Origin of the sequence: Spirosoma profusum, assembly GCF_014699005.1 — a bacterium.
GTDB lineage: Bacteria > Bacteroidota > Bacteroidia > Cytophagales > Spirosomataceae > Spirosoma > Spirosoma profusum.
Genome location: NZ_JACWZY010000016.1, coordinates 113076 through 170746, shown reverse-complemented (window position 1 = coordinate 170746; position 57671 = coordinate 113076). Strand labels below are relative to the sequence as shown.

Sequence of the window (57671 nt, the reverse complement as noted above, 5' to 3'; positions counted from 1 at the left end):
GATGCCTTTTTCTTTTAGCATCGCCACCACTTTCGCTTCAGTAGCAATACTGGCGTGGTCGGTGCCGGGTACCCAGCAGGCATTTTTCCCTTCCATACGCGCCTTACGTACCAATACGTCCTGAATGGTATTGTTGAGCATATGGCCCATGTGCAGCACACCCGTTACGTTCGGGGGCGGAATCACGACCGTATAAGGCTCGCGGTCATCTGGTGTCGATTTAAAAAACTGGTTATCAAGCCAATATTGATACCATTTTTCTTCTATTTCCTGGGGGGCGTATGTCTTTGAAATCATAAGGCAATGGAACCGGTTCTGAACGTACCGCAATGTAACATTACGGTAAAACCCGCCACCGGAATTACGGATAAAAGACAAAATTAGCTAAATTGGATAGGGCGAAAAAACGAAAGCGACTCTTTGTCCGTTTTACTGCAACACTTCATCCTATAGTCTATGGAATTTGGAAAAATACAGAACCTTGACGCTGTCAATCTGAGCCTTCCGCCCGGCCCGGCTTTTAACGCACGTATCTGGGCGGGTGTTGAGCCCACAACGCGACCTACTGTATTCATCGGCGGGCCTATCTGGGCCAACAAAGATTACGTGGGCAAGCTGTATCCATCGAACGCCAAAGAGCGCGATTTTCTGCATTATTATACCCATCAATTCAACACCATCGAGCTAAATCTGACGCATTATCAGATTCCGACACCGGGTATGATTGAGAAATGGAAAACGGAAGCCGCTGGTTCACCAGATCGCACCGGTTTTACGTATTGCCCTAAATTTCCGCAGATAATCAGTCATGAACGTCAGCTAGTTGCGACTGAAGCCCTGACCGAAGAATTTGTGAACGCCGTACTTAGTCTGGAAGAATTTCTGGGGATGTCATTTCTGCAGTTGCCGCCAAACTTCGGCCCCGACAAATGGCCGGTTCTGGAAACGTTTCTGAAAAGCCTCCCCGACGAACTGGACGTAGCAGTGGAGTTTCGCCACCCCGATTGGTTCAGCAAAGCAACAGTCTGGCAGCAAACGCTGGAACGACTGTATTTGCTACGTCGGCACGTAGTAATTACTGACGTAGCAGGCCGTCGCGACGTATTGCATATGGGCCTCAGCAGCCCCATCCTGACGCTACGTTTCATTGCTAACGAAGGCCATCCAACCGACTACAGTCGGGCCGATGCCTGGGTACAACGCCTAAAAACCTGGTTTGAAAAAGGATTGCAAACGGCTTATTTATTCGTTCACGGCGGGGGCGATAACGACACGGCTCCCGAGCTGATTCTGTACTGGATTCGCGAATTGAATAAACATTGCGGACTGAATCTGCGCGAACCGGTTCTTCAACCGCAGGTGGTGCAGGGAAGTTTGTTTTGATTTGCAGCCCGAAGCCTTTACTTTTGCCCTATGATTTTAATCGCTACACATCACCGGCATCACCATTCTGAGCGGTAACGCAGCAGAACGAGATGCGTGTTTGTGAGTTTGGTCAGCTAATTCTGATTTTCTCAACATACAAAGCCCGGTTCTGCAAATGAGCCGGGCTTTTTTTAATGGTAGGCCCCGACAGGCTCTGGCCGCTTCGGCGGTCCGATGTCGAGTCGCGATAGCGACTAACTATGTACCTGCCAAATAACCGACAGCCAGAGCCTGTCGGGGCCTAGTTCTACTAGTTCTATGAAAACAGTAATTATCAAATACAACGCGGGTAATGTTCAGTCGGTCATGTACGCGCTGGAACGGCTGGGTGCCAGTTATTTGCTTACGGATGACGAAACGGAAATTCGTTCGGCGGATAAGGTGATTTTTCCGGGTGTTGGCGAAGCCAGCACTGCTATGGCCTACCTGCGCGAACATGGCCTGGATAAGCTAATTCCTTCCTTGAAACAACCTGTGCTGGGAACCTGCGTCGGGATGCAACTCATGTGCCGCTATTCGGAAGAAAACAACACGACTTGCATGGGCATTTTCGATATTGATGTGCGAAGGTTTCCACAGACACCGGGCTACAAAGTGCCGCACACAGGCTGGAATAACATTCACACTTTAAAAGGATCATTGACAGAAGGTTTGGCAGAAAATGCGTATATGTATTTCGTGCACAGTTACGCGGCTGATGTCTGCCCCGAAACCACGGCCGTTTGTGATTACGTTCGTCCATTCAGTGCCATGCTGCACCGCGATAATTTTTACGCTGCCCAATTTCACGCTGAAATCAGTGGAAACGAAGGACAGCAGATTTTGGAGAATTTTTTGAATTTGTAACGCGGCCGGGCTGGCACTCCAGCTTCTAGGTCGCAATGTCTTTACCAGCGGACAGGATGTCCACGTTACGTATGCATATTATCCCCGCAATCGATCTCATTGAAGGAAAAGCTGTTCGCCTAACCCAGGGCGATTATAGCCAGAAAAAAGAATACAATGCCCGCCCGCTCGAAGTAGCGCAGCAATTTGAAGACGCCGGATTAACACGCCTTCATCTCGTAGACCTCGACGGGGCGAAAGAAAAGCGGGTTATCAACTGGAAAGTACTCGAACTCATTACGTCCAAAACCAGCTTGCACGTTGATTTTGGGGGAGGTGTTCAGTCGGACGAGGATTTACGTATCGTGTTCGAATGTGGTGCTAAACAAGTTACGGGTGGCAGCATCGCCGTGAAACAACCCGACGTAATGGAGCGCTGGCTTTCGCAACAGGGAGCGGAAAAAATCATTCTGGGCGCCGACGCTAAAAATGAGAAAATCGCGGTCAGCGGCTGGGAAGAAGCCACCGAAGTTTGGGTTTACGATTTTGTGGAACGCTGGACGGAAAACGGCATTCGTTACGTCATCAGCACCGACGTAGCGAAAGACGGCCTGCTGGAAGGACCCTCGTTTGAATTGTATCGGAATCTACAGGATCAATTTCCGAAGCTGAACATCATCGCAAGTGGTGGCGTCAGCAGTATGGCCGATCTGGAAACGCTGGCCGATATGAATCTTTTCGGCGTTATTGTCGGAAAGGCGATTTATGAAGGGCGTGTTACGTTGAAAGAACTGAGAAAATTTATGGAATAAGTATGTGATCTTATGCTACGTTCTCTTTCTATTCTGGTTTTTGTTTTTTCGCTGCCACTACGTTCTTTGGCTATAATCGAAACGGATTCCATAGTAACTAGTTGGTTTCCAAGGCTGGCGGAGAAAATGCGATTAAAAACGCCAGAATTGGGAGTGGGCGAATACGAGGTACGTATCTGGAAAAAATGCCAGCTCTGTTTTGGGGAAGCACATGAACTCTATCTCCTTGAGAAACACACGAACAAATTCACCGTAACAAAATTCAATATTCGATCCAACAAACGGGGATTTCGCAGTTTCACTCAGATCAAACCACTAAAACCTATTCCTGATTCGCTCTGGACAGAATTGATACAGCAGGATATGCTGACTCCGCCTGATCATGCAACTATTGACCGTCAGTTACATCCTCTTTCACCTAAAGATTCTACCTATACCTCAATTGAGCCAGATGGCAGTGTGAGCATACATGCTAAAAGGCAAGAGGTTTCGGTATGGATATCGGATGGAGAAAGTTATCACGTCGATGTATTTGAGCAGGGAACATACAAGCGGTGTGAGTACCATAACCCGGCGGATTATTTACGGGTGAAACCCAAGGTTCGGGAATTGCAGAAATTCGTCGCTATTCTGGATAAGCTAAATGACCTTTTTCAACCTGCCAATTGATATTTCGACCACCATGACAAACGACTATTCTATTAGCACCGACAAAGCCAAACTAAATCTGGACGTTATCCACCGATTTTTGAGCCAGGAAGCATACTGGAGCCTGAATATTCCAATTGACATAGTGAAGCGCGCTATCGAAAATGCGGTTTGTTTCGGCGTCTATAAGGGCGACGAGCAGGTTGGTTTTGCCCGCGTCGTCACTGATTTCGCTACGTTCGGGTATCTTGCCGACGTGTTCATTTTGCCTGAACATCGCGGGAAAGGTCTATCCAAACAACTCATGGCGTTCATTATGACTTACCCACCTTTGCAGGGATTACGCCGGATTATGCTTGTTACAAAAGACGCGCACGGTCTTTATACTCAGTTTGGGTTCAAGCCAGTTGACGAACCCCAAAATACCATGTCTATTAAAGCTTTTACCAACTATTAAATGCTGACCAAACGTATCATTCCCTGCCTCGATATCAAAGATGGACGTACCGTAAAAGGCACTAATTTCGTGAACCTGCGCGACGCTGGCGATCCGGTTGCTTTAGCTGCCATCTACGCTGAACAAGGTGCCGATGAACTGGTTTTCCTGGATATCACCGCCACTGTCGATGAACGTAAAACTCTGATTGAACTGGTTCGGAACGTAGCGCATACCATCAATATTCCTTTTACGGTTGGTGGCGGAATTTCGTCCATAGCAGACGTATCAGCGCTCTTAAACGCGGGTGCTGATAAGATTTCGATAAATTCGTCAGCCGTTCGAAATCCCGATTTGGTAAATGAGTTAGCACTTGAATTCGGAAGTCAGTGCATTGTGGTTGCCATCGATACGCGCTACGTTGACGGCGAGCACATCGTGCATACGCATGGCGGGCGAAAACCAACGCCACTACGTACCATCGCCTGGGCAAAGGAAGTTGAAGAACGGGGGGCGGGCGAAATTCTGCTGACGTCGATGGATACCGATGGCACGAAAGCTGGTTTTGCGCTTGAACTGACGGCTAAAATCTCAGGAGATGCCAACATTCCGGTTATCGCATCGGGCGGTGCCGGTACGATGGATCATTTCGTGGACGTATTCACGACGGGGAAAGCCGACGCCGGGCTGGCCGCCAGTATTTTCCACTTCAAAGAAATTGAAATACCGGCGCTGAAAGGGTATTTGCGAGAGAAGGGGATAGAGATGCGACTGTAACGTAGCAGATCAAAATTTTAAGCCACTGAGATCGCTGAAGTTTACTTATGTAAGTTAAATCGAGTGTTTTCGTCATGCTGATCGGGCCGCCGGAGCGGGCACGAAGCATCTTAACGTATCATTACTCTCACGTCAGGATGCTTTAAGATGCTTCGTGCCCGCTCCGGCGGCCCGGTCAGCATGACAAAATACAAGTATACCAGTCCAACAGAATTACTAAAACTTAAATCCTAACTCTAGCGCAACAATCCGGCTTTTTGAGATTAATTCACTGCCGCGTGCTACGTTAATCAGGCCACGTTGGTAGCTCATGCCCAGGTTAAACGCGTTGTGCTGGTTGATTTTATACTGAACGCCTGTTCCCAACATCAGCTCTACGTCCCCGAAACCATAATGGCGCTCATTGCCGCCGTTTTCGGCGTTGTATAAACCGTTTGTCGATTGATCAAGTGGTTTTTCGGCCAGTTTTATACTGAAGATACCACCCGTTTGAATGTACAGCCGCAGGTTGGGACCAATGTTGTTGGCAAACAACTTCACTGTTGTCGGTATTTGTATATACTGTAAATTATAAACCGACTCTTTTTGGGGCAAACTCGGATTCCAGCGCCCGCCCCCGAATGAACCCGGCATCTGAAAACCAGACCGTTTCACCGTATACCAAAGCCCGGTTCCGAAAGCGTAGCGGTCTTTGAAAAAGAAATAATCGAGCGATGGGCCGAGGCTCATCCGAACGCCAACACCATTATCGCGGAAACCGGCATACGTACCAGTTCCTTCAACGGCATTGATGTTGAGCGACGGCGCAAACCGGATGCTCATCTCGATCAGGCGGGTAGGCCAGGCGTAATCCGGACCGGAACCGTAGCCGTTATTTTCGGTTGATTCTGTTTCGGCTTGCTTCTGCTTTCTTTTACGCTTTTTGCGGTCGTCGTCATAAGTGCGACGATTTTGATCCTGACCGTCGTAATTGTCGCCCAGAATTTTACGAAATCGTCTTTCCGTTACGTTCGATTCTTTAGTACGTAGTCGATAAAGTGCAGGCGAGGTCGATTGCGCCCAAACGCAGCCAACCGTCAGCAAGACCAAAATCAATCCGAACCCTGCAACTTTTTTCATAATTTTGTACGTTTTCTATATTGAAAACTCCCGAGTTTCATGCGAATACAAGCGGCCATTGCGGGCCTTTTTTGTTTATTTCTGCTGGCGTCGTGTCAAAAAAAAGAAGACGTTACGGTTATTCGGCTCGACCAGCAACTCTTCTCCGGTAAATCGCCCGACAGCATCCAGGCTTTTCTGAATCGAAATTCGGCTGTCGCTCAATTGTACTTTAACGCGAACGGAGCCGGAAATGATACAGCCCTCGTTCGTGAATTGAGTAATCGGGTCAATAATCCAGCGCTGAACGACTTTCAGACTCAGCTTCAGACCCAATTTGGCGATCTTGCCGACCTCCGAAACCAGTTGTCCGAAGCCTTTACGAACATCAAAAAAGACTTCCCGGACTTCAAATCTCCCAAAATTGCAACTGTCACGACGGGTTTTATTGGCCCTGATATAGCCGTGTCCGATAGTCTGATTGTAATCGGACTCGACTACTTTGGCGGTCCTAAAGCGAAATATCGTCCACCAGCCAACGAATTTCCAGAATACATCCTGCGTCGTTACGACAAAGACCACATTGTTCCGGCCATTGTCTTTGCATTGTCTGACAAATACAATGCCACAAACCGCCAGGACCAGACCATGCTGGCTGATATGGTGTATTATGGCAAGGGATATGTATTTACCAAATCCGTGCTTCCCGAACTGGCCGACAGCCTGATCATCGGTTATTCAGACAAACAGTTGACCGAAACGTTTAATGCCCAGGACTTGATTTGGGGACATTTTATTGATAACCAACTGTTGTTTCAAACGAGTCCAGCCATAAAACAGCGATATTTGAATGAACGGCCCTTCACCGCCGAAATCGGGAGAGACTGTCCCGGAGCTATTGGGCGTTGGGTTGGCTGGCGAATTGTGGGTTTGTACCACGACGAACACAAGAGCGTGAACATTGCCGATCTGATGCGAAACGCCAATGCCCGACAGCTTTTTGACCAGTCGGGTTATAAAGGACAGAAGGAGTGAGATGATAGACCCTGACAGGCCCTGGCTGTCGGAGTAGTTATAGATACTTTGTTAGTCGCTGGCGCGACGCCGACAGCCAGAGCCTGTCGGGGCCTACATGGACTACTAACCAATGGCAAAAGGAAGACGAGGGTTTGGCGAGGAAGCGAGCGAAGCCGATAAAAAGAAAATTAGTCGCGAGGATTTTAAGAAAGCGCTACGTGTATTTCGCTACGTTCGACCGTATCGGATGCACTTTATAGCTGGCTTTATTTTTTTGATTCTGTCGACGGCAACCACGCTTAGTTTCCCGGCGCTGATCGGGCAGGTAACGAGCGTTATTCAGGGGAAATCGCCGTTTACGCTGAATCAGGTAATTTTGATTTTTGGCGGAATTCTGGTCTTACAGGCCGTTTTTTCGTTCTTCCGAATCTACTTTTTCGCACAGGTAAGCGAGCGCTCGATGGCCGATGTCAGGCGGGAAGTGTACGGCAAAATCATTACGTTGCCGATTCCATTTTTCGAGAAACGGCGTGTTGGCGAACTCACCAGCCGCCTTTCTGCCGACGTATCGCAGTTGCAGGACGTACTGTCCATTACGTTGGCGGAGCTGTTTCGGCAAGTTGCTACGTTGCTGGGCGGTACGTTGTTCATCCTCTACGTTTCCTGGAAACTGACGCTGTTCATGCTCGCTACATTCCCGGTGATTATCGTGGCGGCCATCATTTTTGGGCGTTACATCCGCCGACTGTCGAAGCAGGCGCAGGACCAACTAGCTGCCGCCAGTGTGATTGTGGAAGAAACGTTGCAATCCATCAACGTAGTGAAAGCGTTCACCAACGAACGACTCGAAATTGGTCGCTACGGTAATTCGCTGAATCGAATGGTGAACATCGCGCTACGTACTGCGCGGTTTCGGGGTGTGTTTGTGTCGTTCATCATTTTTGCGATGTTTGGCGGCATCATGGGCATTGTGTGGTACGGCGGCAGTCTGGTTCAATCGGGCGAAATTCCATTTGCTGACCTGCTGACGTTTATTTTCTACACGGCTTTCATCGGTGGTTCGGTGGCGGGTATTGGCGATATGTACGCGCAGGTGCAAAAAACCGTCGGTGCTTCGGAGCGGATTCTGGAAATTCTGGAAGAGCCTTCCGAAGTAGATGCGGATAACGAACTTCCGTTGTTTGTTCCGGTGCATGGCGACGTAGCATTCAACAACGTTCGATTTACGTATCCGTCGCGTCCAGAAATGGAAGTGCTGAAAGGGGTTTCGATTAATGTAGCAGCCGGACGTAAGATTGCGTTGGTTGGTCAGAGTGGGGCTGGTAAATCGACTATTGTGCAATTGTTGATGAAATATTATCCCATTACGGGCGGTCAGATTACGGTTGATGGACGCGATTTGACCAATTTTAACGTAACGGAACTACGCAGAAACGTAGCGGTGGTGCCGCAGGAAGTTATCCTTTTCGGAGGCACAATTTTCGAGAATATCCAGTATGGCAAGCCCGGCGCGACCGAAGCCGAAGTACGTGAAGCCGCTCGTAAGGCCAATGCCTTACAATTCATCGACTCGTTCCCGGAAGGGCTGCAAACGATTGTGGGTGAGCGAGGTATCAAGCTATCAGGTGGTCAACGGCAACGTATCGCCATTGCGCGGGCTATCCTGAAAGACCCGGCTATCCTGATTCTGGATGAAGCGACCAGTTCGCTCGACGCCGAATCCGAAAAGCTGGTTCAGGACGCTTTGGATGAGTTGATGCAGAACCGCACTACGATTATCATTGCCCATCGACTGGCAACGATTCGGAAGGTGGACACGATTTACGTACTGCGCGAAGGCCAGATTGTCGAAACCGGTACGCATGACGAACTGGCCCTACAGGAAGACGGCATCTACGCAAATCTGGTTAAATTGCAATTTGAACCGATCGAATAAAAGTTGTATCCTGAACGTCCACGTCCGGGTGAAAGTAGCTTCATCTCACCCGGACGTGGACGTCCAGGATACAACTCGACTAATGACTTAAAGATGATGACCTTGTCTGCTAAAACCCTGAAAGACTTTAACCTACGGCACACCGCTGGCCGGGAGGAAGTGCTTGATTTGTTTCTGAACGCGGGTCATGCGCTGGCTCACCACGACGTAGAGAATGGCCTCGGCCCTGATCACGACCGTGTAACGATATACCGAACGCTACGTACATTTCTGGATAAAGGTTTACTTCACAAAGTACTTGACGATGAGGGTGGTACAAAATACGCCTTATGCCGAGAAACCTGCTCCGATGGGCACCATCACCACGATCACGTGCATTTCAAGTGCGAATCCTGCGGCCAGACAACGTGTTTGGACGAGGTGAGTATCCCTACTGTTACGTTGCCCAATGGCTATAACCGCAAGGAAATGAACCTGCTCATCCAGGGCGTTTGTCAGGATTGCAATAAATAGTGTTATTGGTTCGTGATTATATACATTTCATCAGTGGCTTTTTTGTCATGCTGAGGCACGAAGCATCTTAATGCATCCAAATTTTCTAGTCAGGAGACTTTAAGATGCTTCGTGCCTCAGCATGACAAAAAAGCCACTAAATGGTTGAGACAGCTCAATGTTGGTTAACTAAACCAACTTTTACCGCAACGGCAGATTTTCTGCTTTCCTATGCCTTCCGAAACCTTCCATCAGCGCCAACAAGAATTTACTCGTGCCGAACAGGACGCTCAACGCCGTTACAATCAATTAGCCTTCTGGCGATTGATTTTGTTTGCCGTCAGCGCCCTCGCTGTCTGGCTGCTCTTCCGAGCGGATAAAGACGCTTTGGGGTTGGGAGCTGCACTGGTGGGGATCATAGGTTTTCTGGTTTTGCTCAAAAAACACCAGGCCGTTCGTCGGGAACGTGATTTAAACCACCAACTGGTTTTTATTAATCAGGATGAAGCCTCTCGGTTGAAACGCCAGTATCTACGTTCTGAAACAGGTGAGCAGTTTGCCAGTCCAACGCATTATTACACAGGCGATTTGGACGTATTCGGAAAACATTCGCTGTTCCGACTGCTTAACCGAACTCACACGCACGAAGGTCAGAACCGTCTGGCAAAATGGCTGAAAGCTACCGCATCGCCCGATGCCATTCACTTGCGTCAACTAGCGGTAACTGATTTAAAACCCCAACTTGACTGGCGACAGCAGTTCGAAGCACTGGCCAATCTTGAACCGACCGTTGGTCAATCGCCGGAGAAGTTGGTGCAGTGGGCTACAGCCGACGTAGCTCCACTATCCGCCTATCTGAATATCGTTCGGTTTGTTTTTCCGGCTGTTACGCTGGGGCTGTTTTCGGCATGGTTGATGGGTCTTGTTCCTGGGCTTGCGGTCCTGGCAGCGCTGGCTATACATGGGCTGGTTCTCAGTCAGGTTTCGGCTCGGGTAAAGGAAGTGAGCGAACAAACGTTCGATATGGCAACGGCGCTGGGCGCTTTCTGGAATCTGGTTAAACAGGCGGAGCTAGTGAAAGGCGATGCGCTCCGATTGACGGCCATTCGGAACGTATTAGCGGACAACGAATTGCCAGCATCGGCGGCAATTCGACAATTGGCGAATCTGACCGAAGGCTTAAACTTCCGGCGAAATCCATATTTCTATCTTTTTTTCGGGATTGCCAGCCTTTGGGATATTCATTATCTGTTCCGGCTCGAAGGCTGGCGGAAAACCTATGGCCCCGCTCTGTCGCACTGGTTCAGCGCGTTGGGTGAGCTGGAAGCTCTGAACAGTCTGGCCGGTTTTGCGTATGCACACCCCAGCTACGTAACGCCCGACATTGTAGATGTCCCTCTGACACTCGATTTTACGTCGGCGGCACACCCGCTGCTTCCTCCCGAACGTAGCATCGCTAATTCACTACGTCTCCAGGGCGCTGGAAAAACTATCCTGATTACTGGTTCTAATATGTCTGGAAAAAGTACGTTTCTGCGGACGGTTGGAACCAACGTAGTGTTGGCGCTGGCGGGCGCAGTGGTCAGTTCGGAGAAATTCAAATGTTCGCCGATGCGCGTGTTTACAAGTATGCGTACGCAGGATTCGCTCGAAGAAAGTACGTCGTCTTTCTACGCCGAACTGAAACGGCTTCAGACGCTCATCAAACTTACCCAACAATCACCCGACGAACAGTTACCCGTTCTGTATTTTCTGGACGAAATTCTGAAAGGTACTAATTCTGCCGACCGGCATCGGGGAGCCGAAGCGTTGATACGTCAATTGCACCACACAACGGCATCTGGTTTTGTCTCTACCCATGACCTCGAACTAGGCCAGCTTACCGATGCCGATACGTTTGTCCGCAACTACCATTTTCAGTCTGATCTAGAAGACGGACAATTGGTGTTCGATTATAAACTCCGCGACGGAATTTGTAAGAGTTTCAATGCCAGTCAGTTGATGCAGGCAATCGGCATCGATATGGCAGGCGCTCAAAAGTAAAGCCAGTACCAACGTAGTGTTGGGGCTACCTGCAACGTCGGCATGGGAATCTTGATGTATTTCAACAGACCCACAAGCATTTTTGCCGTTGTGCTACGTGGTTTGAAGAGTTTCACTACGTTAATGTCTGGTGCTACGTACCATTCATGCCGCCCGCCCAAGCCATCGTTGTTAAGGCTCCAGGTTTCGGCTTCCAAACCCATCCCGACAGATAGTTGGAACCAGTCAGGAAAGGTCTTTTTTCCTGCTAAATGTCTCGGCGAAAAGGAAAACCAGTACGTCTGGTTGATGTAATCGTCGATGGAAAAACGCTGTATTGGGATGCCCCGCGCTTTAAAGTATTTGGGTGTCTGTTGCCAATAGCTGACTTTCCAATGCGCATCTCGCACGAAACCAGACCGATTTTGAGCCATCGGCCAGAAACCACCTAACGTACCAAACGCTACGTCGCGCCAACTGAAGCCATAGGTTGGGGAATAAGCGTCTTTTAATTCAATTCCCAATTCAACGAACGTAGCAGAACCAAAAGCTAACCATTCCGCCTTTCGAGTTGAAACTCCAGCCCAGCGGAAGGCGTTGTAGTAGGCTTCGGCCACAAAAGTCCCTCCGGCCAGATGCGCCACTTTATCGAGGCCGCTGGCGTAGGTTAAATCGCGTCCTTCGTCAAAATGGAACGGAACGCCTTTACCATTCCACCAGGTACGTTCCAGATAGACATACGTTGACCCCAACGTCAGCAGCGACGTAGCACCCACCGCCCAAAGCCGTTCCCGACGTAGCGAATCCGTTTGTACAACGGATTTTTCAGGGAGTGAATCAGGGTAAATTGAGGATGAATAGGAAGTAGTGAAATGCGTGAGTGAACAACAAAGCAGTAGAAATTTGATGGCCATAAGGCCAATAGGACTCAGAATCTATGCAAAAGTGACGTATGAATAGTTAAATAAATTTTGATAAGAACTCAGGTACAGTTCCGTTTTTTTGTCATGCTGACGCAGCCGGGCGGCCGGTGCCGAAGCATCTTAAGACATCTTTCCCCTCTAATCTGGATATGTTAAGATGCTTCGGCACCGGCCGCCCGGCTGCGTCAGCATGACAAAAATTGCTACGTATCAAAAGTTTAAACGGGCTCTGTATATAATCTTAGTATGCCTTAAATGCATTATATCTAACCTTACTTTAAAAAATAGACCATCACGGTTTAAACATGGCGACCACGCTGACAATCTTCCATTGGCCATTTACTTTTTCCAGGTAGCGAGCTTCGGCGCTTTCTAAAATAGTCTTGGTTTCATGGTTTTCACTACGCTGAGTGAAGGTGACATAGGCGGTTTCTCCTTTCGTGCAGATGTTCCAATTCGTGCGTGTATTCGTCATTTTGATTGGCTTTCGAGTGGCCCAAACCCTATCAATTACCTGCCAGAGCGAATCGCCATAGATCTGCCCGCCATAAATCAAAAAAGACGCATAGGGAACATTGGCCCAGCAACTCTTATACGTTTTGTAATCAGCCGCGTCGGCGGCTTTCTTTTGGGCGTCAATGACGTTTTTAATAGGAGCTTCGTCTGATTGAGCAACTGCGGTTGTCAAGGAAGCCCCAACGAAAAGGAGGGATAGTATTAGCGTATTCATGAGTAATAAAGATTGGTTTAAAAAATGTATTGAGAAGTTGCTTTATCGTTTAGCGACTTATGGGTTGAACTGATTCAAGACCGTATTCAGCTTAATACTCCGTTTATCCTGGTCGATGATGACTTTGTATTTTACGATCTTCTTCGCGCCGTCGACTTCAAGACGATACGTTCCACTAGGAAGATGGCTTACATTTAGTAGCCCGGCGTATTCTTTCAGCGTACTATATCTTTTATAAAAAAACTCGAAATTATCGTTGGCCAGGGTTATAAGTAGTCGTTCACTGGCAGGATTTAGATAAGAGAGTTTTACCTGGCTACTGCTGACGACCTCCAGATTAATGTTTGGTGTCGTTGGAGCGACTGGCGCCGGAAGAACGGTTTCTTCATTGAAGGGTGATGGGATTCGTTGTGGAGTTGCATTCCACTGGTTGCTGTTGAGAATATCGTACGATTTCACCCGACTACTAACCAGGTTACGATCCACCAAGCGGCTCAACAGATTGTCGAACTGACGAATGTTACGTTTCGATAATTTGATATACCTGTCTTTAATCTTTTCCTGGTAAAGCAGCTCATCCTGACCCGAATAGAAGCTAACGCGGGTCGTCCGGCTGTTATAATCCGTGTAGAGTTTCCAGTAACCCTGGCTTGAATCGGAGCGAGTACGTTGGTAGTAGGGGTTGGGCTGGCCGACGTGGTCGGAAGACGGACTGGCTATTTTGGCAATGGACACCGTTAGTGTGAAACCAAGTGTGATCAGCGAAAGGAGTAGCTTTTTCATGGTACAGTAGATAGTTTTCGTGAGTAGCGAGCTTGTGCCGCCGTTTGACTGACCAAACGTAGCAGACCCAAATGCACCCAGAAAAAAGGATAGGATTAGCGGTAACGGATTTCGCGTAAGTCGCCGAAATTCCTGAACGAAGCCTTTAAGCGATCTACGAATCGGTTTACTCGAAATAATTACCACTTACGCGAAAGAGAAGGCAATTCGTCCTGTATGAGACAAATAGTAATGCTGTTTATCAGTACTTTGCATAGTAATTATACCCCTCTATGCTGGGTTATTCCACATGAAAAACGTTCTGATTTGTTTACTTCTCTTTATTCATACCCACCTACTCCTGGCGCAAACGGATGATAGAGTTATAAAGCATGATAGCCTGATACGCGAATTGGCCAAAGCCAAAAGCGATACAGACCGTGTGCTGATTTATGCGCAATTAACGGAGGTATATACTTGGCTGCATAAGAAGGCGGCAATCGACTATGGGCAGCGGGGATTTGCTCTGGCAAAACGGATTCATTTCGATAGAGGAACGATCCTTTGCGGGCATAGACTTGGATTCTGTCTGGTCGAATGGGATTACTACAAGGCCATTCCGATACTGATGGAAACAAAACAGCTTTGTGAAAAGCGAAATGACCACCTTGGGCGGTTGATCTCCATAAGTTTTTTGGGCTACGCTTATAGCAAGTTTGATTTTAAAAAAGCCCAATACTATTACATGTTGGGAAGGGAATTACAAGCTAGAGAAAACTTGCCCAAAGGGCCCAAACCAATCGAAGAGATTTTGGGCGATTTTTACCTTGAATGGGGTGTATTGGACTCCGCCTTATTTTATATGCAAAAAAACGAACAGATTGCGCTAAAAGAAAAACGCGTAATTCTTAATTTGGATTTGCGATTTGGGAGGCTCTACTATGAAAAAAAGCAGCCGGATCTGGCCATGCGCTATTTCCGTCGAGCAGTTGCGGTATCAAGGGGCAAACCCAATGGGCAAACATACGAGGGTATTGCCAGGATTTTTCGGGATCGAAATCAACTGGATTCGGCCCGGTTTTACGCCAAAAAATCACTGGCCATTCAACTGGAACGAGAAGAGACCATTTACATCATTAAAACGGCCAGCTTGCTTTTTGACCTCTATAAGGCGTCAAATCCCGCTGAAGCGCTCCACTACCATTTGCTGTTATCGGCCGCTAAAGACAGCCTGAATAATCAGCAACGGGTAAGAGCCGTGGAAAAAGCGGCTTATGAGGATCGCGAGCGGGAAGCAGCTACCCAACGACGATTGGAAGCGGCTGCACTGGCCTATCAGAATCAACTCCGACTTTATGCCTTACTGGGCGCATTGGCGGTTGTCTTGCTGGTGACTTTCTTTCTATACCGCAACAATCGGCAGAGTCGCCAACTCGAAGCGCAGAATATACGCCAACTCGAAAGCGAGTTCGAGCAAAAACTGGCCGATACCGAGATGACGACCCTACGGGCACAAATGAATCCGCACTTCATCTTCAACTGCCTCAATTCGATCAAACTGTACACGCTCCAGAACAAAGCCGACAAAGCTTCCGACTACCTCACCAAGTTCGCCCGGCTGATTCGATTGGTGCTGGAAAATTCTCGTTCTGAGCGGGTAACGTTACAAAATGAGCTGGAAGCCTTGCAACTGTATATCGAACTGGAAGCCATGCGCTTCAAGCAGAAAGTGCAGTTCGATATTCGGGTATCGCCCGAAATTGATCAGCAATACGTACAGATTCCGCCCTTACTCTTGCAGCCTTACGTAGAAAATGCCATCTGGCATGGGTTGATGCACAAGCCCGAGGGAGGCTCAGTACAGGTAGATGTTCGCCAATCGACAGACCGTTTATTACATATCGAAATCACCGACGATGGGATTGGTCGTGAACGGGCCAGGACGTTGAAAAGCAAGTCAGCGGGGATGCATAAGTCGTTTGGGATGCAGGTAACGGCCGATCGCATTCGGATGATTAATCAACTGTACAATATTCAGACTCAGGCGCAGGTGTTTGACTTAGTGGCTCCCGATGGCGAACCGCTGGGCACGAAGGTTGTGCTGGATATACCGATTTAAAGGCGGCTTTCGTCACTCTTTTTGTCATCCTGACGAAAGGAAGGATCTTAAAGTATCCTTACTAGAGCGTCAGGGAACCTCAAGATCCTTCCTTTCGTCAGGATGACAAAAAATGCTCAGAATGATACATAGAATAGTAAACATTTATACCCTGCACTAATATTCGCATTAATTCGATTTTATGCTTCGCACCATTATCATCGATGATGAACCCGACAATGTTGAGTTGCTGGCTATGCAACTGGCGCGTCATTGTCCACAAATTGAACTCGTTGGGCAATTTACTGAAAGCCCTAAAGCACTACTGGCGCTACGTTCGCTTCAGCCTGCGCTGGTGTTTCTGGACATCGAAATGCCCATGCTGAACGGTTTTCAATTGCTGGAACAGTTGGGCGAGGTCACGTTTCAGGTCATTTTCGTAACAGCCTACAATCAGTACGCGGTTCAGGCATTTCGATTTGCGGCCTTAGATTATCTATTGAAACCTGTCGATACCGTCGATTTGGTTCAGTCCGTTGGCCGGGCTGAACAGGTCGTCCAACGTAGTACGTCGGCCTGGCCTATCCCCGCTCATATTTTAACGGAGCAATTGGAATTGTTGCGAACGTATTACCCATCAACTGGTGGATCGGAAGTTCCTCGCTCTGGCACGCCCTCCAGGCTCGCCCTTCCACACGCGAATGGCATTGCCTTTGTCGATACGTCCCAGATTCTATACGCCGAATCGGACAGTAACTATACCCATTTTGTACTGAATACTGGTGAGAAATATCTGGTTTCCAAAACCTTGGGCGATGTGCAGGAACTGCTCGAAAGCCGCAATTTTCTGCGGGTTCACCGGCAATACATTGTTAACCTCAACCACATCAAACGTCTGGTTAAAGGCGAAGGGACGTATCTAGTCCTAAGCGATGGCAGTAACATTCCCGTATCGCGTCAGCAGAAAGACCGGCTTCTGGAGCGTTTTGGGTGGGTGTAGCGTTTTTTGTCATCCTGACGCAGGAAGGATCTTAAGATTTCCTGGCACTCTAGTAAGGAAATTTTAAGATCCTTCCTGCGTCAGGATGACAAAAAACCAGGATGATAAAAACACTATCGTTTTGCCTCACCAGCAGTTGAAGCTGACGTAGTAGTCAATACCCGAACGGGTCCTAACAAACCGGAGGGCAGGAGAGGAGAATCAGCTTTGTAGAAGGGCATCGTCGCGAAAGTGATTTTCTGCTTTACGTCCGGTTGTTGGTCGCCGACCAGTCGGTTAACCCACGTATTGGTCACTTTTATCGATACGTTGTTTGCGCCGGTTTTGAGAGCCGACGTTACGTCCACACGGAACGGCTTTTTCCAGATAATGCCCATATTCTGCCCATTAACCGTTACTTCAGCTATGTTTTTCACATCGCCAAGATCAAGAACGTAGTGAGCTGATTTATCCACCAATGCTACGTTGAATGAGTTGTCGTACGTAGCAGTACCTGAGAAATACTTGATGCCAGGATCACTATTGTTGGTCCAGGAAGCCAGACTGGCAAACGTAGCTTGTGGCGGGGCGCTTCGGTTTTCCTGAAAACGTACTGTCCAGGGAGTGGAAATGGTCAGCAGCTCACCCGTTTTCTCAGCAGGTTTGGTGTAGGCCATCGTACTTGCCTTGCCACTAAAGACGATGAAATACGCATCCCACGACTCGAATTGCAGCGGAACGATGGTGCGACCGTCTTTGATTTTGTATGTAACAGTTTCCGTTTTTCCAGTTTGCGGATTCCACAACATTGGCACTTTTCCCGTTACGCGGAAACTCACTTCCGCTGGTGTCGGATTGTCGCTTCGGTTGTCGAGCCAGTAGATATCTTGGTCGGCGGTCTGGCGATGGCGGTAGAGAATTTTCGACGTAGCGTTTTTGACAATAACGTCTTCTGCTACGCTCTGCGCCTTCAACGCATCGGCTATCGAGCCTTTTACTACGTTCGGACTGGCCCAAATTTCATTAACGATCGTCTGAAACTCGGCCGGATTATCCGACAAACTTGGTGACTGTTCGGGCTTAGTTCCTACTACTTTAGCCCCCGCTTTGACCAATTCACGCAGTTTTTTCAGTACGGGTAATGTCATGTTTTTGGCGCTTTCGTCCAGCACCAACAAACGATACGTATTGCCGCTTTTCGCTACTAACTGACCATTTTTTACACTGACAGCATTCAGTAAAGCCGATGCGTTCACAAAATCAAACTCATAGCCAGTTGGAATAGCAGGCAGTTTTTCCCTTGTTATCCAGGTAATATTGTAGTTCTGACCGTAGTAATACAGAACATCTGCTACGTTCCGGCCCTGTTGTAGCAAATAGCAGCTACGTCCCAGATACGCAATCCAGGCTTTTCCCGGCTCGGCCCACGTTTCCTGACGGGTGTACCATTGCCCGAAAGGTCCCAGCGAAAAACCGGGCAGTTTATCATCGAGAGGCTGGTGAACGGATGTGTGAATCACGAATCTGTTCAAACCAGACGCCATTTCGAGATCGGCGGTACGTTTGAGTTTTTCGGGGTAAGACGAAAACGCATTTCCGGCGGCCGTCATCGATTCGGCGGCTAAAATGTTCTGGCCGTAGATGTTAGCTACCGAAGCCGATTCCCGAATGTCGCCTTCGCTACGTACTTCTTCGTCGCTACCACCCGCCAGACTACCGGGCGTCCACATGGCCGACATCGGTACGTCGGCGTAGCGTTTTACATCCATACCATCAGCCAGATAAATCCGACCACCTTCGTGCGACTCGGTGTAACGTTTCATTCCGCGCTTGTGAAGTTCATCGCCAATTACTTCGTAATGGCTTTCGGTAATTAGTTCGCCAATCGTTTTGCGGAAATCCCAGAGGAATTTCTCGCTCGCGTCGGTGCTTTTAATTACACGACCTGCCAGCACGGGCAACCACGGCTGAATGGTGTAACCCCGTCGTTTCTGGAATTCTTCGGGAAACGATTTCGTCCAATTCATGTGACCTGCTTCGTAGCTGTCGAGCACCATATATTGAAGTCCTTTGCTGCCCATCATGCCGCCCGTGGCATCTTTATACATATCCAGATACGTATTGATGTATTTCCGAACGGCTTCTTTATCCAGCTTATCTACCTCTAAACCAGTAGCTTCGGGAGATGCGGGGTGGTTCTGGCGACCAGTTAGTGAATAGCCGAACCGCATGACAACCCAGTTTCCGGCTGGAGCCGTCCAATTTAACGTACCGTCGGGCTGCATCTTCGAGGTCAGATCCACTACGTCTTCAGTCGGAATCGCGTCGGCCCTTGACGTAATGGCCGTTTTCGTATCTTCTTTGTAAGGCGTGAAACCTGCTTTATCTTCATACTGATCAATCCGGTCGGTGTTGTAGAGCACAAATTCTGCTACGTTCACGCCTTCCGATTTAGCTTCTCCGCCCCTTTGGCCCATCAGGCCCCCGAACGGATTAGTAGGCGGAGGTAACGTTTTAATTGCCATCCGCCAGAATTTGGCTGTTGTTGCCGGAAAAGACACGGTGTTTTGAGCTGCGATACTACCCGGCACTTTCGCTACGTCCCGAAAGCTCATGCCATCGTCGCTCACCTGTAACGTTCGGTTTTCGTTCCCTCCCCGAAATTCGGCTAATGGGCCTTTGATGGCACCGACAATCGACAACGCTTTGAACGTCTGGGGCGTATCGAACGCGTATTGAATGTACATATCCTCCCCTACGGCTAACGGCGGTAAGAAAGTAGTTTTGCCCAAATCGCCGTCAGTAAGCTCAGTGAGGGTGAAACTGCCACCACTCGACGAAACTTTTGGGTTGAGTTCGGTCAGATTCTTCTCGGAGGCAGGTACTTTATAGGCAATTACGATAGCATCCTGATAGAATGATGGTACGGTACCCACAAATCCACCTGTTAAACCACCACTCTCCAATTTTATATTCTGAAATGGTCCAGTTATAGGCGCTGGCTGTGGTAGTTTTCCAGTAAACGCTTTTCCACCTGCTACGTTGGTTTGGGTCCAGACGTATTTTTTCATGGCGTCTTTCGGCTCTACCCAGGGACCGCCCGTTACGCTCCAACCCGGCGAACCGGCAATTGCCATTTCAAGCCCTTTCTGGCTGGCCTGTTCGGTCGTAAACCGAAAAGCGTCCTTCCATTCGGGCGTCATAAACACGAGTTTCTTAGGTACGACCACCGGCGTAAACAAGTTGGCATCGAAATTTTGAAAACCGCCGATACCCACTCGATTCATCCACTCAAGATCTTTCTGGATACCGTCTTTGGTGATGTTACCGTTCATCCAGTGCCACCACACACGAGGTTTGGCTGAGTTTGGTGGCGTGGTAAATTCCTGCAATTGTGCTGACGAATTTGAAGAAGGCTGTTTTTGTACCTGCCCAAAGCCGAATTGGGAGACAAGTGATAGGATCAGAAAGAGGGAGAGGGTTTGCTTCATAGCCAACCTATTTATGTTTAGGAAAGGGTTTTCTGCTAAATAGCACTAAAACAACTAATTTTTGCGCAATTCCTTCATTTTCTTTTGAATGAACTACGTAGTTATCAAGGGGTAAAAAACGGAAAGCGAGTAAGCCAGTCGCAGCGTCGGTGGAAGTTCGTGCTGTGACTGGCTTACTCTTTATTTGTAGTTAAATGAGATAAATTTTCTATTTCACTCGTTTGGCTTTCGCTTCAAACATATTCAGCAGAGAGCCTTTGAGGTTATCTTCGTCTACTTTGGCCAGGTCGATGGTAACGTCGTAGCCTTGAGCTGTGAACGCCAATGCTAGTTTGTCGCCATTTTCCTCAACGCCCGTAATTGGGATTTTCTCAGCGTTCGGTTCGGCAGTGTTCGTCAGATTGCCAGTCAGTTTACCATCTTTTCGAACTAATTCAGCGATCATTTTAGAATCGCCCTGGGGCGTACCGATTACGAGAATTTCCCATTTCCCGGCATAGAAATCAGCCGATGGTGTGGCAGTCTGGGCATAGGTTGAAACGGTTACGCTCAGCAATAAAAAGAGGAGAAACGTGCTTATTTTTTTCATGGTTTTGATTGGTTAATTTTCTGAAAATTATAGGTGAAGCTGTTTATTTCACTCGTTTGGCGACTGCATCGAAGTTATACAGCGTGCCTTTAAGGTTACCGTTATCAACTTTCGTCAGGTCAATTGAGATTTCTCCCGCCTGCGATGATTCAAAGAAGATAGCAACCTTATCGCCGTTCTCTTCCACTTTCGTGATTTTTCGCTTCTCAGCGTTCGGCTCGGCCGGATTAGCCAGTTCACCCGTCAGTTTGCCGTCTTTACGAACCAGATCCGTTAGAAATTTCACATCGCCCATAGGCGTCCCTGTCACAGCGATTTCCCATTTTCCGGCAAAAAAATCGGTAGGCGGAGTAGCCTGCGAAAAGCCTGTGTAAGCAACACTCAGAAATAGAAGTAAAAAGAATATACTTGCCTTCTTCATGATAAGAATTGATTAGTTGTGAACTGGTTATTCGTCTGTTTACAGTTAAATCACAAGCAAAGGTAAAAATCTTTTTATTATTGTCTAAAAAATAGACAATAAATATTTTTCATTTTCTACATTTGCGTTGGATACTGCTTTTAACCTGTTTTCTACATTTAAATAGCCGTTAGTTTTCAACAATTACTGATACTTAACTGACGACTAACGACTACCATGCATTCACTCACTGAACAGAACTATATTCAGCAGCTTTCTATTGACTGCGTCATTTTTGGATATGAAAATCAACAGCTTAAAGTGCTGATCTCAACACTAAAATTTAAGGGTGATTTTCAGGTTCTGCCCAGCGGATTTATCTATCAGGGCGAAGATGTGGACGAAGCAGCCCGACGCATTCTGGAAGATCGAACCAGTATTAAAGATACTTACCTGGAGCAATTTCACGTATTTGGTAAGGCCGACCGAAGCAATCGGGCATTTTTGGATCGTCTGATTGAGCTTAACCCAGACCTGGTGATCTTACACCAACAGCAACGTCAACAATATGAATGGTTTACTCGACGGTTTGTTTCGATTGGTTATTACGCGCTGGTGGACATGGCCAAAGTGATTCCCCAAAAACACGAGATCGACCAGTCCATTACGTGGTATGATGTCAGGCAACTGCCTATACTTGCTATGGATCATAACGAGATCGTGCAAAAGGCCATCGATACGTTACGTTTAACCCTCGATCAGCGATTGAGTGCATTCAGCTTACTGCCCGAAAGTTTCACCATGAAAGACGTACAGGAAGTGTACGAAGCGATTTACGATAAGCCTTTTGCCCGAAATAATTTTCAGAAGAAAATTCTGGATATGAACGTATTGGAGCGACTTGAGAAGAAGTTTACGGGTGCCGCTAATAAAGCGCCGTATTTGTATCGATATATAAAATAACGCGAATTATAGGCAGTTAATTTTTGTCATGCTGAGGCACGAAGGATCTTAAGATTTCCTTACTAGAGTGCCAGGAAACCTTAAGATCCTTCCTGCGTCAGGATGACAAAAATACTCCTTTGCTAACTTGTTCTTAAAAGTTTATGAACTACTACGTCAATTTCGCTTTAAAAAAGTCGATGGTACGTTGCCAGGCGAGTTCAGCTGCGGCTTTGTCGTAACGAGGGGTTGTGTCGTTATGAAATCCGTGGTTAGCATTCGGATACATGTATTCTGTATACTCTTTGTTGTTTTGCTTTAAGGCAGCTTCGTAGGCAGGCCAGCCTTCATTGACCCGGGTATCCAACGCGCCGTAATGTATCAGCAAAGGCGCTTTTATTTTGGGCACATCTTCAGCGGCTGGCTGACCGCCATAGAACGGAACGGCTGCTGCTAAACCGGGAACACGTACCGCCATCATGTTGGCAATCCAACCGCCAAAGCAGAAGCCAACAACACCTATTTTGCCGTTGCAATTTTTATCACTTTTCAGGTAGTCATAAGCCGCGATGAAATCTTCCAGCATTTCGTCTCGGTTACGTTTGGCCTGCAACTCACGACCAGCGTCGTCATTACCCGGATAGCCACCCAACGGGGTCAGCGCGTCAGGAGCAATTGAGATAAATCCGGCCAAAGCGGCTCGTCGAGCTACGTCGGCGATGTGCGGATTTAGCCCCCGGTTTTCATGAACGACGACAATTCCGCCGAGAGGCTTTTTCGCATCGGCAGGCATCGACAACAGGGCTTTGATGCTTTTTCCACCCTTCGGCGATGGGTACGTAACGTAGTCTGATTTTAAGCGCGGATCATCAGCCTTTACCTGAATAGCCCCGTAATAATCAGGCATTAGAAAACTCATCAACGAGGCTACCGTAATTCCGCCAACGGCATAGGCCGAAAGTTTTTGCACAAAGTCACGTCGGTCGAGCCGATTGTGGGCATAGTCATCATAAAGGTCAAACACTTCCTGTTTGATATCTTCTTTTTTAATTTCGCTCATGTTGGTCTGCTACGTATTGTTTGGGTGAAGCTTATTAAATGGACAATGTAAAACGAATAATTCTTGCTGATTATCAAGCTCTTATCATTGCCCATTATTCATTTTACATTATCTATTTACTCATTTGGTATTCGACTGATCCAACAGCAGGTATCGCTCGCGATTCTGTTCCGGGCGGGCTCCCGACGTTACGTCGATGTGCATTACCTGAACGCCTTTGTCGCCATTGACGGTTGGCCACTTTGGTAAATTTCCGCCGTTAGGATTGGCCGTTTTAATGAAGTTGGCAAAATATTCCTGCATTTGTTGTGATACCTTATAGTCGTCGGGGCTCCAGGCAAAAACCTTGTTCGTAGCCAGATTGCCCATTGCATATTCAATTTCCGCTGAGTGAACGGCCCCGCGGGCGGGCGGAGCTTTAACGGCCGCAGCTTCCGCTCCGCGAATAACACCACCAGCGGTTCCAGCCACAGCATTACCCATTTCGGGTGTCATGGACGGGCGTGGACGAGTATAGTAATAGCGGTAGACGGGTTTACCGCCTGTTTTGCTATGGGCATCGATCCACTTCCAGGTACTGAAACCAGCCATTCGGTCGCCGGCGAGGGCGGTGGCGGCTGGCCAAACATCCTCCGGATTGGTGGCGGGATACAAGGTCAATACGCCCTCGGCCTTCTCCCCAAAAAGCTTCTGTACACCTTTCCGGTAATTCTCCGGCGTGGGTTCATCATTGCCCAGAATAGCCTTGGCGTTCGCTTCTTCCGAGTTCCACCCGGCGAGCAACGGTACGTGGGCCTGTTCGCCCGCCCGGAAGATTTCGACCGGTGATTTAGGCAGGAAATAGCCATCCACGATGGGTCGGAATCGGGGAGTTTCCGGTTTTGCCGTGGCCTCAAGCAGTTGATCGGGAGGCATGGCCCGTAAAGTAGCCAGCGAAGTTGCGCCCACCATCTTCGCGAAGTTTACGCCCATTTCCTCTGCCTGCGAGAGCGTGCTTAACGGCTGAAGAGCGAGTACAGAACCGCTTTCACCAATTGCCGCATGAATCATATTTTTCGATAATGGAGAGGCCATTTGAGCGCTTACTGACGAAGAACCCGCCGATTCGCCAGCAATAGTCACTTTTTGCGGGTCTCCACCAAAAGCGGCAATGTTCTGCTGAACCCACTTAAGCGCGAAACTTTGGTCCATTAACCCGTAGTTACCTGACGCTTTATTGGGAGACTCTTTAGTTAATTCGGGATGAGCCATGAATCCAAATGGCCCGAGCCGATAATTCACGGTAAGGGTAACAATCCCTTTTTGCGCCATGCTTTCTCCATCGTAGCGCGGCTCCGAACCGTCACCGGCGATATAACCGCCCCCATAAAAGTAGACTAACACAGGCAGTTTCTCATTGCCGGTTTTAGCGGGCGTCCAGACATTCAGGTAAAGACAATCTTCACTCATGCCGTTCGAACGGAAATTCATGTCGCCGAAAACGGCCCGCTGCATTGCCATAGCGCCGAATTTGTCGGCTTTCCGGACGCCACTCCAGGCTTTGGCGGGTTGAGGTGGCTGCCAGCGTAAGTCACCCACGGGCGGGGCCGCAAACGGAATCCCTTTAAACGAACGGACACCATTTTTTTCGATGACGCCTTCAATTGTGCCCTGCGATGTTTTCACGCGGGGAGCGTTCCCAGACTGAGCGGTAGCAAGGGAAACTGACTGGCTAACCGCCAAAAGGAGAAAGACAAAGGTTTTCATAGGAAGAACGTAAAATTAACGCGATAACTCTATTGATAAATAAGGCATTATCAGCATCTGTTTACTGCTACGTTCCTATTAAAAAAGACCAAAGCTGATTCGTAAATGTGATTACAAGAACAATATAATCTACACGAATCCATCTACAGGATGTTCACTATTCTGGAAAATAATCGAAGAAGGTAGTACTACGTAACGTAGCAGAAAAAGAGGGGATACTTGAGGAATTGAAGCAGGTTAAAAAGGGCAGGAACTGTTTTTTGTCATTCTGAACGGGCCGCCGGAGCGGCCCGTTCAGAATGACAAAAAATAGCTTACATCGACGCTTTGTTAGCCACGATTTTTAAATCCAGCGAGAAAGTGTCATCGATGATTTTGTCAGCAGCCGTACCGATGATGGCCGCCCGATATTTAATGTCGTATTCCAGGCGGTTAACAACCATTTTGGCAGTCGCCTGCGCTACGTTGCCATTGATGTTCACCGTAGCCGGAAACGTCTGGGGTTTGGTGATGTCTTTAATGGTTAAGTCGCCACTAACAGTATAGTTGGGTTCGCCTGCTTTGGCATTCGCAATGGGTTTCACATCCGTAATTTTAAACGTAGCGGTTGGATATTTTTCCACGCCAAAAAAATCCTCGCTCCGTAAGTGATTGACCAGTCGTTCATTAAACGGATTCGATTCGCCTTTGTCGATATCCCGCATCGTCGTCATATCAGCCACGAAGGTTCCACCTGTGAGTTTGTTGCCATCGACGGTGAGTTGGCCCTTTGCCATTTTCACGGTGCCGTCATGTTTGCCGGTCACTTTTTTAGCGTTCCAGTTAATCGCGCTCTGCGCCGGGTCGACCGTATACGTAACGGCTTTGGCAGTGCCCTTTCGAACAGCGGATTTTACCGGAGATTCCTTAACAACAATCGTGGCAAACGTAGTGCTGGTGAGAAGCATAGCTGCCAACGTGGCATTAACGATCAGGTTGTTTTGCATGGTTGTTTGATTTGTTAAACGGTTATTAGAAGAAAGTCATTACTTGTCTTTAACTGCCAATTATGGTGTTTAATTGTTAACAGGCAGATTTTTAACTGTTTGTGGTAACTGGCAAATGATACGTAGTAACGTAGCGTTTTCGGTAAAGCAGGTTATTTCTACTACGTCAATTCGACATTACTATTTATACGTAGTAACAGCTACATCTGGTTGCTTCAGATCATGAATTTCTACAAAATTAGTACCAATACGTCTCCCCTCCCCGGCATACCATTATCGATACACGTAACAGCGACACATTCCACTACGTCCTGTGGGTTGCCAGAGTGATTATTACGTTATGTATTGTTCATAGTTAGCTCGCATTCGAATATAACCAATGACCATGCTTAGATTGGATACTGTCTGTGCTTTAGTATGTGTCTGATTCTTAACGAAACGTTCTCATGAAAGCGACAAGACGTAACTTCCTCCAATCGCTCGGCGTTGGCGTGGCTGGTCTGGGTGTATCCCACGAAACCATTGCTGCTACGTCGCACCCGCCCAAGCTCGCCAAGCCATCTTCTGACGAGCAGATTCTGTTTGTGGGCGATAACATCGCCATTGCCAACACCGAATACGGTAAAGTACGTGGGTTTATTCTCCGGGGCATTCATCAGTTTCTGGGTATTCCGTACGGCGCTGATACGTCCGGGAAAAATCGGTTTATGCCGCCCCAGAAACCCGCGTCATGGACTGATATCCGTCCGGCGCTGTGGTGGGGCAATTCGGCTCCGCAGATTATGGAGAAACGATATGCGAATCCGTATTCCTCATTCGTAGATCACTGGAACTACGACGACGTATCGGAAGACTGCCTGAAACTGAACGTCTGGACACCCGCTCTGGATTCGCAGAAACGTCCGGTTGTGATCTGGTTGCACGGTGGTGGTTTTGTTAACGGAAATGGTATTGAGCAGGATGGCTACCACGGTGAAAACCTCTCTCGATTGGGCAACGTAGTGTTTTGTTCGCTCAATCACCGGCTGGGTGCGCTGGGCTACACGCACCTGAAAGCGGCTGGCGGCCATGAGGCTTCCGGCAACGTAGGAAATCTGGACATGGTGGCGGCCCTCGAATGGGTGAAAAACAACATCGCCAATTTTGGGGGAGACCCCAACAACGTAACGATCATCGGGCAATCAGGCGGGGGCGCTAAAGTCACTACGTTGATGAATATGCCGTCGGCCAAAGGGTTGTTTCACAAAGCCGTTTGCCTGAGCGGTAACTCATTGACTGGCGTAAATAAAGAATACGCCGAAAAGCTCGGTTTGAAAGTAATGGAGGAAGCGGGCCTGAAACCCGGCGAAATCGATAAACTCCAGCAGATTCCGTGGCGGCAATACATCGACATTGCCAACCGTGCCGTCGAAAAAATGGCCGATGAAGCGAAACGGATGAATATGCAGCGTGGAGGTTACTCGCCCGTTGGCGATGGTACGTACCTGAACGGCGATACATTCTTCAAAGACCCCAATCATTTCTCGGCCAACATTCCGCTGATGATTTGCTCTACGTTCCACGAGCAAAATCCTAGTCGGACCGACTCATCTTTAGAGAAAATTTCGCTGGCCGAAGTGAAAGAAAAAATCAAACCTCGTTTCGGTGAGAAGTCTGGCGAGATTGTGGATGCCTACGCGAAGAATTTCCCGAAAGCGCGTCCCATTGAAATTTGGGCATTGGTTGTATCGAACCGTAAGAATGCCGTAGCGGCCGCCGATGCTAAAGTTTCGCAGCAAAAAGCGCCTGTATACGTAGCGTGGTTTGGTTGGCAACCGCCCCTGTTTGATGGTCGAATGCGGGCCTTCCACTGCGACGATATCTGTTTCTGGTTCTACAACACGGATTTGATGCTGACGCATACGGGCGGAGGGAAACGCCCCAGAGTCTTGTCGGAGAAGATGGCGGGCTCGTTCCTGAATTTCGTAAAAACCGGCAATCCAAACGGCGGTGGTTTGCCAACCTGGAAACCTTACACAACCCAGAATGGCGAAACTATGGTACTGGATGATACACCGCTGCTGGTCAATGACCCCGACCGGGAAGCCCGGAAAGCGTTGGTGTAACGTAGCGTAATCTGAACCGGGATTTTCAGGATTGGAAGGATTTACAAGATTTTGTAGATAAGCGCTTCAAAGAAGCGAAAACAAAATCCTGTAAATCCTTCCAATCCTGAAAATCCCGGTTCAGACAAACCTGTAAATCTTTCCAATCCTGAAAATTCCGGTTCAGATTACGCTACGTCAACGGGCCGGGGTTGAACAAAACTAAATCGTTATGAATACCCAGTTTGTCGGTTGCTACTTTTTTGGTTCCGCTTGCTACGTCGAGAATCAGGTGAAATAATTCCCAACCCATTTCTTCAATGGTTTTCGTACCAAATGCTACTGGACCAGCGTCAAAATCGATCAGATCATGCCAACGATTGGCTAGTTTCGAGTTTGAACTTACTTTCAACACGGGCACCATCGCCAATCCATAAGGTGTGCCTCGGCCGGTGATGAATACGTGCATGTTCATTCCAGCCGCTAATTGCAACGTACCACAAACAAAATCGCTGGCTGGAGTAGCCACAAAATTCAATCCCTTCTTTCGAATCTTTTCACCAGGCGATATCACATCTACAATCGGACTCGTTCCAGATTTGACCACCGATCCCAGGGCTTTTTCGACAATGTTGCTCAAGCCTCCCCCTTTATTACCGGGTGTTGTGTTGGCGCTACGATCAGCTCTACCTTGCTGTAAATAAGCATCATACCAGGCCATTTCGTCCTTAAGCGCCTGCGCTACGTTTGCATCAACGGCTCTTGGCACCAGCAAATGAATGGCGTCCCGCACTTCGGTCACTTCAGAGAAAAACACCGTTCCGCCCGTTCGCACAATCAAATCGGCAGCGAAACCGGAAACCGGATTACCTGTTAGTCCAGAGAAAGCGTCACTTCCACCACATTGCATCCCCACGACCAGATCGGAGGCTGGACAGGTAGTACGTTTACGCTGATTTAGTTTTTGCAGATGTTTTTCGGCCAGTTGCATAATCCCGTCAACCATGTCGCCAAACCCCTCGAAAGCTTCGTCCTGCAAATAGAGAATCGAACTGTCTGCCGAATTTTGATCAGCAGGCAACAATCGCTCAGGGCGTAGTTTCTCGCAGCCCAGCCCGATAATCATGATTTCACCCCCAAAATTTGGGTTTTGCGCAATGTGCTGGATGGTACGAATGGGCACAATAGCGGCTGGAGCATCAATCGCGATACCACAGCCGTAACTGTGATTAAAGGCCACTACGTCATCCACATTCGGGTACAATGGCAGCAATTCACGCTTGATCTTCTGACAAATAAAATCCGTGATGCCCGCTACGCACTGCACACTGGTTGTGATTCCCAGCACATTCTTGGTGCCAGCACTGCCATCCTGATTTTTGTATCCCTGAAATGTGTAGCCTTCCAGCGGTTCAATCTCAGGAAGGCTTCTCTGGACATACGGAATATCTTCCAGATTGGGTGGTTGCGGGAGGCTAATGATACGTTCGTTAATCCAACTTCCTTCCCTGATGAGCTGATTGGCAAACCCGATTACCTGCCCATAACGTATCACTTCATCACCTTCCTGAAACGCTTTGAGGGCTACTTTATGCCCCATCGGAATTGGCTCTTGGAGCACAATTCCATTTAATACAACGGCACCCCGGTCTAATCCCGATGGGTTGGCAACAATTGCTACGTTGTCTTCAGGCGTTGTTTTTATGACGATAGTTTGCATTGTGATTGCCTCCATACTCACATTGGCTACGGCTGCCGGGGCCTTCCTATACAATTTATATACTTAAACCAATGGAAAAAGCCAGGCAGCTATCATGGTCAGAATAACGCCAGTCAGACCCATGATGCTTTGCATGGGCGCAATGGTTTTGAGCGCTTCCCGCTCGGTCAGGTTACTGGTTTTACACATGATCCAGAAACCAGCGTCATTCATCCACGGAATTAGTTTCGCTCCACTGCCGATAGCCAGACACAGGTAAACGGGATGAAAACCTAGATTAGCATTTTGAGCCATTCCAGCCAAAATTCCTGACGCCGTAATTAGTGCCACAGTAGCCGAACCTTGTGCCGTACGTACCACCATCGCAATGAAAAAGGCCAGCGGAATCAGGGCCATCTGGTAGCCTTTGGTGAGGTCGGCAATTCGGTCGCTGATTCCCGATTGCTGTAGCATACCACCAAAAGCACCGCCCGCTGCGGTAATCAGGATGATGCCACCACCACTCATCAACGCGGTCTGAACAAAAGCCGTCATCTTTTCTTTAGTCGTTTTTTTCTGCCTTGCCAGCACGAAAAGGGCGAAAATTCCACCCATGAGCAGCGCGATATTTTTATCCCCAAAGAAAAGAATTACCTCTAAAACAGAATTGAGAATTGGACTGTCGGTTAAAGGCGTTCCTGGTTTATGAAACGCTTCTACAGCCGAGCGTATGCAAATGGTGGCCAACGGAAAAACCGCCGGAAGCAAAGCCCAACCCAACGAAGGCAGTTCTTTATCGTCTTTTTCGGCAATGGCTTTGATGTCTGCCAAACGCGCATCGGGTGAATCTCGGAGCGGAATATCGAATTTTTTATTCAGGAAAACCGCTATCAGGTAGCCCACGGAGATGGTGCACAGTCCGAGCAATACGCCACAAACCATCATCAAACCAATCGGTACGTTCAGGGCACCGACCAGAAATAAGGGGCCGGGCGAGGGTGGTACGTAGGAGTTTGCCATAACAGCTCCAGCAATCACCGATAAAGCCAGTAACAGGTAATTTTTGCCCAATCGCATGCCCATCGCCTTTGCCAGCGGCATCATCAGGAAGATAACGGTATCCACAAAAACAGGGATCGTCAGAAAGAAACTGCTTAAAATGAAGCCGATTGGCGCATGTTGAACGCCCGTCACTTTGAGCATGGCGCGGATGACTTTTTCGGCAGCTCCACTATCGAGCATGGCTTTGCCAATAATGGCCGCCATCGCGATCAGAATACCAATTTTGGTACAGGTGTTCCCAAATTCGGTGGCGATACGTTCGCCAATGCTTTTGTGGGCTTGCTTCAGCGCTTCGGCTTCTGACAAGCCTTTGGAAATGAAATACTGCTGGACCAATTCGGTAGGCGTGAGCAAGGCAACTGTTAACGCGGCTAAGAGTAGGGCCAAAAACGGATGCAATTTGAGGCCAATGATGCCGCCAACTACCACGACAACCCCAATGAGTAAAATAAGTATCGGGTCCAGCATTGTTACGTACGATTTCAGGTTAAGGAATAAAAGGGGATGCTACGTCCTTCGTTACGTGAAAGAACTGAAAATTAATTCAGAGCAGCACCACACAAAGTGTGCAGGAAGGCTAGTTTACTGAGAAAGGCCAATTTGAATCTGGAGTTGACGTAGTAAACCAAGCCTACAACAAGTTCCTTAACACCTGAAATGTACGTAGTAAAGATCAGTTGATGAGTCATACGAATAAGGCTGAAATAAAATAAAACACCAGCCCAAAACACATTTTGTTCGGGCTGGTGCAGCGGGTTAATAAGTAGTTTTTGTTACTGTCAAGCGGGGAGAATATCCATTCGTTTAATTTTTTCGTGGTCTATCGTATAGATATGCCTTACCGAACTGTCGGCTAATACGTTGTCCTGTAGATCTTTAATGAATTGATGAACCGTTACGTTGATACGTCCATCAGGCATTTCGCTAAAGGAAACCGGCGTTACGTTCGGATTCAGTTCCTGCCATTGCCGAAGCCAATAATTGCGTACTTCGTCATGTCCTTTTACGTAGCCGCCTTCCCAACCGTTCGGCCAGTCTACGTCGGGATGCAATAGGTTCAGAACAGCGTCGATATCGCGTGAATTAAAGGCGTGGTAGGCTTGAGTGATTAATTCCTGGTGTTTAGCCATGATGCTAGTCGATTGATTATGAACAGATTGTCTGTTTCAAAATTACCTGACCAGGATTATGGATAGCATCGGTATTGGTTGAGAACTTATCGGAATTACTGGAGCATTCACGTTACGGCTAACTTAGTAAGAGCGATTGAGATTCGTAAAGACTGTCAATCCTGCTATTACGCCAGGGTCTACCTGCTCTACCGACCTCTATTCCAAAGGAATACTCGCTGCGTTTTTCTCCAGCCAGGTATCGAACGACTGTAATTCGGGATTTAGCTTTCGAGAGAAGGCTACATCCCGAACACTGTTGCACACCTCGTCGAAATCGCGGTAGAACTGGAACATATTGCCCATGTCATCGGCTCCTGGAAAGCCAAAGCCCCGGTATACCTCCGGCGTAACATAATTGTAGTTTACCTCCTGCCCTATCGCTTTGGAAAGTTTCGAAGCCATTTCCTGACCGGTTAGCTGATCACCCGCCACGCCGATAGTTCTCCCAATAAATTCCGTACCTCCCCTGAAGATAGCGTAAGCGCATTTGCCGATATCTTCCGAAGCCACACCGGCCATCTTCTTGTCAGCCATTGGTAAGGTCAGATACAGCTTATCATCCGGCCCCTTTTTGGGTCCGGCTCCGAAATAGATAAAGTTTTCCCAATAAAAAGAAGCTCTCAGGAAAGTAGTGGGTACGCCTAAATCGGTAAAGAATTTATCGGCTTCGCCCTTAGCATCGAAATGCGGCACTTTGTAGTTGCCCTGCAGGGTAGGCATACGATCATCGTCCAGGGGAATCCACTGGCGGGTATCTTCCAGCGTCGACCAGATCACGTGCTTCAGCCCAGCCTGTTTAGCTGCCTGGGCCATACTACGTGCCTCGTTATACTCCCGCTGAGGGGAAAAATGCGACCAGAAAAAGGTTACGAAGAAGGCTCCGAAGGCTCCCTCCAGAGCAGTGCGCAGGCTTTGCTCATCATCAATATCAGCCGCTACGACTTCAGCTCCCAATTGCGCCAGCTCCTTAGCCTTATCTGAACTGATGTCCCGCGTAATAGCGCGAACGGCAAATTCACTATTTTTATCATTAAGAATGGCTCTGGCAACTCCACCCCCCTGGGCACCAGTAGCACCGAATACGGCAATAATCTTTTTCTCTGACATGAGCATTTAGGTTCTTTGAGTTTAGAAACAAAGAGCCCCGTCCAGTACGGAACTACGCCCTTAAGTTATTACAATAATGGATGCTCTATTAACTAGTTGGCCTATTTCGCTCTACTGGCCGTCAAATTCCGCAAGCTGATGTAAAATAACGCGCTAAATCAGCTACAACCAATGCTGTGCGAATCGTAAGAAATCAGGATTTGGCGACCTGCCGTAGTTGTAGTTTTCCAATAGCCGATCAGGGCATTGCTCCAGAGATTTTAAGACAGTTAACTTACTGATCCACGATAACCCTTCCGGGCAACGTAGCAGAACGTCCCAACCCCGTTTTTTGCCGTTCGGCACCTGCCATGAAGAAGGCGATTCCGCTCATGGCTAGAGCGGTGGATAAACTGGTCCATTCGGGTTCGGATTGCATCTTGGTGAGCGCGCGTGGTACGTGTAGCAACACTACCCAGAGCAAAAACATAACACCAAGCAGGCCCGATGAAAGCACGGTCTTTTTGTTGCTGATCAGACTCACAGCGGTTGCGATAAAGGCTATTCCTACAAAATAGGCCCAGAACAGCCGAGCCGGAATCCAGGCTGGAATCAACGTAGCAACGAAAGCTCCATATTGAAAATGGAGAATCCCAAAAATCACCAGCGAAACGGTGAATAACCATTTGCTCCACTTTGCTACGTTAAACCGGTTCTCAAAAACGGTATCTACTGGCGATTCTAGTTGGCCTGCTATGTAGAATGAAGCAGCACTGAGCGCCAGTAATTCACCGAATACCGTCCACGTACCACCTGCAAACCAGTTCGAGACTAATTTTACCAGATGAGGATAAAAGGCGCACAGCAGAAAAAGAGCACCCAAACTCAAAGCCGCTTTATCCGCTTTCCACGACAGACCAATGCATAAGCCACTAACAATCAGGATCAGGCCCATAAGCAATACAAGCGTGAACCTGACCGGAAAATCAGCCGCAATTGGCAATAAACTGGTGGGAAAGTTGCCCGTGACAAGATGTATTACGCCAAATGCGATCATCGCGCTGGCAAACAAAAGCCGACCAATTATAAACAGTCTGTTCATATTTTAAAACGGGTTTAGTTAATAGTCAAGTTTTAAGAGTTGTTTAGTGAATAGTGCCACTCACAATCCTCTCTAAATGAGCCTTTTGAGCAAAATCTGATGCCTGCTTACCTGGCTTTGGCGACGGACAATCACCGAAACCTGCTTGCCTTCGCCAGCCAGTAACATCCTGTATATTTCACCCATCGTGAGCTGGGTCGCCGGATTATTATTAACCCAGATCAACTCATCGCCCACTTGTATACCTGCTTTTTCGGCGGGCGAATCTTTAACGACCTGCGTAATAACGTATTGGTCAAACTCCGTTCCGCGAGCGCGTAATTCCAGCCCGCTCATATCATAAACGAAGGGTTCATCGATTGATCGTTTCACAGGTTTGATAACCAGATAGCCCGCCGGGTAATTAAACGTAACACGAAATCGACGTAGCAATTCACAGCCTATATTTCCCTGACGCGGTGGCAGTTGAGCTAGTTTCAGGCCAAAATCCAGGCTATCTGGATAAGCCACCAACACGTCCGACAGCACATAACGCCCCACGCGGATTGTGGATAATCGCCCCAACTCACCACGAACCTCACCCGTTAACCCCTTTCCCAGCGATACCGGAATGACTTTATCAGGTACCGGCACCTGACAGCGTTGAAATCGATCCAGTAACAAGGCCTGTCCGGCACCCGTATCGATAATGGCACGTAGCGGTGACCACGCGCGCCCGTTTGATACGGACAACAGATCCGTGTAAACTTTCTTTTCCTGAATAGAAATTGGATGTTTTTCGCCGTCAGCGGGGCGATACTTGTATTTATCAGGCTTGACCAACGTGATAACCTGATGTTCAAAATCCAACGTAACAACCAGATCAGCAAAGAGTTCATAGCCAATGATTCCCTGAATAGGCATACCGGCGTACTCCGACAAATGCATGATATCTTCGCTCAGAATAACCAACGTATGCAGATCGCTCCGAAGCTTACCTATGCGTAGTGAATTGCCCGTAGAAACCGAAGCTACGAGCGCGTTTGACCCACCTACGCCAGCCAATTTGATAGTCCGGCTAGTAGCGAACGTACTATTTTGAAAGACATTAGCATCCGTAATAATGGTATGACTAACACCCGTATCAACGATGAAATGCATCGGATACTGCTCATTAATGCAAACGGGGATGATGATCAAATTCGACCGGTACTCGAAGGGAATCTGTACTCGATTCTGGCGGCTGGCAACGTAAAATCCGTACTTGCTATTCTGACCTATAGCCATTTGCGGCAGGCCCAAAACAGCAAAGAACAGCATACAAAGACGGCATATATTCATGTCAGGGCAGTAGTTTACGAGACTGATCCTTACCAACCCTGATAAAGCCGACCGACCCAGCGAGGAAGTCAGCCGGCCTTTTCATCATAGGTTGGTAGTCGTAAATATTACGTAGCGCTGTAGACCCGCCAAATCCATAAGACAAAAAGCAATCTATCTGAGACAGAACGTAGTATAGAGTACGCCAACACCATTCCGCACTTCTAACCTGTTTTCTGTCGCTTGCTCGTTGTTGTTTATCATCGGCAAAAAGCGATTACATTTTTTTGCGAACGAACGTAGCATTGAATTCACTAATTTGGGGGTTATTCGTTTTTGTCTCATGCCACGACTTCAGCCATCCGTTTATCGGGAAATTCTCATTCATCTCGTGGCCTGGCTGTGCTATATCGGGTTGCAGGTAGTGGCTATTGACAAATTCGAACACCGCTACGTCGCAAATCTGCTTTCGGCGCTGGCGCAATTACCTGCGCAACTGATTTTCACTTACGTTACGTTGTATGTCCTGATTCCAGGGTATCTGTTAACCCAACGCTACGTTCAATTTGGACTGCTAACATTACTGGCACTCTTGATTTGCGGAATGCTGTACTGGGAAGGGACATATTACCTGTACTTAGTTCCGTTTGAGCCCGCCCGATTGAAAACGGAAAAGCCCTGGGATTTAGGCTGGTTTATGCTCTGCGCTTTTTATCTACTTTGTACCTCTGGGTTGCTGATTGGCTTCCACATGATACGTTTCGGGTTTCGGCAGCAGCAGCTCAATCAACAATTAGTCATTGCTAATCAACGTATTGAGTTAAAATCACTTAAGGATCAGATCAATCCGCATTTTTTGTTCAATACACTCAATAACCTCTACGGCTTAACCAGTCAGAATCCACAAAAAGCGGGCGAAGTAGTGCTACGTCTGGCTCAATTGATGCAGTATATGCTCTACGAAGGCAATCTGGCGCAGGTACCACTTCCCAAAGAGGTTTCTTATTTGCAGAATTATTTAGCGCTGGAACGAATTCGCTATGGAGATCGACTGCACTTGTCTATACAGGTTAGCGGTGCTACCGATCGACTCTTTATTGCCCCGCTCCTGTTGTTGCCCTTCGTCGAAAATGCGTTTAAGCACGGTATAAGTCGCCAATTGGATGATGCCTGGCTTCAGATTCAGCTTACGGTGAGTTCGACCGAATTAGTTTTCAAAGTGGAAAACAGCAAACCTGAACTAACCAATGAGGCTCCCGCAACCGGAATCGGTTTATCCAATATCGCGAAACGATTACAATTGATTTATCCGAATCGGCACCAGCTTCGGCAGCTAAATGGCACCGGCACGTATCTCGCTACGTTGACGCTTGCGTTAACCAGTAGTGATTTTAGATCAGAAAAAACGTATGAAGATCAAATGTTTGCTGGTTGATGACGAACCCATCGCGCTGGACGTACTGGCCGCTTATGTCAATCAGGTTGACGGACTGGAACTGGCTGGCAAATGCCGGTCGGCGGTAGAAGCCTTTACGTTCCTGCAAAGCAAATCGGTCGATCTGTTGTTTCTAGATATTCAGATGCCGCAGCTTTCGGGGCTGGAACTGCTACGTACCTTGCCTCAGTGGGCGTTGCAAAATCCGCCTAAAACGATCATTACGTCGGCGTATCGGGAATATGCACTGGATGGTTACGAACTGGACGTACTGGATTACCTGATCAAACCTATTCCGTTCGAGCGCTTTATCAAAGCCATTGGTAAAGCTTTCACACAGAAACGATTAACACCACAAACCACAGCTGTAGCCACTGACGAACCCTTTCTGTTCGTAAAAGAAGAACGGCAGCTAATTCGGATTAATCTTGGTGAAATTATCTCACTGGAAAGTTTACGGGACTACGTTAAAATCACGACACTGAACCGGCAGGTCACTACCCGGCAAACGTTGGGGTATTATGAGGAACTTCTGCCCAGTGAGCAATTCCTGCGCATTCACCGGTCGTTTATCGTAGCGAAATCCAAAATTCTGTCTATGACCGAAACCTCCATCAACGTAGCAGGCCAAACGTTGCCCATTGGTCGATACTACAAAGCGCAGGTTGTTGATCAATTGCAGGTTCGGAATTTGTTTCGGGCCTCCAGTGAGTAGCAGGTGTTACGTTGCCCGGGTAAAAAGCGTTAATGAAGCCACTGGCGTCAGTAATACGTTGATTTATCCATTATTCACGTGATTATTCAGAAAATAGCGAGTGAAATCCAAAAGCCAGATATTTACAGTAAAATCGTTATCAATCTGGTTTTTCGATAAATGGCTTCGTCCACAATAGAAATTCCCCCGCACGTAGCGTTACGTTTAGGTTATCGTGTGATCGTTAGTGAAGTTAATGAGTTAAAGCTACAGAGGGCCGTACGCGAGGGTGCCATTCCCCCCAGGGCGACGCTCCGACGCTAAACGCAATTTGGGAAGCCAACGACGTAGCGGCTGTTTTCGAGTGTGCGGGCTCGGCAGGTGCCGCTACGTTGGTAGCCGCTGGGCACCGCGTGGGTCGGAAATTGTGCTGGTGGGCCTTTCAGAAAAGTCCGCTTAGTTTACCCCACTCAAAATTGCCCGTGGAGGGATCACCATCGTCCTCTGGATCATTTACCAACACCCAACCGACTTCCGTCGCGCCATCGAACTCACCCGACGAAAGCTGATTGTCCCGTCAACCATCATCTCCGGTTATTACCCACTCGACCAACTTCGGGAAGCGTTTGAAATGGCCGTAACAGGCTCCGAAACCAAACTGATTGTCGAATTGATCGAGTGACTATTTCCGTCAATAATCAACTGGATCATTTAGCGGGAATCGGGTACTCGATAATGAAAACAGTTTCCAGATCGACTCAAGCGGGTGGCAACTGATATCAGTTATACCTAATTTTAAACGGTTACCGGCCCTGCTACGTTACTATTCACTCGTTTTGACGAATAAGAGCGTTACGTTCGGGTTCGTTGCAAAGTGACTTAACGGCTAGTAATAAAACTTAAAAACCAGTTCCTGAACATGACTAAATTACACCAAAAGGTAGCCATCGTGACGGGTGGAGCGGGCGGCATTGGACGGGCTATTGCTGAGCGGTTTGCCGAGGAAGGGGCGCAGGTCGTTATTTGGGATGTTGAATCTGAAGCAACTCAACGTACTGCCAGCGAGTTGAACCGACAAGGACTCTCCGTAACGACGATGCCTGGTATCGACATCACGCAGGTCGGTATCGTTCAGCAGGCCGTCGAGACAGTTCTTAGCCGCTTTGGGACAATTCATGTACTGGTTAACAATGCCGGTATCACTCAGGATTCAACCCTGCGCAAACTGGAACCCGAGAAATGGCAACGGGTCCTTGATGTAAACTTGACGGGTGCTCTCAACTGTACACAGGCAGTGCTGGAAACCATGATTGGTCAGCACTATGGGCGAATTGTCAATATGGCTTCGTCGGTGGGTATTCACGGCAATTTTGGCCAGACCAACTACGTAGCAGCCAAAGCCGGGTTGATTGGTATGACAAAAGTGTGGGGCCGCGAACTGGGTAAATACGGAATAACAGTTAACGCCATCGCGCCAGGGGCCATCCAGACGGCCATGTTCGAGGCAGTACCCGATACGTTGAGGCAAATGATTCAGTCTCGCATAGCCGTGGGCCGGCTGGGCCAGCCCGAAGATATTGCTCATGCTGCCCTGTTTCTAGCTTCCGACGAAGCCTCTTTCATCACCGGCCAGACGCTGGAAATTGATGGAGGACTCTACCTTGGCTAATCGTTCGCGAGCCTCTTTGGATTTGTAGGCTCTCTAAATACACGACGCTTCCCATCCCAGGACTTTACCCTTGTTCAAGGCGAAAAAGATTATACATTTATTTATACAAAAAATTACAATTATGAAAAAAACAGGCAAAAGAATCTTATTTGGTATCATCGCCTTACTGGTGTCAATATTCATAATTGGATTAGTCCTGGCGTTTTTCCCAACTAAATCAAAGACAAATCATATTGGAATTTCGCCTGAAAAAGCCGCCAGTTTACGAGAAAATTTTGCAGGGGCGCATCATTTGTTTACTACGTCAGATGGAGAAACACTTTTCTTAAGAAGGTGGAATCCAGACAGTATTGATCAATCAAAGAAAGATATTGCCGTTTTGATTTTTCATGGCATAACTGCCTATAGTGGCCCATACAATATGGCAGGTAAACCAATATCAGCAGGCGGCTACACAACATTCGGACTGGATTATAGAGGTCATGGCTTATCGGGCGGTAACCGGGGAGATAGCCCAGGTAAAGAAAGATGGATCGCTGATTTAGTGGAATCGGTGCGATACGTTAAAAGCCTTGGTTTTTCCAGAGTGATTATTCTGGGACATAGCCTGGGCGTAGCTTCAGCGATCTGTGCAGCAGACGCCATTCCAGATGAGATTGCTGGATTAGTCTTACTATCAGGAGCTTATGAAGGCAGAAAAGGCGTATCTGCACAGCCTACCTTTTATGAAAAAGCAAAAATTTTTGCCAGTTCTATTTTCCGGCCATCCTATCAGGCTGCTGAATATTATCGGGAAGGCATGACGGTTACTAAAGACCCCCTGTTCAATTTCAGGTATACACTTCGGTTTTTGACTATGCTCAATGTCAAAGAACTCCGACTCCCTAAAACGTTGACTATTCCGGTATTGGTAGGCATGGGCGATAAAGACGAATTATTTTCTCTCGAGAAAGCGAAAGAGTTTTATGATCTCGTTCCGGGTAACAAAAAGGAGTTTTTAGTCATGGAGAATACGACGCATGCGAAGATTCCAGTGGAGAGTTGGAATCAAGTAGTCGCCTGGTTAGATAAAACGTTTTAAGAGATTGTAAATGAGAGATCGGCTTTGGCAATGCTTTTGAAAGCCATTGGAACTCTTGCCACAGAGCCAGGAAAGCCGGAATAAACGTAGTTCACCTTCCTGGTCGAACTATACTTTTCAGGATAAAAAAGTAAGGAACGTATTAAACGAAATTGAGCTGCCGATCAAGGCCCGCCTGCCGACAAACATCCTTAAGCTGCTCTAAATACAACCCCATTTCAGTCATGTGAACGATTTTTCGCAGTGCTTCCATCGAAAAATGGACATACTATCAAATGAGCTCAGAGAATCGAACTTGAATTAAGCCAATCAAACATCCTACTACCTGAAATGGCGCACTGATCGCCAGAAAATCATCTATACGTACGCCTTTTATTAACCTTTAAATTTAATCGGTAACTTGTAGCACTCAAAAGGACCGTTCAATCAATTTTGTTTGACTCTAAATTTATATATACAGTAATTTATCGTAAATTATTTTACGCATAACAGTAACAAATGTTCCATCTTAAATTTACAACAGATGAAAAACGTAAACTTTCTACACGTTTTACTTTTGGCCAGTCCTTTACTGGTAAATGCCCAAACCAACTACGTGGCAAACACCCCAAATGCGGTCGGCCCAGGACTTAACAACGTGTTAATTGGGCCTCAGGCTGGCAACGCAACAATGACGGGACCAAACAATGTGTATATGGGCCTCCAGACAGGAAAATCCACTACAAGTGGTTATTTTAACACATTTGTCGGTTGGCTGGCAGGGAAAGATAACACATCAGGTTTTACCAACGTGTTTATTGGTAACCAGGCGGGTAGTTTTAACACAACGGGACAAAGCAACCTCTTCTTGGGGTCCTACGCTGGTGAGAGAAACACAACCGGTAATTACAACATGTGTATCGGTAACTCTGCCGGGCAAGCTATGTTATCTGGTAACGGTAATTCGTTCATTGGTGACGGTTCAGGTTACGGCAATGTATCTGGCTCTAACAATACGTATATCGGAGAACATGCCGGCTTTTTTGGTAACGCTTCAGGAAACAAAAACACGTTCATTGGCTATCGTTCCGGGGTTACGTCAACCTCTACAGTAGTTGAAAACTCAACGGCAATTGGTACATATGCGCTTACAAGTACCAACAACTCAATTGTTCTGGGTGGAACAGGCGTTTATTCTGTCAGTGTGGGTATTGGCAACACGGCCCCTAAAAATACACTGGAGATTACTTCGTCACAAAGCAACCGTTCAGGTCTACGTTTCACAAACTTGAAACAGGCCACACCTGCTTCTACCCTGGTCGATCTGGGTATAACTTTAGACCTGCTGAACCCACTTGTTAAAGTGTTGACCGTGGACGCTAACGGCGATGTGAAGCTGGTAGGGCTTTCTCTGAGCTTGCTAAGCCCACTAGGATTAGGACGCGAAGGCGTTACTAGCGCTGGTCTATGGGAAAGCAAAGCAGGTTTTGCGCAGAATACGAATCAGGAAGGGGTTATCATTGGCAATGGCATCACCAATACGCCAAAAGATTATAATCTGTTCGTGAGCAAAGGTATTCTGACCGAAAAAGTAAAAGTTGCGGTGAACGGTACGTCGGAATGGAGCGACTATGTTTTTGATAAGTCTTACAAACTGAAAAATCTGTCGGCTGTAGAAAGCTACATTAAAGCCAACAAGCACCTGCCTGGTATTCCATCGGCTCAGGAAATGGTTGAGCAAGGCAACGATCTTCACAAAACCGACGCTAAACTGCTGGCTAAAATTGAAGAGCTGACGCTGTACATGATTGAGATGAAGAAGGATAATCAGCAGCTCCAACGGGCTGTTAGCAACCTGAAGCGTCAAAACAAAGCCATCAACCAGAAATTGAAGGCTGTTCGGTAAGGCTTGTTACGTAAACGATACACAGCTATGAAACAGCACCTTATCAAAATAATGGCACTGGTAGCAGTAGGTACTTACTGCCAGGCACAGGACGTAATAACCGCTTCAGTAGAGTCGAGTGCTCCCGAATCTCAACACTCTGCTACGCAGTTGATAGCACGCAACCAGATTTCGCAACGGGCTAGTGTGATTTATACGGCCGGTCAATCGGTTGTGCTACAGCCTGGTTTCCAGGCGAAAGCAGGGTCGATCTTTACGGCGAGTATCCGCACATTGCCTACGGAACAGACGATCTCGAAGAACCTGACAATGACGGCTTATCCTAATCCGTTCCGTCAGGATACCCGAGTCGAATACGTACTGCCACGGAATAGTCAGGTTCGGGGTGTACTGACCAATTTACAGGGTCAGGTGGTTAAGCAGCCGGCCAACGTAGAATGGCAGGAAGCCGGCGCACACCAGCTGGATTTGTCGGGAAGCGATTTGCCTGCTGGTACGTATATCTATCAGCTTCAAACCGGCACTGAGCAGAAGTCGATACGTTTAATTAAGCAACCGTAGTGACGTGAGCCAACATTAACTGGCCTCATACGTCTCATTTCCTTCCACCCAGTACGTAATTCACTCGCGTGATTTATGGGCTGGGTGGAATTGTTTTTAGATGTGCTTTTACCACCCCCAACCCAGCGTAGTGGCTTTTAGGAAAGAAAGCAAAGAAGTAAATAAGCGTAATACTCTTTCAGATAGGTTTTTAGCACACGTAGCGCTTTAGAGATGTGCTGCTCGACGGTTTTCTCGGAAATAGCGAGCTGCTGGGCAATTTCCCGATTCGAGTGGCCTTTCCGGCTACTTAAAAATACCTCCTTGCATTTGGGAGGTAACAACTGTAGCCCTTTTTCGTAATGCTCCTGCAAATCGGAAGCAAGTAGTTGCTGATCTGTCGATTCGGAGTACTCTTCGTGTTGCGTTTCTAACTGCGTGTAATAGTATTGACGGGTATATTCTTTTCGGTAGTGTGATATAATCAGATTCTTGGCAGTCGCAAACAGGTAAGCACGGCTCGATTGAATTGGCTGGCTACTACGTTGCTTCCAGATGCTGATGAAGGCTTCCTGCACTATTTCCTGAGCAACAAACTGGTCGTTTACTTTACTGAAGGTATAATTGAATAGCGGGCGAAAATAGCTATCGTAAAGGTCGGCGAACTCCTTTTTATCAGTACTTTCATCGGAATAAGGCCTAAAAATTGAGCTCATAGCCAGAATTTCCTAAGTCCGTATAATTTTTCTACAAAGATCGATCGGCTTTATTGTTAATCGTTTCCCGATGGGTTAAGAATTCGTACGATTTTTTATACCAATATTAATAAATTTTTAACAGTATTTCTATTGAACGTATCAATCGAAACAATGCCCGACGTCATCGGAACTGATGAGATTCCTGGCAGAACGCGCTTACAACTTAATACATTCGCGGCTAACGTATCAACTTGGTTCATAGCAGTCAGTCGAGCGTTACGTTATCAACCTGAAAATCCCACTACGTTATTACCCATTTCCTTTATGAAAAAAAGCTTTTTAAGTGGCATTGCGCTAGTATTAGTTGGCGGACTTGCAGCGTTCCGCCCTCAATTGATAGTACCTCCTATTCAATCAACGGCTAGTCGACATGCTACGTCACCAAAAAACATTATTTACATTCTTGCCGACGACCACCGCTATGATTTTATGGGCTTCACCGGTAAGGTGCCCGGCCTGAAAACCCCGAATCTCGATCGCCTAGCCAGCGAAGGGGCTCATATTCCCAATGCGTTTGTCAGCACCGCACTTTGTTCGCCCAGCCGCGCCAGCATTCTGACGGGCCAGTACGCTCACACGCATAAGGTTGTCGATAATTTTGCGCCATTGACACCCGGACTCAAATTTTTTCCGCAGTATCTGCAAAAGGCCGGTTACAAAACGGCTTTTCTGGGTAAATGGCATATGGGAAATACGGACGATGATCCACAGCCCGGTTTCGATTATTGGCTGAGTTTCAAAGGGCAAGGCGTTTATTATAACCCGACATTCAATATCAACGGCAAGCAGGTAATTCATAAAGACAGCAGCTACACCAGCGATCTGCTGACCGATTATGCCCTGAAATGGCTCGGTACGTTAGACAAAACCAAGCCTTTCTGCCTGTATCTATCACACAAAGCTGTCCACGCCGATTTTCAACCGGCTCGTCGCCACCGGAACGTCTACAAAAACATGCCGATCCAATACCCGGAAACGATGTACCTGACAGCCAGCGATACAAGTAAAGTCTGGGGCGAATCCACGCCGGGCGAATCCAAATCCACTCCCGGCCCGAACCTGAAAGTCAACATGGCCGATATGCCCAACTGGGTAAAACAGCAACGATATAGCTGGCACGGCGTCGATTATCTGTATCATGGAACCATCAACTTCAACGATTTCTACCGGCAGTACTGCGAAACCCTGCTCGGCGTCGATGATAGTGTAGGACGCGTATTGAAGTGGCTGGAAGAAAATGGGCAATTAGAAAACACAATGGTCGTGTACATGGGCGATAACGGCTTCAGTTTTGGGGAACGTGGCCTGATTGATAAACGACACATGTACGAAGAATCGATGCGGGTGCCGTTGCTGGTACGTTGCCCGGCGGTAGTGAAAGGAGGCACTAAAGTTCAGCAGGTTATCCAAAACGTCGATCTGGCACCGACTTTTCTGGCGTATGCTGGTCTGCCCAAGCCGACTCAAATGCAGGGAAATTCATTTTTGCCCATCCTGAAAGGCGAAAAAAACGGGACGCCGTACCGCACCTGGCGCGACCGGGCCTTTTACGAGTATTATTGGGAAGCCGATTTTCCGCAAACGCCTACTATGTTTGGTGTCCGAACGAGTCGTTACAAATACATTTTCAATCACGGCGTTTGGGATGCCAACGAGCTTTACGACTTACAGAACGACCCGCAGGAAGTGAACAATCTGATACGTAGCAAAGAGCATCAGGAAATCGCTAAAGACCTCCGCAACCAGGTTTTCGACTGGCTCGAATCGACAAACGGCTTGCAGATCCCACTACACCCCATCCGGCAGAAACGTAACGACCATCGTTACAAAGGCAATTATTGATATGTAGTGGGTTAAGGTAACGTAGTGATTTTGTAGTAGCAGGTATACGCAATAGGTATAACGAAATCAGTACGTTACGTAGCAAAAAAGGCTGTTTTCGCAATCAAATCTGCATAACGAAAAAATTACCAGACATTTGCGGCACCGTTATTCGTTATAGTTCGGTATGAAATCCGCGTTTCTCTCTACGTTCATTGTGATTGCCGCCTTAATCGCAGTCAACGTTTTATCGGCTTTTGTGTTTTTCCGTCTCGATCTGACGCAGGAAAAACGCTATACGCTCTCCGAAGCAACACAGACACTTCTAACGAATTTGCCGGACGATATCCACATAGACATCTATCTGACGGGCGATCTTCCTCCCGCTTTCAAACGACTGGAAAACGCCGTCCGCGAAACACTAGACGAATTTCAGGCCCGCGCCGACCAAACCATTACGTATCGTTTCATTAATCCCGACGTAATTACCAATCCCGACGCCAAAGCGAAGTTGATTGATAAGTTGCAGCAACGTGGCTTATTGCCCACCAATCTCGTTGCCAACGAAGGCGGTAAACGTACTGAAAAGCTGGTATTTCCGGGTGCCATCGTATCGTATCAGGGAAAAGAATCGGCGGTTTTGCTGTTGAAAGGAAACAAGACAGACACGAAAGAAGAGCAGTTAAACCAGTCCTATGAAGGTGTTGAGTTTGAATTGGCATCGACCATTCGACAACTAACGCAGACAAAAGAAAACCGACGACGCGTCGGGCTTCTTTACGGACACACACAGGTGCCTCCATCACGATTTGCCGATTTGCTGGCGTCAGTGCAGCAGAATTACGACCTGTTTTTTGTCGATATGACCAAACCCGGCCCCATCGCTGGGATCGACGCACTTCTTGTGCTGAAACCCGACACGCCATTCTCCGACGATGACCTGTTTAAGCTAGACCAATATGTAGTGAACGGAGGACGAGCCCTGTTTTTCACCGATGGACAGCGCGTCGATTCGGTCAGTACAGCAGGGACGTATGCACAGCCACTAAACCTGAATCTTGACGATTTATTTTTCCATTGGGGCATACGTATCAATCGCGACGTAGTGAAAGATTTGTATTGCGCCCAGATTCCGATGAATGTTGGTAATATGGGTGATAAGCCTAACATCCAACTGGTTCCGTGGCGATTTTATCCGTTGCTGAATAATTTCGGCACCAGCGGTAATCCCATCGTTCGCAACCTCGATATGGTGCTGGGCCGATTTGTCAGTACGTTGGATACAGTTCGGGCTTCGGGTATTGCGAAAATACCCATACTTCTTACGTCGCAGTATACCAAAATCCTAAAAACACCCGCCCTGATTTCCTACAACGAAGCCCGGCAACAGCCCGATCCTAAAACCTACGATGGTGGAGTACATATCGTGAGCTGTTTGCTCGAAGGAAAATTTCAGTCGATCTACGCAAACCGCATTCTGCCTGGCGATACACGAGCCGCTGGCTTCAAAGCAAGTGGCGATTTCTCGCGGGTACTCGTCTGCTCCGACGGTGATCTGGTGATTAACGATGTCGATTATAAACGTAACACACCTTACCCGCTAGGCTTCGACCGTTATACACGTAACACCTTCGCCAACAAAGATTTTGTGCTGAATGCCATCGATTATCTGGTCGATCCAAAAGGCGTGATTGCCGCTCGTTCACGTACCGTTACGTTACGTCCGCTCGACAAAATTCGCGTCGACGCCAACAGAACTGGCTGGCAACTACTCAATCTGCTTGGGCCACTACTGCTGGTCGGCATAACGGGACTAATTTGGCAGGTACTACGTCGCCGGAAATATGGTATCGGGTAGGTTTCTGGTGTGATTATTCCGACAAAAAAATACGCTACGTTGGCGAGTACATTTGCTGAAAATACGTCTTTACGTTCATAGAATTTACTTGTTAACGTAATGACTTTTAGCCGTATAAATAGCCTCTTAACCCTGTGTTTATTAGCTGGCAATCAGTGGGTACAGGCGCAACAGGCGCACGTAAATCTGGACTGGAACCCGCAGAAAAATACCCAGAATCTAGTACCTTACGGTGCCAACCTCATCTCACCCGAAGTTCGTGATGATCACACAGTAACTTTTCGTTTGAAATCCCGCGATGCCAAACAGGTAATGCTGGCAGGTAGTCCCATGTTGCTGGCATTGTCGGCTAAAAGTCCGATTCCTTTCCAGAAAGATAACGACAGCCTATGGTCGCTAACAGTTGGCCCGATCAAACCGGATATTTACGTCTATAAATTCATCGTCGACGGCGTCATGGTTCCCGACCCGAATAATACGTTGACGGGTTTTAACGACCAGCCGGGCTATAGCAATCTGGTGATTTCGGGCGATGGGCCTGCTTATTATGATGCCAAACCAGTGCCGCATGGTGCCGTGACCCGCCACATTTATCACTCCGACGTACTGAAAGGTGAGCGGGAAATGTACGTGTACACACCACCCGGCTATTCGCCGAGACAGAAATATCCAGTGCTTTATCTGGTCGGTGGTAGTGGCGAACTGGCTTCGGGCTGGGCACTCGATGGGCGCGCTAATTTCATCGCCGACAACCTTATCGCCGAAGGAAAAATGGTGCCAATGCTGATTGCCATGCCTAATAATCAGGTTGTTCACCGCAGCGATCCAAATCATACCGAAAAAACGTTTCCGCTTTTTGAAGAGGAATTGAAGAAACAAATTATTCCCTTCGTCGATAAAACATACAGCACACGCGCCGACCGGAAAGGACGCGCGCTGGCTGGCCTGAGTATGGGCGGACGTCACACTCAGTTTGTTGGACTGAAAAACCTGGATTTGTTCACTTCGTTCGGCGTCCTGAGCGCGGGCGATCCAAACACCGAAACGGTCAGCGCTACGTTCCTGAACGACCCGCAAGCCAATCAAAAAGTCGATTATTTACTGGTGGGACAGGGCACACACGAAGCTGACGCACCCATCGGCAAACGAGTCATTGCGCTGCACGAAGCCTTACAGAAACACAACATCAGGCACGAGTACTACGTCGGTGGCGATGGTGCTCACGACTGGGGTACCTGGCGACACTTACTTTACTATAAACTTCTGCCTGGTCTGTGGCAGAAAAAGTGATACGTTCGACTAGAATTATTTACTAACGGTTAACTAACTACGTAGCATGCATCTTTCTAAGCAAAACCTGATCGCAGGAATAACTGGACTTACTTTATTCGCTGGTACGTGCCTGTATGCGCCCTCCGTCCTGGCGCAGGCACCACAGCGGACACCAACGCCAAACGATACGTTGAAATCGCCTAACGTACTGGCCGACAAACGTGTTCTTATTCAGATTTACGCCCCAAAAGCCAGCGAAGTAATCGTTGCGGGCGATTTTCTGAACGGTGCAAAACCCGTCAATCTGAACAAAAACGAGCAAGGTGTCTGGTCGGCGGCTATCGGCCCGTTAACGCCTGATTATTACACCTATACGTTGATAGTTGATGGTGTACGAACGATAGACCCTAAAAATGCGGTCATTAAACAGGGTATTGCAAGTTTAGAGAATGTACTGGTAGTGCCAGGTTCCGAAACGGCTTTTCAGGACAATAAAGCCGTGCCGCATGGTGAAGTGCGCGAGGTTTGGTATTCGTCCAATACGTTGGGCATGATGCGCCGAATGCACGTCTACACGCCCCCTGGCTATGAAGCTGGAAAAGGAAAATATCCTGTTTTTTATCTGCTGCACGGTGGTGGCGATGACGATACAGGCTGGAATTCCATCGGTCGGGCTGGTTTCATCGTTGATAATTTGCTGGCTGCCGGAAAAGCCAAACCCATGATTGTGGTGATGCCGAATGGAAGTATGCCTGCCCGCCCTACAGATAGCCCCGATATGATGCAACGAATGAGCAGCATGCGGGCGCTGTTTGCTGACGAGCTGCTGAAAGACATTATGCCGCTGGTCGAAAAAACGTATCGGGTGAATACGGCCCCTGAAAATCGGGCGCTGGCCGGCCTCAGCATGGGCGGATTTCAGACACTGGACGTTACGTTGTCCCGGCCCGAATTATTCAATTACGTTGGCGTTTTCAGTTCGGGATTTTTCGGTAACACAATCGATGAAGCCGAAACCAAATACGCCAAGGCCCTCAACGATCCCAATTTCAACAAAGGCAAGAAGGTATTCTGGGTTGGTATCGGCAAAGACGATTTTGTCATGGATGCCAACAAAAAAACGCTGGCCCTGCTCGACAAGCATCAGATTAAATACCAGTACAAAGAAACGTCCGGCGGCCACACCTGGATCAACTGGCGGCAGTACCTGAATGAATACGTACCGATGCTGTTCAAATAGGTAATTTTTGTCATACTTTTTTTGTCATGCTGAGGAACGAAGCATTTTGAAGTTTCCATACCCATTTGTTATGAAGCCTTAAGATGCTTCATTCCTCAGCATGACAAAAAACGAAACAAACCCCAAAGCCGTCCATGTAAAAGATAAACAGGTACATACTAAATTTCGTAACTTGGCTATTCTTCTTTAAACCTATGGCAGCTATAAAATTGACCATCAACAACCAGTCACACGCCCTGGACGTTGATCCTGACATGCCCTTGCTTTGGGCCATTCGCGACGTAGTGGGCCTGACCGGCACCAAATTCGGCTGTGGTATCGCACAATGCGGAGCCTGTACAGTTCATCTGGCGGGTACGCCCACGCGCTCTTGCAGCATTCCGGTATCGGCAGTGGCTGGTCAGAAGATTACGACCATCGAAGGCATTTCGAAAAACGGCGATCACCCCATTCAGAAAGCCTGGATTGAGCACCAGGTTCCGCAATGTGGGTATTGCCAGTCCGGCCAGATTATGTCAGCAGTAGCGTTGCTAAAGCAAACACCAAAACCGACTGACGAAGATATTGATACCGCCATGCAGGGAAATATTTGCCGCTGTGGCACGTACAATCGAATCCGTCAGGCCATCCATACGGCCGCTTCCGAGATGTCAACCGCGCCTAAAGTGCCTAAAACCACACCTAAAATCGGTAAGCGATGAGCCAAAAACCTACTCAGAATACCGAAAAAACGACGCGTCGGGATTTCCTGAAAACAATCGGCCTGACCAGTACTACGTTGGCGCTGGGTTTTCCATCGACCGAGATTCTGGCCAGTCCCGTTCTGAATCTCAGCGCTCTTCCCGAAACGGTTGAACTAACACCTTACGTACTGATCGAGAAAACGGGACGTATTACGTTGATGAACCCTCGTCCTGAAATTGGGCAGGGAACGTATCAGTCGGTTCCGGCACTCATTGCCGAAGAACTGGAAGTCTCCCTTGACAAAGTCATTATCAAACAAACCGGCGGTGAAAAAAAGTTTGGCGAAATGTGGTCGCAGGCGGTGGGTGGAAGCGGTTCGATCCGGGGCGGCTACAAGCAAATGCGCAAAGTCGGTGCATCGGCTCGCGAAATGCTCATCAAAGCCGCCAGCGATCAATGGAACGTACCGGTTGAGGAATGTTTCGCCGAAAATGCGACCGTTGTCCATAAACCGAGCGGCAGGAAACTAAACTATGGCCAACTGGCTGAAACGGCAGCCAAACTCCCGGTTCCAAAAGAGCCGAAACTGAAAGATCCGACTCAATTTAAGATTCTGGGCAAATCGATACCCCGTCCCGACGTACCGCCCAAGGTAACGGGTCAGGCGCAGTTTGGTATCGACGCCAAGGTTCCCGGTATGGTGTATGCATCCATCGAGCGTTGCCCGGTTATTGGTAGTAAGCTGGCCAGTTTCGATGCTACGTCGGCCATGAAGGTAAAAGGCGTGCAGAAAGTCGTTAAAGTGGAACGTATCGTTGGGAAAAATCACTACGAAGGCGTCGCCGTAATTGCCGACAATTACTGGGCAGCCAACAAAGGCCGTAAAGCGCTGACCGTTAAGTGGGACCATCAGAAACACGATACGTTCAACACCGCCGAATACGAAAAACAACTCCGCGAGCTAGCGAAAAACGAGGGCGTAGTTGGCCATAACGCTGGTGATTTCGATAAAACGTTTGCCGATGCACCAACCAAACTCGAAGCCTTTTACGAAACGCCTATCGTCAGCCATTCGACTATGGAGCCGATGAACGCTACGGCTTATTACAAACCCGATGGCAAAGTCGAACTCTGGCTATCAACACAAGGGGGCGATTTAACGAAAGATGCGGTAGCTAAAGCACTGAAAATTCCAGCCGACAACGTAACGGTACACGTACTATTTAACGGCGGTGGATTCGGTCGGCGGCTCGCGCAGGATTTTGCGACGGAAGCTACGTTGCTCTCGAAAACCATTGGCAAACCCGTCAAAGTCGTCTGGACGCGCGAAGACGATACACGTCTTGGGCCCTTCCGCCCGATGACGTTCTCAGCCATGCGCGGGGCACTTGCCGCCGACGGAAAAGCTGTTGCGTTTCAGCACAAAGTTATTTCGCCTTCTATCGATGCGACGATGGAGGAGAAATACGACAAAACTAAGCCCGACGGTACCATGCTGGAAGGCACTGGCGAACAGAAATACGAAATTCCGAACCTCAACACGCGCTACGTTCACGCGGATATGCACATTCCGCTAACATACTGGCGATCAGTAACTAGTTCGACGGTAGCGTTTGCGCACGAGTGTTTTCTGGACGAAATGGCGCACAAAGCCGGGCAAGACTCGATGGCGTTCCGGTTAAGCATGCTCACGAAAGAAACTGATGCCAAACGGGTTCTCGCCAAGCTAAAAGAAGTCTCGGACTGGGATAAACCGCTGCCCGCTGGAAAAGGTCGGGGGGTGGCTCAGTGGGAGTTTTTTGCGGGACTGGCCGGTCAGGTAGTCGAAGTGTCGAAAAACAACGCCGGAGGTATTACGGTTGATAAGGTCTACTGTGTGATTGACCTCGGTACGGTAGTCAATCCGGACACGGTAAAAGCACAGGTCGAAGGGGCTATTGCGATGGCATTGACGGCAGCAACGAAAGATGGTATTACGTTCGAGCAGGGGCAGGCCAAGCAAGCCAACTTCGACGCGAACCGAATGCTACGTATCAACGAAATGCCAAAGGTCGAGGTCCACATTCTGGCCGAAGGTGGACCAACGATCAAAGGTGTCGGTGAGCCGGGACTTCCGCCGTTGGCTCCTGCTTTAGCCAATGCCGTTTTTGCCGCCACCGGCAAACGCATCCGTCGACTACCGTTTGATTTAGAAAAAGTGTAACTGTATAATTTACGGGTTTGTAACGCGGACAAGATGTTCGCGTTACAAACCCGTAAATTCATGAATTATGAAAGAAATTAGCCGCATTGTCGACGTTTTTGAGCAGATTGACTTTACGCAACGGAAAGCTGCACTGGCAACCGTTGTATGGGTCGAAGGGTCGTCGTACCGGCGGCCGGGTGCCCGTATGCTCATCACCGACGACGGTCGCTGGGAAGGAGCTATCAGTGGCGGCTGTCTGGAAGGCGATGCGTTGCGAAAAGCTCGTCAGGTCATGCTTGACGGCCAGCCGATTGTCGTTACGTATGACACGATGGACGATGGTGCCAACAGTTTCGGTGTTGGGCTAGGCTGCAACGGCATCATTGACGTATTAATCGAACCCATTGATCCCACAAGTTCAGAAAACCCCGTTACGTTGCTGAAAGAGTTCACCAGCAAGCGCGACGTTCGGGCGCTGGCAACGGTGCTCAAAAGTGATAATGAAGGCTTAACGCCAGGAAATCGATTTCTACTAACGGAAGCCGCCGAACCCCTACCCGACTGGCTGGCCGACGATATGCAGGACGTTTTTCAGGTTGGGAAACCGCTGACAAAAACGTATTGGGTGAATTCGGGAACCGTTGAAATCTTTATCGAACGTATCGACCCGGGCATTGAACTGATTATTTTTGGCGCAGGCTACGACGTAATACCCGTTGCTAAACTCGCTCGTGAACTGGGCTGGCAGGTGACCGTCACCGACGACTGCATTGCCCATTTATCGCCCAAACGTTTTCCAGTTGCCACCTGCGTACTCTATTCTGATCGTGACGTAGTGATCGACAAATTGACCATTACCAACCGAACGGCTGCCGTATTGATGTCGCATAATTTCAATTACGACCGGGCCGTCTTGCAGGCGTTGCTGGCGACTGAAACGCCCTATATCGGGATGCTTGGCCCTGGAAAGCGTTTCGAAAAAATGCAGGCTGAATTCGAAAAAGATGGCCTTACGTTCTCGGAAGTGCAATTGGCACGGGTTCACGCTCCTATCGGTCTGGATTTAGGTGCCGAAACGCCCGATGAAATTGCGTTGTCGATTGTGGCGGAGATAAAAGCTTTTTTTGCCAAAGGCAGGGGCGGTTTTCTGAAGCACAAACCGGGGCCAATCCACGAGCGTCTTTCCGGCAACGTACCAAATCACAGCCGCGCTTCTGAAACGATTGACGCCGGAGCGGCCAATTGAACCCATGCGCATTGCTACCCTCATATTAGCCGCCGGGAGCTCGAGCCGGTTGGGTGGTACACCCAAGCAGTTACTCCAATCAGAAGGCAAAACTTTACTCCGACGTATCACTGAGGCTGCCCTTTCGCTAGAAATCGGCCCGGTCGTTATTGTATTGGGTGCCAACCGCGAACAGCTCCAGTCAGAACTTTCTGATTTGCTGGTGCTTACATCGGTTAATGAGGATTGGCAGGAAGGCATCGCATCTTCGCTACGTAGTGGCTTAGGACTAATAGCGACAGAATCTCTCGACGGATTTCTGGTCGTGCTAACCGACCAACCCTACATTACGACCGACTTGCTACGCCAGTTAATCACTACGTATCAACAATCCGGCAAAGGCATTGTGGCCTGTCGTTACGGAGAAGCGAATCATCTGGGTGTTCCTGCCCTGTTTAGCCTAAAATACAAAGCTGATTTTATAAATTTATCGGGCGATATCGGAGCGCGGAAACTCATTCAGCACTACGTTGACGATTGTGCGGACGTAGCATTTCCGCTGGCCTCCGTTGATTTAGATACTTGGGAGGACGTAGCAAAATGGCAGGGACGATAATGTGGCTTACTTCTGAGCGAAATCCAGCCCATTTTCAATCAAAATCGGCTTAAGGATATGTATCGATTTGGGGCCAACACCATGAAGTTTCAGAAATTCTGACTCGCTGAGTTCGGCCACTTGTTCCAGCGTCTGAATGCCAGTATGTGCCAACGCTCTCTGCGCTGGCTGCGATAATACATCGAATGGGTGTTCTTTTTTCATCAAATTAGCGAGTTAGTGTAACCAAATTTACGACGTCGCTTCCGAACAAAAGAGTTCGCTTTGCGTCAACGTAGCGGTGTATTTGCGCCATAATAGCTTTCCACGACCCTATGCCCCTTGCCCCATGCCCTATGCCTTCGTACCTTTGTTACCGAAATGGCAAGACTTTTAGCAATCGACTACGGCGCCAAACGTACTGGAATTGCCGTTACTGACCCTTTGCAACTCATTGCGTCGGCGTTGGAAACGGTAACTTCGCACGAGGTACTGAAATTTCTCAAGGCCTACGTGCAGCGCGAACCTGTAGAAAAGTTTGTGGTTGGCTTGCCGAAAGGACTGGATGGTAATGACACCGATAATACGGCCCGCGTTCGGAAGTTTGTGACGCACCTGGAACAGGCGTTTCCCGACATTCCGGTTCACTGGCACGACGAACGGTTCACATCGGTTATGGCATTACAAGCCATGATTGCCGGTGGAAGCACCAAAAAAGACCGACGCGAAAAAGGTAACATCGACAAAGTCAGTGCCGCCATCATCCTTCAATCGTATATGGAAAGCAAATTTCTGAACCGGGATTGAGCAGATTGATGGATTTTCAGGATTTTGTTTTCGCTTCTTTGAAGCGCTCAATCAATTAACAAAATCGTGTAAATCCTTAAATCCGTTAAATCCCGGTTCAGACATACTACTTATGATTCTCCCAATAATAGCCTACGGCGACCCGGTGCTGCGAAAGCGCGCCAAAGACATTGAACCCGGCAGCATCGACGTGAAAGCGTTGAGCGACAATATGTTCGAAACGATGTATGCGGCATCGGGTGTGGGCCTGGCTGGTCCACAGATCGGGCAAAGTATTCGCATTTTTGTGGTCGATGGTGAGCCGCTGAACGACGATGAGCCGGAAGAGGAAATTGATAAAAGTTTGATTGGCTTCAAAAAAGTGTTCATCAACCCCGAAATCATTGAAGAAGCGGGCGACGACTGGGGATTCGAAGAAGGTTGTCTGAGCATTCCGGGCATCCGGGGCGAAGTGTTTCGGCCAGAAATTGTCGTGATACGTTATTTCGACACCGACTGGAATGAACACGAAGAGGAATACGAAGGGATGGCGGCACGTATCATCCAGCATGAATACGACCACCTCGACGGTAAACTCTTTACCGATTACCTGCCCCCGCTACGTCGAACGCTCATCAAGAAAAAGCTGTCCGAAATTTCAAAAGGCAAAACCGACGCCGAGTACAAAATGAAGTTTCCAAGTAAATAGCATAGGGCGTTGGGCATAGGGTTATTTAGCCTTGGCCCCATGCCCAGCACCCTATGTTCCAACCCCCATGCGTATTACCCTCCTCCAGGCAAACTTATATTGGCACGACCCGGTCGCGAATCGGGCGATGCTGGAGGAGCGTATCTTTAATTTGCCCGAGCCAACCGATCTGATTGTGCTTCCCGAAATGTTTACGACGGGTTTCACGATGGAAGCCAGCAACGTAGCAGAACCCATGAATCTCACTACGTTCCGGTGGTTGAAACAGATGGCAGCCCAAACGGGAGCTGTGATCACTGGAAGCTACGTAGCAAAGGAAGGCGGCAAATACTTTAACCGGCTCATCTGGATGCAGCCCGACGGGCAATTCGATACGTACGATAAACGCCATCTGTTTCGCATGGCGGGCGAAGATGGAATTTATACGGCCGGTACACGTCGAATTATTAAGGAATGGAAAGGCTGGCGCATTTGCCCACTCATTTGTTATGACCTCCGCTTTCCGATCTGGAGCCGTAACCGAATGCCAGAATCGACCGATTTTGCCTATGATCTGCTGCTCTACGTAGCCAACTGGCCTGCCGCCCGACGTAACGCCTGGAACACCTTATTGCAAGCACGCGCCATCGAAAATCTCAGCTACGTAGTGGGCGTCAATCGCGTTGGTACCGACGGGAACGGGCATCCATATTCCGGTGATTCAGCTATTATCGACTACAAAGGCGACGTAGTATTTCGGCATTCCGATACCGAAATCATTCATCAGCAGACGCTCTCGCTGGATGAGCTACGTTCGTTCCGGGAGAAATTTCCGGCTAATCTGGATGCCGATACGTTTACGCTTGCTCTGTAATCTTCCCAAATAACCCCAGCAATTCGCGCGCACTCGCCAACGTAGTGAACGACTTACCAACCAGCTGCTCATCGGCTACGCGCTCGTGAATCCACGTAACGTCATACGGAATGTGGATAGCTCGCCCGCCAATGTGGACAACAGGTAATATATCGGATTTGAGCGAGTTGCCAATCATGATGAAATCGGCAGGCTGCACGCGATATCTTTCCAAAACCCGCTGGTACGCTTGCTCATTTTTTTCGCTCACAATTTCAACGTGCTTGAAATAACGCCCCAGTCCCGAACGGGCGATTTTGCTTTCCTGATCGAACAGATCGCCTTTAGTGAGCACCATTAAATCGAAATCCTTTGAAAGCGTTTCCAGCACTTCCGGAATGCCGTCCAGTACGTCGATCGGGAAATCGAGCAGGCGTCGGCTTACATTAATAATCTGCTGAATTTCAGCGCCAGTAATGGCACCGTTCGTCAATTCAATGGCCGTCTCGATCATCGACAGCATAAAACTCTTGGCACCGTAACCGAACAGATGCAGATTTCGCATCTGGGCGTCGTAAAATCGCTCGCTCAGTACGTCCTGACCAACGTAGTGCGCCAGTAATTCACACAGTTTTTCCTTAACATCTACGTAGTTTGGCTCGTTTACCCAGAGCGTATCATCGGCATCGAAAGCTATCAATTTC

At 48.2% G+C, this 57671-nt stretch carries 51 protein-coding genes (2 of these 51 cut by a window edge); 31 read left to right on the top strand and 20 right to left on the bottom strand.

What is annotated here, in order from left to right; genetic code table 11:
- Window positions 1-297 carry the 5' end (the start) of a valine--tRNA ligase gene (locus IC229_RS18985; RefSeq protein ID WP_190888585.1) on the bottom strand. It extends 2343 nt beyond the left edge of the window, so the window shows 297 of its 2640 coding nt (coding positions 1-297); it begins with the start codon at window positions 295-297; the stop codon falls past the left edge of the window.
- A gap of 159 nt (window positions 298-456) precedes the next feature.
- Between IC229_RS18985 and IC229_RS18980 the strand changes: the two genes are divergently transcribed.
- The 6 genes from IC229_RS18980 (at window position 457) to hisF (ending at window position 4923) form a co-directional block, all read left to right on the top strand.
- Complete coding sequence (locus tag IC229_RS18980) at window positions 457-1383, top strand: DUF72 domain-containing protein (protein ID WP_190888584.1); 927 nt, start codon at window positions 457-459, stop codon at window positions 1381-1383.
- 300 nt (window positions 1384-1683) lie between these two features.
- Window positions 1684-2271: an imidazole glycerol phosphate synthase subunit HisH gene (gene hisH, locus IC229_RS18975; RefSeq protein ID WP_190888583.1), complete on the top strand. Its 588-nt coding sequence runs from the start codon at window positions 1684-1686 to the stop codon at window positions 2269-2271.
- A 71-nt stretch (window positions 2272-2342) separates the two neighbouring features.
- A complete protein-coding gene (gene hisA, locus IC229_RS18970; protein WP_190888582.1) occupies window positions 2343-3062 on the top strand; it encodes a 1-(5-phosphoribosyl)-5-[(5-phosphoribosylamino)methylideneamino]imidazole-4-carboxamide isomerase in 720 nt (239 codons plus the stop codon).
- 12 nt (window positions 3063-3074) lie between these two features.
- Window positions 3075-3731, top strand: a complete 657-nt coding sequence (locus tag IC229_RS18965; RefSeq protein WP_190888581.1) for a hypothetical protein — start codon at window positions 3075-3077, stop codon at window positions 3729-3731.
- 13 nt (window positions 3732-3744) lie between these two features.
- A complete protein-coding gene (locus IC229_RS18960) occupies window positions 3745-4167 on the top strand; it encodes a GNAT family N-acetyltransferase (protein ID WP_190888580.1) in 423 nt (140 codons plus the stop codon).
- The gene (hisF, locus tag IC229_RS18955) at window positions 4168-4923 is read left to right on the top strand and encodes an imidazole glycerol phosphate synthase subunit HisF (RefSeq protein WP_190888579.1); all 756 of its coding nucleotides are present in this window, start codon (window positions 4168-4170) and stop codon (window positions 4921-4923) included.
- Between the two features lie 216 nt (window positions 4924-5139).
- Here the strand turns inward: hisF and IC229_RS18950 are convergent, their stop codons facing one another.
- Complete coding sequence (locus IC229_RS18950; RefSeq protein WP_190888578.1) at window positions 5140-6042, bottom strand: porin family protein; 903 nt, start codon at window positions 6040-6042, stop codon at window positions 5140-5142.
- Between the two features lie 39 nt (window positions 6043-6081).
- Here IC229_RS18950 and IC229_RS18945 point away from each other — a divergent pair, with 39 nt between their 5' ends.
- From IC229_RS18945 to IC229_RS18930, 4 genes are all read left to right on the top strand, one after another.
- Window positions 6082-7056: a gliding motility protein GldB-related protein gene (locus tag IC229_RS18945; RefSeq protein WP_190888577.1), complete on the top strand. Its 975-nt coding sequence runs from the start codon at window positions 6082-6084 to the stop codon at window positions 7054-7056.
- Between the two features lie 112 nt (window positions 7057-7168).
- Window positions 7169-8974: an ABC transporter ATP-binding protein gene (locus tag IC229_RS18940; protein ID WP_190888576.1), complete on the top strand. Its 1806-nt coding sequence runs from the start codon at window positions 7169-7171 to the stop codon at window positions 8972-8974.
- 96 nt (window positions 8975-9070) lie between these two features.
- On the top strand, window positions 9071-9487 hold the full coding sequence (locus IC229_RS18935) for a Fur family transcriptional regulator (RefSeq protein WP_190888592.1): 417 nt from the start codon (window positions 9071-9073) through the stop codon (window positions 9485-9487).
- Window positions 9488-9697: 210 nt separating this feature from the next.
- Window positions 9698-11509 carry a MutS-related protein gene (locus tag IC229_RS18930; RefSeq protein ID WP_190888575.1) on the top strand — a complete coding sequence of 604 codons (1812 nt, stop codon included), beginning with the start codon at window positions 9698-9700 and terminating at the stop codon, window positions 11507-11509.
- Here IC229_RS18930 and IC229_RS18925 read toward each other — a convergent pair.
- The 3 genes from IC229_RS18925 to IC229_RS18915 form a co-directional block, all read right to left on the bottom strand.
- The gene (locus IC229_RS18925; RefSeq protein WP_190888574.1) at window positions 11500-12402 is read right to left on the bottom strand and encodes a DUF2279 domain-containing protein; all 903 of its coding nucleotides are present in this window, start codon (window positions 12400-12402) and stop codon (window positions 11500-11502) included. The genes IC229_RS18930 and IC229_RS18925 overlap by 10 nt on opposite strands.
- A 301-nt stretch (window positions 12403-12703) precedes the next feature.
- Window positions 12704-13141 (bottom strand): nuclear transport factor 2 family protein, encoded by a 438-nt coding sequence (locus IC229_RS18920; protein ID WP_190888573.1) that lies wholly within the window; start codon window positions 13139-13141, stop codon window positions 12704-12706.
- Window positions 13142-13198: 57 nt separating this feature from the next.
- The gene (locus tag IC229_RS18915; protein WP_190888572.1) at window positions 13199-13924 is read right to left on the bottom strand and encodes a hypothetical protein; all 726 of its coding nucleotides are present in this window, start codon (window positions 13922-13924) and stop codon (window positions 13199-13201) included.
- A gap of 289 nt (window positions 13925-14213) precedes the next feature.
- Between IC229_RS18915 and IC229_RS18910 the strand changes: the two genes are divergently transcribed.
- Window positions 14214-16022 (top strand): histidine kinase, encoded by a 1809-nt coding sequence (locus IC229_RS18910; protein WP_190888571.1) that lies wholly within the window; start codon window positions 14214-14216, stop codon window positions 16020-16022.
- Between the two features lie 181 nt (window positions 16023-16203).
- Window positions 16204-17001 (top strand): LytR/AlgR family response regulator transcription factor, encoded by a 798-nt coding sequence (locus IC229_RS18905; protein ID WP_190888570.1) that lies wholly within the window; start codon window positions 16204-16206, stop codon window positions 16999-17001.
- Window positions 17002-17114: 113 nt separating this feature from the next.
- On the opposite strand, the gene IC229_RS18900 is transcribed toward IC229_RS18905, so the two are convergent.
- From IC229_RS18900 to IC229_RS18890, 3 genes are all read right to left on the bottom strand, one after another.
- A complete protein-coding gene (locus tag IC229_RS18900; protein ID WP_190888569.1) occupies window positions 17115-20471 on the bottom strand; it encodes a glycosyl hydrolase in 3357 nt (1118 codons plus the stop codon).
- A gap of 208 nt (window positions 20472-20679) precedes the next feature.
- Entirely contained in the window at window positions 20680-21060 is a 381-nt protein-coding gene (locus IC229_RS18895; RefSeq protein ID WP_190888568.1) for a hypothetical protein, read from the bottom strand.
- A gap of 43 nt (window positions 21061-21103) precedes the next feature.
- A complete protein-coding gene (locus tag IC229_RS18890; protein ID WP_190888567.1) occupies window positions 21104-21481 on the bottom strand; it encodes a hypothetical protein in 378 nt (125 codons plus the stop codon).
- A gap of 216 nt (window positions 21482-21697) precedes the next feature.
- Here IC229_RS18890 and IC229_RS18885 point away from each other — a divergent pair, with 216 nt between their 5' ends.
- Window positions 21698-22423: an NUDIX hydrolase gene (locus tag IC229_RS18885; RefSeq protein ID WP_190888566.1), complete on the top strand. Its 726-nt coding sequence runs from the start codon at window positions 21698-21700 to the stop codon at window positions 22421-22423.
- A gap of 151 nt (window positions 22424-22574) precedes the next feature.
- Here the strand turns inward: IC229_RS18885 and IC229_RS18880 are convergent, their stop codons facing one another.
- The 3 genes from IC229_RS18880 to IC229_RS18870 form a co-directional block, all read right to left on the bottom strand.
- Entirely contained in the window at window positions 22575-23462 is an 888-nt protein-coding gene (locus IC229_RS18880) for a dienelactone hydrolase family protein (protein ID WP_190888565.1), read from the bottom strand.
- Between the two features lie 120 nt (window positions 23463-23582).
- Window positions 23583-25208, bottom strand: coding sequence for a carboxylesterase/lipase family protein (locus IC229_RS18875; RefSeq protein WP_190888564.1), 1626 nt, complete (start codon window positions 25206-25208; stop codon window positions 23583-23585).
- A 314-nt stretch (window positions 25209-25522) separates the two neighbouring features.
- The gene (locus IC229_RS18870; RefSeq protein WP_190888563.1) at window positions 25523-26194 is read right to left on the bottom strand and encodes a YceI family protein; all 672 of its coding nucleotides are present in this window, start codon (window positions 26192-26194) and stop codon (window positions 25523-25525) included.
- Window positions 26195-26640: 446 nt separating this feature from the next.
- On the opposite strand from IC229_RS18870, the gene IC229_RS18865 reads away from it, so the two are divergent.
- A complete protein-coding gene (locus tag IC229_RS18865) occupies window positions 26641-28299 on the top strand; it encodes a carboxylesterase/lipase family protein (RefSeq protein ID WP_190888562.1) in 1659 nt (552 codons plus the stop codon).
- 172 nt (window positions 28300-28471) lie between these two features.
- Here IC229_RS18865 and garD read toward each other — a convergent pair whose 3' ends face one another.
- The 6 genes from garD to IC229_RS18835 form a co-directional block, all read right to left on the bottom strand.
- Window positions 28472-29998: a galactarate dehydratase gene (garD, locus tag IC229_RS18860; RefSeq protein ID WP_190888561.1), complete on the bottom strand. Its 1527-nt coding sequence runs from the start codon at window positions 29996-29998 to the stop codon at window positions 28472-28474.
- Between the two features lie 63 nt (window positions 29999-30061).
- Window positions 30062-31507, bottom strand: a complete 1446-nt coding sequence (locus IC229_RS18855; protein ID WP_190888560.1) for a GntP family permease — start codon at window positions 31505-31507, stop codon at window positions 30062-30064.
- Between the two features lie 311 nt (window positions 31508-31818).
- The gene (locus tag IC229_RS18850) at window positions 31819-32169 is read right to left on the bottom strand and encodes a nuclear transport factor 2 family protein (protein WP_190888559.1); all 351 of its coding nucleotides are present in this window, start codon (window positions 32167-32169) and stop codon (window positions 31819-31821) included.
- A gap of 198 nt (window positions 32170-32367) precedes the next feature.
- Window positions 32368-33318, bottom strand: coding sequence for an NmrA/HSCARG family protein (locus IC229_RS18845; protein ID WP_190888558.1), 951 nt, complete (start codon window positions 33316-33318; stop codon window positions 32368-32370).
- A gap of 274 nt (window positions 33319-33592) precedes the next feature.
- Entirely contained in the window at window positions 33593-34399 is an 807-nt protein-coding gene (locus IC229_RS18840) for a DoxX family protein (RefSeq protein ID WP_190888557.1), read from the bottom strand.
- 72 nt (window positions 34400-34471) lie between these two features.
- Complete coding sequence (locus IC229_RS18835) at window positions 34472-35719, bottom strand: aspartyl protease family protein (RefSeq protein WP_190888556.1); 1248 nt, start codon at window positions 35717-35719, stop codon at window positions 34472-34474.
- A 322-nt stretch (window positions 35720-36041) separates the two neighbouring features.
- On the opposite strand from IC229_RS18835, the gene IC229_RS18830 reads away from it, so the two are divergent.
- The 6 genes from IC229_RS18830 to IC229_RS18805 all read left to right on the top strand — a co-directional run bounded on the left by IC229_RS18830 (window position 36042) and on the right by IC229_RS18805 (window position 43023).
- Window positions 36042-37133 (top strand): sensor histidine kinase, encoded by a 1092-nt coding sequence (locus tag IC229_RS18830; RefSeq protein WP_190888555.1) that lies wholly within the window; start codon window positions 36042-36044, stop codon window positions 37131-37133.
- Window positions 37108-37848: a LytR/AlgR family response regulator transcription factor gene (locus IC229_RS18825; RefSeq protein WP_190888554.1), complete on the top strand. Its 741-nt coding sequence runs from the start codon at window positions 37108-37110 to the stop codon at window positions 37846-37848. The genes IC229_RS18830 and IC229_RS18825 overlap by 26 nt, the downstream gene beginning before the upstream one ends.
- 898 nt (window positions 37849-38746) lie before the next feature.
- Window positions 38747-39496 carry a 3-oxoacyl-ACP reductase FabG gene (gene fabG / locus IC229_RS18820; protein ID WP_190888553.1) on the top strand — a complete coding sequence of 250 codons (750 nt, stop codon included), beginning with the start codon at window positions 38747-38749 and terminating at the stop codon, window positions 39494-39496.
- A 121-nt stretch (window positions 39497-39617) separates the two neighbouring features.
- Entirely contained in the window at window positions 39618-40577 is a 960-nt protein-coding gene (locus tag IC229_RS18815) for an alpha/beta hydrolase (RefSeq protein ID WP_190888552.1), read from the top strand.
- A 523-nt stretch (window positions 40578-41100) separates the two neighbouring features.
- Complete coding sequence (locus IC229_RS18810) at window positions 41101-42462, top strand: bZIP transcription factor (RefSeq protein WP_190888551.1); 1362 nt, start codon at window positions 41101-41103, stop codon at window positions 42460-42462.
- Window positions 42463-42489: 27 nt separating this feature from the next.
- Complete coding sequence (locus IC229_RS18805; protein ID WP_190888550.1) at window positions 42490-43023, top strand: T9SS type A sorting domain-containing protein; 534 nt, start codon at window positions 42490-42492, stop codon at window positions 43021-43023.
- Between the two features lie 137 nt (window positions 43024-43160).
- On the opposite strand, the gene IC229_RS18800 is transcribed toward IC229_RS18805, so the two are convergent.
- A complete protein-coding gene (locus IC229_RS18800) occupies window positions 43161-43718 on the bottom strand; it encodes an RNA polymerase sigma-70 factor (protein WP_190888549.1) in 558 nt (185 codons plus the stop codon).
- Window positions 43719-43871: 153 nt separating this feature from the next.
- Here IC229_RS18800 and IC229_RS18795 point away from each other — a divergent pair, with 153 nt between their 5' ends.
- The 8 genes from IC229_RS18795 to IC229_RS18760 all read left to right on the top strand — a co-directional run bounded on the left by IC229_RS18795 (window position 43872) and on the right by IC229_RS18760 (window position 54661).
- Window positions 43872-45602, top strand: coding sequence for a sulfatase family protein (locus tag IC229_RS18795; RefSeq protein ID WP_317171599.1), 1731 nt, complete (start codon window positions 43872-43874; stop codon window positions 45600-45602).
- Window positions 45603-45768: 166 nt separating this feature from the next.
- The gene (gene gldG / locus IC229_RS18790) at window positions 45769-47439 is read left to right on the top strand and encodes a gliding motility-associated ABC transporter substrate-binding protein GldG (protein WP_190888548.1); all 1671 of its coding nucleotides are present in this window, start codon (window positions 45769-45771) and stop codon (window positions 47437-47439) included.
- A 99-nt stretch (window positions 47440-47538) separates the two neighbouring features.
- Entirely contained in the window at window positions 47539-48729 is a 1191-nt protein-coding gene (locus IC229_RS18785) for an esterase (RefSeq protein WP_190888547.1), read from the top strand.
- A gap of 46 nt (window positions 48730-48775) precedes the next feature.
- Entirely contained in the window at window positions 48776-49951 is a 1176-nt protein-coding gene (locus tag IC229_RS18780) for an esterase (RefSeq protein WP_190888546.1), read from the top strand.
- Window positions 49952-50145: 194 nt separating this feature from the next.
- Entirely contained in the window at window positions 50146-50652 is a 507-nt protein-coding gene (locus IC229_RS18775) for a (2Fe-2S)-binding protein (protein ID WP_190888545.1), read from the top strand.
- A complete protein-coding gene (locus IC229_RS18770; protein WP_190888544.1) occupies window positions 50649-52838 on the top strand; it encodes a xanthine dehydrogenase family protein molybdopterin-binding subunit in 2190 nt (729 codons plus the stop codon). Before IC229_RS18775 ends, IC229_RS18770 begins: the two co-directional genes overlap by 4 nt.
- Before the next feature lie 67 nt (window positions 52839-52905).
- Window positions 52906-54066, top strand: coding sequence for an XdhC family protein (locus IC229_RS18765; RefSeq protein ID WP_190888543.1), 1161 nt, complete (start codon window positions 52906-52908; stop codon window positions 54064-54066).
- A gap of 4 nt (window positions 54067-54070) precedes the next feature.
- A complete protein-coding gene (locus tag IC229_RS18760) occupies window positions 54071-54661 on the top strand; it encodes a nucleotidyltransferase family protein (protein WP_190888542.1) in 591 nt (196 codons plus the stop codon).
- Window positions 54662-54667: 6 nt separating this feature from the next.
- On the opposite strand, the gene IC229_RS18755 is transcribed toward IC229_RS18760, so the two are convergent.
- Window positions 54668-54865, bottom strand: a complete 198-nt coding sequence (locus IC229_RS18755; protein WP_190888541.1) for a helix-hairpin-helix domain-containing protein — start codon at window positions 54863-54865, stop codon at window positions 54668-54670.
- Window positions 54866-55021: 156 nt separating this feature from the next.
- Between IC229_RS18755 and ruvX the strand changes: the two genes are divergently transcribed.
- The 3 genes from ruvX (at window position 55022) to IC229_RS18740 (ending at window position 56988) form a co-directional block, all read left to right on the top strand.
- Entirely contained in the window at window positions 55022-55447 is a 426-nt protein-coding gene (gene ruvX / locus IC229_RS18750) for a Holliday junction resolvase RuvX (protein ID WP_190888540.1), read from the top strand.
- A 112-nt stretch (window positions 55448-55559) separates the two neighbouring features.
- Window positions 55560-56135 (top strand): peptide deformylase, encoded by a 576-nt coding sequence (gene def / locus IC229_RS18745; RefSeq protein WP_190888539.1) that lies wholly within the window; start codon window positions 55560-55562, stop codon window positions 56133-56135.
- A gap of 67 nt (window positions 56136-56202) precedes the next feature.
- Window positions 56203-56988, top strand: a complete 786-nt coding sequence (locus IC229_RS18740) for an amidohydrolase (RefSeq protein ID WP_190888538.1) — start codon at window positions 56203-56205, stop codon at window positions 56986-56988.
- Here the strand turns inward: IC229_RS18740 and IC229_RS18735 are convergent.
- Window positions 56972-57671: the 3' portion of an HAD family hydrolase gene (locus tag IC229_RS18735; protein ID WP_190888537.1), read on the bottom strand. Its footprint extends 2 nt past the window's final position; the window shows 700 of its 702 coding nt (coding positions 3-702); the start codon is cut by the window's right edge — 1 of its three bases falls inside, at window position 57671; it ends in the stop codon at window positions 56972-56974. The genes IC229_RS18740 and IC229_RS18735 overlap by 17 nt on opposite strands.

Bases quoted from the DNA above. Each gene is read 5' to 3' on its own strand.
- IC229_RS18980 (WP_190888584.1), top strand. From the start codon at position 457: ATGGAATTTGGAAAAATACAGAACCTTGACGCTGTCAATCTGAGCCTT.
- hisH (WP_190888583.1), top strand. From the start codon at position 1,684: ATGAAAACAGTAATTATCAAATACAACGCGGGTAATGTTCAGTCGGTC.
- hisA (WP_190888582.1), top strand. From the start codon at position 2,343: ATGCATATTATCCCCGCAATCGATCTCATTGAAGGAAAAGCTGTTCGC.
- IC229_RS18965 (WP_190888581.1), top strand. From the start codon at position 3,075: ATGCTACGTTCTCTTTCTATTCTGGTTTTTGTTTTTTCGCTGCCACTA.
- IC229_RS18960 (WP_190888580.1), top strand. From the start codon at position 3,745: ATGACAAACGACTATTCTATTAGCACCGACAAAGCCAAACTAAATCTG.
- hisF (WP_190888579.1), top strand. From the start codon at position 4,168: ATGCTGACCAAACGTATCATTCCCTGCCTCGATATCAAAGATGGACGT.
- IC229_RS18950 (WP_190888578.1), bottom strand. From the start codon at position 6,042: ATGAAAAAAGTTGCAGGGTTCGGATTGATTTTGGTCTTGCTGACGGTT.
- IC229_RS18945 (WP_190888577.1), top strand. From the start codon at position 6,082: ATGCGAATACAAGCGGCCATTGCGGGCCTTTTTTGTTTATTTCTGCTG.
- IC229_RS18940 (WP_190888576.1), top strand. From the start codon at position 7,169: ATGGCAAAAGGAAGACGAGGGTTTGGCGAGGAAGCGAGCGAAGCCGAT.
- IC229_RS18935 (WP_190888592.1), top strand. From the start codon at position 9,071: ATGACCTTGTCTGCTAAAACCCTGAAAGACTTTAACCTACGGCACACC.
- IC229_RS18930 (WP_190888575.1), top strand. From the start codon at position 9,698: ATGCCTTCCGAAACCTTCCATCAGCGCCAACAAGAATTTACTCGTGCC.
- IC229_RS18925 (WP_190888574.1), bottom strand. From the start codon at position 12,402: ATGGCCATCAAATTTCTACTGCTTTGTTGTTCACTCACGCATTTCACT.
- IC229_RS18920 (WP_190888573.1), bottom strand. From the start codon at position 13,141: ATGAATACGCTAATACTATCCCTCCTTTTCGTTGGGGCTTCCTTGACA.
- IC229_RS18915 (WP_190888572.1), bottom strand. From the start codon at position 13,924: ATGAAAAAGCTACTCCTTTCGCTGATCACACTTGGTTTCACACTAACG.
- IC229_RS18910 (WP_190888571.1), top strand. From the start codon at position 14,214: ATGAAAAACGTTCTGATTTGTTTACTTCTCTTTATTCATACCCACCTA.
- IC229_RS18905 (WP_190888570.1), top strand. From the start codon at position 16,204: ATGCTTCGCACCATTATCATCGATGATGAACCCGACAATGTTGAGTTG.
- IC229_RS18900 (WP_190888569.1), bottom strand. From the start codon at position 20,471: ATGAAGCAAACCCTCTCCCTCTTTCTGATCCTATCACTTGTCTCCCAA.
- IC229_RS18895 (WP_190888568.1), bottom strand. From the start codon at position 21,060: ATGAAAAAAATAAGCACGTTTCTCCTCTTTTTATTGCTGAGCGTAACC.
- IC229_RS18890 (WP_190888567.1), bottom strand. From the start codon at position 21,481: ATGAAGAAGGCAAGTATATTCTTTTTACTTCTATTTCTGAGTGTTGCT.
- IC229_RS18885 (WP_190888566.1), top strand. From the start codon at position 21,698: ATGCATTCACTCACTGAACAGAACTATATTCAGCAGCTTTCTATTGAC.
- IC229_RS18880 (WP_190888565.1), bottom strand. From the start codon at position 23,462: ATGAGCGAAATTAAAAAAGAAGATATCAAACAGGAAGTGTTTGACCTT.
- IC229_RS18875 (WP_190888564.1), bottom strand. From the start codon at position 25,208: ATGAAAACCTTTGTCTTTCTCCTTTTGGCGGTTAGCCAGTCAGTTTCC.
- IC229_RS18870 (WP_190888563.1), bottom strand. From the start codon at position 26,194: ATGCAAAACAACCTGATCGTTAATGCCACGTTGGCAGCTATGCTTCTC.
- IC229_RS18865 (WP_190888562.1), top strand. From the start codon at position 26,641: ATGAAAGCGACAAGACGTAACTTCCTCCAATCGCTCGGCGTTGGCGTG.
- garD (WP_190888561.1), bottom strand. From the start codon at position 29,998: ATGCAAACTATCGTCATAAAAACAACGCCTGAAGACAACGTAGCAATT.
- IC229_RS18855 (WP_190888560.1), bottom strand. From the start codon at position 31,507: ATGCTGGACCCGATACTTATTTTACTCATTGGGGTTGTCGTGGTAGTT.
- IC229_RS18850 (WP_190888559.1), bottom strand. From the start codon at position 32,169: ATGGCTAAACACCAGGAATTAATCACTCAAGCCTACCACGCCTTTAAT.
- IC229_RS18845 (WP_190888558.1), bottom strand. From the start codon at position 33,318: ATGTCAGAGAAAAAGATTATTGCCGTATTCGGTGCTACTGGTGCCCAG.
- IC229_RS18840 (WP_190888557.1), bottom strand. From the start codon at position 34,399: ATGAACAGACTGTTTATAATTGGTCGGCTTTTGTTTGCCAGCGCGATG.
- IC229_RS18835 (WP_190888556.1), bottom strand. From the start codon at position 35,719: ATGAATATATGCCGTCTTTGTATGCTGTTCTTTGCTGTTTTGGGCCTG.
- IC229_RS18830 (WP_190888555.1), top strand. From the start codon at position 36,042: ATGCCACGACTTCAGCCATCCGTTTATCGGGAAATTCTCATTCATCTC.
- IC229_RS18825 (WP_190888554.1), top strand. From the start codon at position 37,108: ATGAAGATCAAATGTTTGCTGGTTGATGACGAACCCATCGCGCTGGAC.
- fabG (WP_190888553.1), top strand. From the start codon at position 38,747: ATGACTAAATTACACCAAAAGGTAGCCATCGTGACGGGTGGAGCGGGC.
- IC229_RS18815 (WP_190888552.1), top strand. From the start codon at position 39,618: ATGAAAAAAACAGGCAAAAGAATCTTATTTGGTATCATCGCCTTACTG.
- IC229_RS18810 (WP_190888551.1), top strand. From the start codon at position 41,101: ATGAAAAACGTAAACTTTCTACACGTTTTACTTTTGGCCAGTCCTTTA.
- IC229_RS18805 (WP_190888550.1), top strand. From the start codon at position 42,490: ATGAAACAGCACCTTATCAAAATAATGGCACTGGTAGCAGTAGGTACT.
- IC229_RS18800 (WP_190888549.1), bottom strand. From the start codon at position 43,718: ATGAGCTCAATTTTTAGGCCTTATTCCGATGAAAGTACTGATAAAAAG.
- IC229_RS18795 (WP_317171599.1), top strand. From the start codon at position 43,872: ATGCCCGACGTCATCGGAACTGATGAGATTCCTGGCAGAACGCGCTTA.
- gldG (WP_190888548.1), top strand. From the start codon at position 45,769: ATGAAATCCGCGTTTCTCTCTACGTTCATTGTGATTGCCGCCTTAATC.
- IC229_RS18785 (WP_190888547.1), top strand. From the start codon at position 47,539: ATGACTTTTAGCCGTATAAATAGCCTCTTAACCCTGTGTTTATTAGCT.
- IC229_RS18780 (WP_190888546.1), top strand. From the start codon at position 48,776: ATGCATCTTTCTAAGCAAAACCTGATCGCAGGAATAACTGGACTTACT.
- IC229_RS18775 (WP_190888545.1), top strand. From the start codon at position 50,146: ATGGCAGCTATAAAATTGACCATCAACAACCAGTCACACGCCCTGGAC.
- IC229_RS18770 (WP_190888544.1), top strand. From the start codon at position 50,649: ATGAGCCAAAAACCTACTCAGAATACCGAAAAAACGACGCGTCGGGAT.
- IC229_RS18765 (WP_190888543.1), top strand. From the start codon at position 52,906: ATGAAAGAAATTAGCCGCATTGTCGACGTTTTTGAGCAGATTGACTTT.
- IC229_RS18760 (WP_190888542.1), top strand. From the start codon at position 54,071: ATGCGCATTGCTACCCTCATATTAGCCGCCGGGAGCTCGAGCCGGTTG.
- IC229_RS18755 (WP_190888541.1), bottom strand. From the start codon at position 54,865: ATGAAAAAAGAACACCCATTCGATGTATTATCGCAGCCAGCGCAGAGA.
- ruvX (WP_190888540.1), top strand. From the start codon at position 55,022: ATGGCAAGACTTTTAGCAATCGACTACGGCGCCAAACGTACTGGAATT.
- def (WP_190888539.1), top strand. From the start codon at position 55,560: ATGATTCTCCCAATAATAGCCTACGGCGACCCGGTGCTGCGAAAGCGC.
- IC229_RS18740 (WP_190888538.1), top strand. From the start codon at position 56,203: ATGCGTATTACCCTCCTCCAGGCAAACTTATATTGGCACGACCCGGTC.